The organism is Pseudomonas sp. 8(2025) (assembly GCF_052665325.1).
In genome coordinates this window covers 1-45,531 of sequence record NZ_JBQOIE010000028.1, presented here as the reverse complement: position 1 = coordinate 45,531, position 45,531 = coordinate 1, and the positions used below count along the sequence as shown (strand labels likewise).

General features: G+C 64.0%; 35 protein-coding genes. 4 read left to right on the top strand and 31 right to left on the bottom strand.

All coding sequences use genetic code 11. The features are described from left to right. Positions 1–119: 119 nt before the first annotated feature. The 17 genes from ACUXVH_RS30320 to ACUXVH_RS30240 all read right to left on the bottom strand — a co-directional run bounded on the left by ACUXVH_RS30320 (position 120) and on the right by ACUXVH_RS30240 (position 18,245). The gene (locus ACUXVH_RS30320; RefSeq protein WP_065363335.1) at positions 120–437 is read right to left on the bottom strand and encodes a ShlB/FhaC/HecB family hemolysin secretion/activation protein; all 318 of its coding nucleotides are present in this window, start codon (positions 435–437) and stop codon (positions 120–122) included. A gap of 486 nt (positions 438–923) precedes the next feature. Beyond that, complete coding sequence (gene pgaD / locus ACUXVH_RS30315) at positions 924–1,448, bottom strand: poly-beta-1,6-N-acetyl-D-glucosamine biosynthesis protein PgaD (protein WP_011058546.1); 525 nt, start codon at positions 1,446–1,448, stop codon at positions 924–926. After that, positions 1,448–2,797, bottom strand: coding sequence for a poly-beta-1,6-N-acetyl-D-glucosamine synthase (gene pgaC / locus ACUXVH_RS30310; RefSeq protein ID WP_019093523.1), 1,350 nt, complete (start codon positions 2,795–2,797; stop codon positions 1,448–1,450). Before pgaC ends, pgaD begins: the two co-directional genes overlap by 1 nt. A gap of 3 nt (positions 2,798–2,800) precedes the next feature. Next, complete coding sequence (pgaB, locus tag ACUXVH_RS30305; protein ID WP_065363334.1) at positions 2,801–4,798, bottom strand: poly-beta-1,6-N-acetyl-D-glucosamine N-deacetylase PgaB; 1,998 nt, start codon at positions 4,796–4,798, stop codon at positions 2,801–2,803. Between the two features lie 14 nt (positions 4,799–4,812). Further along, positions 4,813–7,299, bottom strand: a complete 2,487-nt coding sequence (gene pgaA, locus ACUXVH_RS30300) for a poly-beta-1,6 N-acetyl-D-glucosamine export porin PgaA (protein ID WP_011058543.1) — start codon at positions 7,297–7,299, stop codon at positions 4,813–4,815. Positions 7,300–7,574: 275 nt separating this feature from the next. Next, positions 7,575–9,077, bottom strand: coding sequence for a YdgA family protein (locus ACUXVH_RS30295; RefSeq protein WP_011058542.1), 1,503 nt, complete (start codon positions 9,075–9,077; stop codon positions 7,575–7,577). Positions 9,078–9,300: 223 nt separating this feature from the next. Continuing rightward, positions 9,301–9,936, bottom strand: a complete 636-nt coding sequence (locus ACUXVH_RS30290; RefSeq protein ID WP_015633693.1) for a hypothetical protein — start codon at positions 9,934–9,936, stop codon at positions 9,301–9,303. Between the two features lie 93 nt (positions 9,937–10,029). After that, positions 10,030–11,478 (bottom strand): efflux transporter outer membrane subunit, encoded by a 1,449-nt coding sequence (locus ACUXVH_RS30285; protein WP_011058540.1) that lies wholly within the window; start codon positions 11,476–11,478, stop codon positions 10,030–10,032. Continuing rightward, on the bottom strand, positions 11,475–12,365 hold the full coding sequence (locus ACUXVH_RS30280; RefSeq protein WP_011058539.1) for an efflux RND transporter periplasmic adaptor subunit: 891 nt from the start codon (positions 12,363–12,365) through the stop codon (positions 11,475–11,477). The genes ACUXVH_RS30285 and ACUXVH_RS30280 overlap by 4 nt, the downstream gene beginning before the upstream one ends. Continuing rightward, a complete protein-coding gene (locus ACUXVH_RS30275; RefSeq protein ID WP_011058538.1) occupies positions 12,362–12,571 on the bottom strand; it encodes a DUF1656 domain-containing protein in 210 nt (69 codons plus the stop codon). The genes ACUXVH_RS30280 and ACUXVH_RS30275 overlap by 4 nt, the downstream gene beginning before the upstream one ends. Then, entirely contained in the window at positions 12,568–14,655 is a 2,088-nt protein-coding gene (locus ACUXVH_RS30270; protein WP_041751900.1) for an FUSC family protein, read from the bottom strand. The genes ACUXVH_RS30275 and ACUXVH_RS30270 overlap by 4 nt, the downstream gene beginning before the upstream one ends. Then, on the bottom strand, positions 14,652–15,080 hold the full coding sequence (locus tag ACUXVH_RS30265) for a MarR family winged helix-turn-helix transcriptional regulator (RefSeq protein WP_011058536.1): 429 nt from the start codon (positions 15,078–15,080) through the stop codon (positions 14,652–14,654). The genes ACUXVH_RS30270 and ACUXVH_RS30265 overlap by 4 nt, the downstream gene beginning before the upstream one ends. A 142-nt stretch (positions 15,081–15,222) precedes the next feature. After that, positions 15,223–15,504, bottom strand: a complete 282-nt coding sequence (locus tag ACUXVH_RS30260) for a type II toxin-antitoxin system RelE family toxin (protein ID WP_011058535.1) — start codon at positions 15,502–15,504, stop codon at positions 15,223–15,225. Beyond that, entirely contained in the window at positions 15,494–15,739 is a 246-nt protein-coding gene (locus tag ACUXVH_RS30255; protein ID WP_011058534.1) for a type II toxin-antitoxin system Phd/YefM family antitoxin, read from the bottom strand. The genes ACUXVH_RS30260 and ACUXVH_RS30255 overlap by 11 nt, the downstream gene beginning before the upstream one ends. A 64-nt stretch (positions 15,740–15,803) precedes the next feature. Beyond that, positions 15,804–16,049 (bottom strand): DUF2789 domain-containing protein, encoded by a 246-nt coding sequence (locus ACUXVH_RS30250; RefSeq protein ID WP_011058533.1) that lies wholly within the window; start codon positions 16,047–16,049, stop codon positions 15,804–15,806. Between the two features lie 14 nt (positions 16,050–16,063). Next, positions 16,064–16,525: an aminoacyl-tRNA deacylase gene (locus ACUXVH_RS30245; protein WP_011058532.1), complete on the bottom strand. Its 462-nt coding sequence runs from the start codon at positions 16,523–16,525 to the stop codon at positions 16,064–16,066. A 109-nt stretch (positions 16,526–16,634) separates the two neighbouring features. Further along, positions 16,635–18,245: a glycosyltransferase family 39 protein gene (locus tag ACUXVH_RS30240; RefSeq protein ID WP_065363333.1), complete on the bottom strand. Its 1,611-nt coding sequence runs from the start codon at positions 18,243–18,245 to the stop codon at positions 16,635–16,637. Between the two features lie 331 nt (positions 18,246–18,576). Here ACUXVH_RS30240 and ACUXVH_RS30235 point away from each other — a divergent pair, with 331 nt between their 5' ends. From ACUXVH_RS30235 to ACUXVH_RS30225, 3 genes are all read left to right on the top strand, one after another. Further along, on the top strand, positions 18,577–20,769 hold the full coding sequence (locus ACUXVH_RS30235) for an outer membrane assembly lipoprotein YfiO (RefSeq protein WP_065363332.1): 2,193 nt from the start codon (positions 18,577–18,579) through the stop codon (positions 20,767–20,769). Continuing rightward, positions 20,739–21,497, top strand: coding sequence for a DUF3142 domain-containing protein (locus ACUXVH_RS30230; RefSeq protein ID WP_065363331.1), 759 nt, complete (start codon positions 20,739–20,741; stop codon positions 21,495–21,497). Before ACUXVH_RS30235 ends, ACUXVH_RS30230 begins: the two co-directional genes overlap by 31 nt. Before the next feature lie 262 nt (positions 21,498–21,759). Continuing rightward, the gene (locus tag ACUXVH_RS30225) at positions 21,760–22,449 is read left to right on the top strand and encodes an NYN domain-containing protein (protein WP_015633685.1); all 690 of its coding nucleotides are present in this window, start codon (positions 21,760–21,762) and stop codon (positions 22,447–22,449) included. A gap of 17 nt (positions 22,450–22,466) precedes the next feature. On the opposite strand, the gene ACUXVH_RS30220 is transcribed toward ACUXVH_RS30225, so the two are convergent. From ACUXVH_RS30220 to ACUXVH_RS30155, 14 genes are all read right to left on the bottom strand, one after another. Beyond that, positions 22,467–24,932, bottom strand: coding sequence for a TonB-dependent siderophore receptor (locus tag ACUXVH_RS30220; protein ID WP_053148377.1), 2,466 nt, complete (start codon positions 24,930–24,932; stop codon positions 22,467–22,469). A gap of 98 nt (positions 24,933–25,030) precedes the next feature. Beyond that, on the bottom strand, positions 25,031–25,984 hold the full coding sequence (locus ACUXVH_RS30215; protein WP_065363330.1) for a FecR domain-containing protein: 954 nt from the start codon (positions 25,982–25,984) through the stop codon (positions 25,031–25,033). Further along, positions 25,981–26,490 (bottom strand): sigma-70 family RNA polymerase sigma factor, encoded by a 510-nt coding sequence (locus ACUXVH_RS30210; protein ID WP_011058526.1) that lies wholly within the window; start codon positions 26,488–26,490, stop codon positions 25,981–25,983. Before ACUXVH_RS30210 ends, ACUXVH_RS30215 begins: the two co-directional genes overlap by 4 nt. Before the next feature lie 70 nt (positions 26,491–26,560). After that, the gene (locus ACUXVH_RS30205; RefSeq protein WP_065363329.1) at positions 26,561–28,042 is read right to left on the bottom strand and encodes an efflux transporter outer membrane subunit; all 1,482 of its coding nucleotides are present in this window, start codon (positions 28,040–28,042) and stop codon (positions 26,561–26,563) included. After that, positions 28,039–29,109 (bottom strand): HlyD family secretion protein, encoded by a 1,071-nt coding sequence (locus tag ACUXVH_RS30200; RefSeq protein WP_011058524.1) that lies wholly within the window; start codon positions 29,107–29,109, stop codon positions 28,039–28,041. Before ACUXVH_RS30200 ends, ACUXVH_RS30205 begins: the two co-directional genes overlap by 4 nt. A 14-nt stretch (positions 29,110–29,123) precedes the next feature. Continuing rightward, a complete protein-coding gene (locus tag ACUXVH_RS30195) occupies positions 29,124–30,668 on the bottom strand; it encodes an MFS transporter (RefSeq protein WP_011058523.1) in 1,545 nt (514 codons plus the stop codon). 176 nt (positions 30,669–30,844) lie between these two features. Beyond that, the gene (locus ACUXVH_RS30190) at positions 30,845–31,771 is read right to left on the bottom strand and encodes a LysR family transcriptional regulator (RefSeq protein WP_011058522.1); all 927 of its coding nucleotides are present in this window, start codon (positions 31,769–31,771) and stop codon (positions 30,845–30,847) included. Between the two features lie 215 nt (positions 31,772–31,986). Further along, entirely contained in the window at positions 31,987–32,853 is an 867-nt protein-coding gene (locus tag ACUXVH_RS30185) for an ABC transporter permease (RefSeq protein ID WP_011058521.1), read from the bottom strand. Between the two features lie 33 nt (positions 32,854–32,886). After that, complete coding sequence (locus ACUXVH_RS30180; RefSeq protein WP_011058520.1) at positions 32,887–33,747, bottom strand: ABC transporter ATP-binding protein; 861 nt, start codon at positions 33,745–33,747, stop codon at positions 32,887–32,889. 5 nt (positions 33,748–33,752) lie between these two features. Beyond that, entirely contained in the window at positions 33,753–34,790 is a 1,038-nt protein-coding gene (locus ACUXVH_RS30175) for an ABC transporter substrate-binding protein (RefSeq protein WP_015633677.1), read from the bottom strand. Between the two features lie 27 nt (positions 34,791–34,817). Continuing rightward, entirely contained in the window at positions 34,818–35,705 is an 888-nt protein-coding gene (locus ACUXVH_RS30170) for a TauD/TfdA dioxygenase family protein (protein WP_011058518.1), read from the bottom strand. 283 nt (positions 35,706–35,988) lie between these two features. After that, positions 35,989–37,356: an HlyD family type I secretion periplasmic adaptor subunit gene (locus tag ACUXVH_RS30165; RefSeq protein ID WP_011058517.1), complete on the bottom strand. Its 1,368-nt coding sequence runs from the start codon at positions 37,354–37,356 to the stop codon at positions 35,989–35,991. Further along, the gene (locus ACUXVH_RS30160; protein ID WP_065363328.1) at positions 37,346–39,499 is read right to left on the bottom strand and encodes a type I secretion system permease/ATPase; all 2,154 of its coding nucleotides are present in this window, start codon (positions 39,497–39,499) and stop codon (positions 37,346–37,348) included. Before ACUXVH_RS30160 ends, ACUXVH_RS30165 begins: the two co-directional genes overlap by 11 nt. A gap of 38 nt (positions 39,500–39,537) precedes the next feature. After that, a complete protein-coding gene (locus ACUXVH_RS30155; RefSeq protein WP_011058515.1) occupies positions 39,538–40,890 on the bottom strand; it encodes a TolC family outer membrane protein in 1,353 nt (450 codons plus the stop codon). A gap of 361 nt (positions 40,891–41,251) precedes the next feature. Here ACUXVH_RS30155 and ACUXVH_RS30150 point away from each other — a divergent pair. After that, positions 41,252–45,531: retention module-containing protein (locus tag ACUXVH_RS30150; RefSeq protein WP_445496680.1), on the top strand; the 4,280-nt coding region annotated here is incomplete at its 3' end.

The window sequence follows — 45,531 nt, the reverse complement described above, 5'->3', positions numbered from 1 at the left end:
AGACCGCGTTTGGACAGCCCCCAGAACGTATCCCGCGCTTGCAGGGTGGCGGAAGGCTGGCGGGCCAGAAAGGCGAATTGGCGAACGTCCATGTCAAAAGCCTCAATGAATCAGTGCAATCAGAGATAGAAATCCAGGCGGAAATGGGTCGGGGTTTCCCGTTCACTCAAGGCTTCGGGACGTTCGAGGGAATGGGTAAAGCTCACGCCGGTGACAAGGTGGTTGCCCATCGGGCGAGTCCAGCGCAGGTGGTTGCGCCAGCAGTAGCCGCTGTCGCCGTTCAGGCTCGGGTCTTTGTAGCCGCGGATGAAGGACTGGGCGCCCAGGTTGAAGGTGGTACCAGGCATCGGCGCGACAGCGGCGCTATGCAGCGCGCTGAACAGCAGCAGGCAGGACAAGGCACAGCACAACCTCATCCCGAGCGTGGAGAGAGACATATCCGATCCTTCGAAAGCGTGACGACAAGAGCTACGAAGGGCGTGACGCTAATAAGCTATTACTGCATCGTCAAATGACTGCCGCAGAATCGCCAATAACAATCAAATCAAACTTTCAAACAACTTTACGAGATAAAAAACATGCAGCTCCATCATGGAGCCGCCCATTTTAAATTTTGAAATATTTAAAGGAAAAATCATCTGAAAGCCTTTTAAATCAAGGCTATAGAGTTTTAAAAAGTTTTAGCAAAAATTTGAGATTGCACACTTAGAAGAGCCAACGCCCGTACGCAAGAACCCTGGTTCTCACTCTCTCGCTACGATAAAGAACAACTCACCCACAACCACATCCGTAGCGACAAACCCATGCAGAAACCCCAAATAAATCAATAACGCATTGATTTATTTACTGAAAATAGAATCAGACAATTCCCTCTGCAAATTCAGAAGAGCCGTACCCCCCCAGGGCTCATCCCCCCTGGGCAATCAATCTTCTCCTGTCTTCTTGCCTTCATCCCCTTCCGAACGCAGATGGATCACCCGCGGCGGCGGTTCCACCCTCAGCGGCGGGTGCTGCTGGTCTTCGGGAAGAATGCGATAGAACTGCGTGGTGACGTGGCTGATACCGCCCTCCTCGTCGTTGTGCACGATCATGGTGCCGGGCTGGCGCATCTGGGCGAAGGTCGCGTCGTTGAGCTTGAAGGTTTCGCTCAGGCGCTTGTCGTCTACCACGGGTGCCGGCAGCCGGGGCGGGTAGCTCTTGTTGCGACGCTGGCGGTAGCGGGCCCAGGAAATCAGCAGCACCGCATTGAGTACCGCCACCCAGGCATAGAACTGCAGGGTGGTCAGGGCATCGAGCATGCCCGCTTCGATCCGCGGCCCTTCATGGCTGTCCAGCAGCGGAATGAGCCCACGAACCAGCAAGTACAGCAGGCCTACCCAGGCCAGTACGGTGAGGACAACGTCGACGATCACCATGAACGGACGCTGGCGGGTTCGGATGATTTTCATCAGCGCACCTCCTCTTCGTCATCGATGGGTTTGATGCCGCGGTCCGGGCTGACCCAGCGCGCGCGTTTCTGGTGTTCGCCAAACAGCACCCGGGGAAAGCTCACCAGGGTGGTGAACAGGCTGATGAACCAGAACACCAGCGGGTACCAGACCACCCAGAACATGGTTTTCCACAGGTCTTTTTCATAACGGCGGTCGATCAGGATACTCACCGCGAACTGGGTCAGGCAGACCATCGCCAGCACCAGCCCGGTGAAGGCCGGCGGGACGATGGTGTGCACCGCGATGGCCTCGGGCATGACGATGAACTTGCCCAGGGCCCAGAAGATCACCGACAGCAGGAAGGTGAAGGCCCAGCCGGTGGACAGGCAGTAGTCGAACAGCAGGGTCCAGAGGTAGCGGTGGCGCCACTCCCAGATCCCGCGGATGTTCTTGAACAGCACCTCGGCGCCGCCCTGGGCCCAGCGCAGGCGTTGCTTCCACAGGCCGCGCAGGGTCTCCGGCATGAGGATCCAGCACAGCGCCCGCGGCTCGAAGAACACGTACCAGTGGTCCAGTTGCAGCTTCCAGCTGATGTCGATGTCTTCGGTGATCATGTCCGGGCTCCAGTAGCCCACCCGGTGCAGGGCGGTGCGACGGAAGGCGACGATCACCCCGGAGACGGTGAAGACTTTGCCGAACACCCGCTGGGTGCGCTTGATCAGGCCGATGATCGAGGAGAACTCGCCCACCTGGACCCGACCCACCAGGGTCGAACGGGTGCGGATCCGCGGGTTGCCGGTCACGGCGCCCAGGCGCGGGTTGTCCAGCATCGGCGCTACCAGGTAGGCCGCCGTGTTGGGCGCCAGCAGCGCATCGCCGTCGATGCACACCAGGTATTCGCTGTGTGCCGCCACCGCGCCCATGCGCAGGGCCACGGCCTTGCCCTGGTTCTGCGCCAGGTGCAACACCCGCAGGCGCGGGTCCTGGGCGGCAAGGCGGTCCAGCACCTCGGCGGTGTTGTCCTTGGAGCCATCGTTGATGGCGATCACTTCGATGTTCGGGTACTGCTGGGCCAGGGCCGCATGAATGGTGTCGGCGACGTTGTCGCCTTCGTTGTAGCAAGGAATGAGGATGCTGATCAGCGGCTCACCGGCCAGGGGCGGCGGCAGGGTATCGTCGCTCCACGGCCAGTGGCGCTCCCAGTGCATCCAGTAATACAGGCCGCCGGCGATCCACAGCGCCGACATGAACAAGGGGTAGTAGAAGACGAAGTCCATGAGGAATTCGCCGGTCAGCACGAAGATCAGCCCCAGGGGCACGCCGAGAACGAGCGCCAGGACCACCAGCGCAAAGATACGATCCACCATGATTCAAGGGCTCCATTTGTTGGAGAGCGCGGGCCGCAGAGTCTTCAGGTCCGGTGAGTTCTCGAGGAAGTTGTCCGGGTAGTAGCCGAAATTGGTCGCGCCCTGGCGCTTGAGGCGGCCCATCCAGTCCGCCAGTTGCTGGGCGGAGAGGTCGCTGGCGGGCTTGCGGGCCCAGTCCCGGGCCTGCAGCTCGAACACCGTGCGCTGCAAGGCACCGGGGCGGGCGCGCACCTGGTCCACCAAGGCTTCGAGCCAGGGCCCGGAATGCCGCTGGCTCTGGCCTTCCATCAGCGGCATGGCCATGGGCGCGGTCCAGTCGTAGCTGACCAGGAAATCATCGAGGTTCTGGGCGAACCAGGTTTCACTCTGCGGGTTGATGATCGGCTCGGCGAACAGGTTGCGCGCGGTCTGCACCTGCGGCCCGCGAATCGCCCGGACCTTGGCGGCCAGTTCATGGGTGAAGTCGATCAGGTAGCGGCTCTTGAAGCGGGTCCAGCGCTGCAGGGTGGCCGGATCGTCGCGCAGGGCGGCCATGGAACCCGGCAGGCCCTGGGCCGCATAGGCGCGCAAGGCTCCGGGGCTGGCGTCTTCGAAATCCGAGAGCACGGCGTCGTCGTGGAACAGGATGCCGTCCACCGACGTCATGCGCGCCACGTCCTCGTAGAGGTCGCCGATCTGCTGGCGCACATTGGGGTCGAAGGGCGACAGCCGCTGGTACTGCTTAGGATCGATCGCACTCTGGCCGGTGGCCGGATCCCAGCGCGTGACCCGGGGTAGCCGGGCGTCCAGGGCGAAGCTGAGCACCGGCATCCAGGCATAGACCTTGACGTGGGCCCGGGTGCGCAATTGCCAGGCGACCCGGTCGAACAGGTCGGCGCGCATCGGCAGGTGCCGGTTGGGGAAATACAGCGACTGCACCAGGCCGTCGCCCTTGGGGTCGGCGAAGGCCTGGAGGAATACGGTGTTGGCCCCCAGGTCGGCCATGCGCTGCACCAGCTTGCCGAGGTTGACCTCCTGCTGCTTGGGGTCCGGGTCGTAGACGTTGTCCAGGTCCACGTGCACCACGCGCATGGGCGCGGCGGTCTCGGCACCGACAATGCTGTTGGAGAAGTGCATGCCGTCCGGGTCCGAGACCACGAGGAAACGCGGGCTGCTCATCAGGTTGTCGAGTGTGTCCAGGCCGTCGTCCAGGGTCAGGGCCAGCTTGAAGCCCTGGCTGTCCACCACTTGCAGGGTGGAGCCGTCGGCCGTGCCGTAGGGCCAGACCCAGATCCGCGGGCGATAGCCGGCCACGGCCAGGATCTTGTTCGAGATGGCGGTCACGTCCTGGCGCATCCGCGCCTGGAAATCCGCCTCGCTTTCATAGCGCCCGGAGGCGGCGTCAAAACGGCGGGTCGCCGCCGCCGGCTGCAGGTTGCCCTGAGGGTTGGCAAGAATGCCCAGGTGGCTGTGGTCGGTATGGGCGGCGATTTCCACCAGCCCGGAACGGGAGATTTCCCGGACCTGCGCCCAGGTCAGGAACTGTGAGCGGGGCCGCAGCTCGCCGGCGAAGTTCACCGGCTGGTCGGCCGGGGTGTCGATCCAGGTGCCCACCGGCGCCAGCACCGCAGGCCAGTGATAGCTGCGCAGCACCGGCAGCACCCGGGTGTAGAAGCTCGAATAACCGTCATCGAAGGTCAGCAGGATGGCCTTGGCCGGCAGTTCGGGGCCGCCGTTGCGCGCCGCCAGGATCTGGTCCACGGTCACGGGCCGGTAGCCGTTTTCCCGCAACCAGGCCAGTTGCTCGATCATCCGCTCGGTGCGCACCGCCACCACCCGTTGGTCCGGGTCGCGATCCTCGATGTCGTGGTAGGCAATGCCCAGCACGTGGTTCTTCGGCCAGGGCGCCTCGGTGTTGGGCAACGGCCGTTGCGCCGGGGCGAGAAAGTCGGCGGCGGGCTGGGAACAGGCACTGAGAACCAGGGCTCCCAGCAGGAGGATGCAACGGTTGATCAGGCGCATCGTCACACTCTTCTCTAGAAGCGATAGGTAAGGTCGACAGCCAGGCGCAGGTCGGTTTCCCGATCGCCGTCGTAAGGCCGGTTGATCACGCTCAGGACTCCGCCGATGTCGAACACGTCGTTCCAGCTGTAGCGCTGGCCGTAGCTGAGCAGCCCCACCGCTCCAGTGGAGTAGCCGCGTTCGCTGTAGGTACCGGCGCCGGCCTGGAACTGTTGGCTCCAGGAGGTCTGATAGCGGTGATAGAGCACGTGGTTGACGGTGACGGTGGGCAGGACGCTGAGGTCCGCCTCGGGGTTGTAGTAAGGGGTGTCTTCCAGGGTGTTGTGGCTGGCGCCCACTTCCAGGCCGAGGTCGACCTGCACTTTCGGCGAGCGGTAGACCCCTTCGCGGCCCGTGAGCAGGGCCTCGAACCTATTGTTGCCGTCGCTGAAGTGCGACGGGCTGAGGGACAGTTTCCACTCGCGGCTTTCATTGGCCCGCCAACGCAGGAAGGCGCTGCCGCCGTTGGCGCTGATATCGCTGTTGAGGGCCCGCAGCGGGGTGTTGGCAGAGAGGTAGTCGAGGCTGCCGCCGTATTGCCAGTGATCGTCGATGTCCCGCGCCAGCGACACCCGGGCACCGGTCTTGTCGCCGTAGCCATAGGAATGGTTGGAGACTTCCGCTTCCAGGGTCATGTCGCGGGTGCGCCGCTCCACCCCCAGGACCTGCCAGCGGTGATTGCCGATCCCTTCCGAGAAGTCCCCCATGGCATAGCCGATGCCGCCGAACAGGCGCCAGTCCTCGGCGATCGGCGGCGTGTAAAGCCGGCTTTCGATGCCGAAATCACGGCTGCCGGATACCGCGCCGGCACCATTGCTGCCACCGCCGTAACTCTTGCCGCCATAGGTCATGACCCGCAGTTCGGCCATGTCGTGCACTTCGCGCTCGCGGGCCAGGCGCTGCACCTGGCGGCTCTCCGGAAAGCGCTCCACCACGTCGTCGGTCAGCGCATCCAGTTGCCGCCATTCCTGCAGGTCCTGGGCCGTATGGCCCTGGGACACTTCCAGGCTGACATCGCGCGGGGCCACACTCTCGGTTTCCTTGAGCAGGCTTTCCGAAAGCCGGGGCCAGTCGCGCACCCGGTACAGATCGGCCTGGGCCAGGCGCACGCTGATGTTGCCCGGAGCCTGCCCCGCCAGGGTCTCCAGGCGCTGCTCGGTGCCCGGCAGGTCAGCCCCGGCCGTGCCGTCGGCACCGGCCTGGGCCGCCAGCAGTTGGGCATCGACCCAGTCGTCATTGGGGTCGCCCACGGTTTGCCCGGTGAGCTGAATTCGCTGCGGCACACTGTCGGCCAGGTCATTGGCGAGTTTCAGCGCCTCTTCCGGGCGTTCACTTTCCAGCAGCGCGTAATACAGCGCGGTGGTGTCTTCCAGGCGGTGGTCGGCATCACCGTCCGGTGCCGAAAACACACGCCGATACAGGTCCGCGGCGATTTCCGGCTGGCGCTGGTCGAGGTAGGAGGCCGCCACCCAGCGCAGGGCATACGGGGGAATGGCTACGCCGGCAGCGGTGAGCTGCTCGTATTCGCTGATCACCTCTGCGGTGCGCGCCCGGGACTTGAGGGCGCCCAGGCGGTCGATGCGCCAGCGGGTCAGGTCGTCCTGGGCTTGAGGGTCCTTGCCCCAGGCGGCGAACAGGGTGTCGTAGTCGGCCAGGGCACGGTCGGCCACCACAAAGCGCTCTTTCTCACTGCGGCTGGCCAGCTCCGAGAGGCGCACCCGTTCGGCGGCGAGGTCAGCCTGGATGCGCCGCTGGATCACCGGGTCGATCAGCCCGGGGTGCTGCCGGGCCAGGCGCAGGGCCGGTTCCGGCAGGCGCGCCCGCTGCAGGGCGTAGATGTATTCGCGAATGACTTCGGGCTTGTCGCCAGCGCGGATAAACGCCTGGTCGTATGCAGCCAGGGCGTCATAAGGCTGGTTGGCGCGGGTCAGCGCGTAGCCCAGGGCCAGGCGCCGGTTCGGGTCATCGGGCTTGGCCGCCACCAGGGCCTTGGCCCGGGCCACGGCTTCGGCCGGCTGGCCGGCATCGGCCTGGGTCAGGGCCAGCCCCAGCTGCAGGTCGGCGTTCTGCGGGTCGCGCTGCAGGGCCAGGCGATAGACCTGGGTGGCGTTGTCCCACTGCTTGAGGTTGCGATAGGCACGGGCCGTGGCGGCCAGCGCCTGCGCCGGCAGCACCCGGTTGCGGCCCTGGGTCTCGTAGACCTTCACCACCTCGGCATCGAGGCCCGCCCAGCTGGCGATCTGCAGGTGGTCGCTGACCAGCCCGTTGTTCAACCGGTCCGCCGGCACTTGGCGCAAATGGTTCAGCGCCGGGGCGTAGCTGCCGGCCCGGGCCTGGATGATCAACTGGTCATAGGCCGCATCGGCGAACGCCAGGCCCGGCCATAACAGTTGGCTGCACAATGCCAGGCGAAACAGCGGACGAAGGCCGTAGCGGCGAGCGGGATGAACAGTGCGTTGCATTTCGTCAGCATCCTTACGTGGCTAGCCGGAGTTATGCGCCCCGCCCTTACGCCCCAGCCCGGACGATCAGAAGATCGACAGAGCGTCTGGGAGAATTCTTCCACGAAGGTTAGTTCAGAATTTGCAGCGCCATATTTATTCAGAATCAGATTCTGCGGGGCCTGCAGCCGCCCTCACCGCCTTGCTCCAGACAGCACAACGCCCGACCTGTGGGCTGCACAGGCCGGGCGTCAGGGGTTGCACAAGAAGGGCCGCGCAAAGCGGCCCGTGCACCTTTACTGCTGGGCGCCTACGCCCCCCAGCTTGCTCATGACCAAACCGATGAACTGCTCAACGGTCATTTTCTGGCCATTGAAGTTCACTTCGTTATTGGCATAGTGCAGGGCCGACACCACGTCATTGCCTTCCAGCTTGGCCAGTTGGGTGGACAGGGCCATGGCACTGAGCATTTCTGCAGTGGCCGCGCTTTGCTCGGCGATCAGCTTGGCATCGGTCTGGCCTTCGACCTGGGCCTGCAGGGCGGCGATGTCTGCCACCATCGGCTTGGACAGCGACAGCTTGGCATCCAGCTGGCTGACCAGTTGCTTGCCCAGCTCAGCCGGCGGCAGCTCCAGGCTCTGCGGCTTGGCCAGATCCAGGCTCAGGCTGAAACGGCTTTCACCACCGGCGGTCTTGAATGCCAGGCTTTCCAGGGCGATCTGCGGCTTGGCTTCCAGGACCTTGTTCACGGCAGCCCGTACCTTGACCTGCTCGGCGTCGGACATTTGCAGTTCCGGAGCCGGTTCACCCTCGGCAGAGGCCTCGGTGGCGGCCTTCTGATACGGCTGCAGCACGTTCTGGTAGACCTGGACCAGATCGAGCATGCCCTGGCTGTCGAGGCTCTTCATGCTCCAGAGCATCTCGGCCGAACCCACGGTCTTGCCGTCGAAGGCGATTTCGCCCACTCGGTAATCCGCACGGCCCGCCACTGTGCTGCCGGTTTCTTCGCTGAAGGTCTTCTGCTCGAAGTGCTTCAGGGTCAGCACCGACTGCTTGTCGCCGAAGGTGGCCTTCAGGCCGCTGAGCTCCAGGGTGTTCTGGCCCAGGAAGTAGTCGAAGCTGCTTTTCTGCAGGTTGCTGGCCAGGGTCAGGCCGTTGATTTCCAGTTTGAGCGGGGCCTTGTCCGGCGAGCTGAGGAACAGGCTCAGGCTGTCCATATAGCCATCGACCTTGGCCTTGCGGCGATTGTCGCCGACGCTGAAAGTGGCATTCAGGCCGGAGAACTTGAGGTTGTTCAGCTCATCCAGGGCCAGTTCCATCGGAGCGAAATCCAGGGTGCCCTCCGCGGACAGGTCATAGCCGACATTGACCACGCCCTTGAACGGTGCAGCACCCTTGGTGGCGGCAAACCACTTGTCGGTCTGCCCGTTGTTCTCCAGCTCGTAATGACTGGACGCCATGACTGGCAGCCACTTGAGGCGGATCAAGCGCGAGAAAGGCAGCGGGCCGTGTTCGATATGGTCGGCGATCATCAGTTCCAGCCCACCGTTGAACACCTCGCCCTGGGTCTTGAGGCGGTAGCGGGCATTGCTGCTGAACACGCCACGCTCCAGGGACACCAGCTCCAGAGTGGCGGTGGCGTCATAGCCGATCAGCGCCGCTTGCAGCTCCTTGTTGCTTTCAATCACCTGCTGCTGCAGGACCCCTTCCAGCTTGGTGCCGGTGTACCAGGCACCGCCGGCACTGATGGCACCTACTGCGACGACGATTCCTAACAGTACGCCTGCTGATTTATTCATGTCTGACCCGATCAATATCCGTTGTTTGAAGGTGTGGTCGTCTTCCCTGAACCCATGACGGGTTGCGGCTCGACTCCGCGTAAAACCGGCGCAGATTACCACTGGCGGCTAGGGCGAGCCCAATCTTTGAATGTGAAAAACCGTGGAGCGCGGGGAGATGGCCAGGGCAGCGGCTGCCGCAAACCGGCAGCCGCCGCTGTTACAGGGCCAGGGGAAGGGGCTTTTAGGAGTATTCGATTTCCAAGGCATCGAGCTGATGATCGAAGCTCTTGAGCCGGGCGCTCCAGGTGTACACCAGAACCTCGAAATCCCGGTCGATCACCGCGCTGTTGCCCCGGGATTCGCCCCGTGGGTCGCAGAAATCCAGCTGGTAGCGCTCCCGCGCCATGGCGGTGGCGACATCCGACAGCTCCCGGGCATTGCTCAGCCAGTGGTGACCGTCCTCGGCCTGCTTGTCCAGCAGCATGCACTGCTTCTTCAGGGCCTCCAGGCTCTTTTCCAGCGGGGTGCCGGTGAGTTCGCCCATGACTTCGGCGAAGGTCCGCCCCGGTTGCCAGTAACTGCCCCAGAAGTAGCGGTCGAATACGGTTTCGACCCGGCGCAAGGCCACCTTGGTGTCCCAGATGACCACCAGGGTCTTGCTCTGTTCGAGCTGTTTCTTCTTGATTTTCTGGCCCTGAAAGGAGGCCCAGGCCACCACACCGATGGCCATCACCGCGATCAACGCGCTGGCGCTGTCGAGGAACACCAGGGCCTTGTCGATCTGATGGGCCAGCATGATGCCGTAGAAGTAGGTGGCAGACAGCAGCACCAGGGCGCAGAGCGCGCACCAGAAGCCCGGAGCATAAGGGTTTTTCATTATTGGAATCCCCATGACCATCACATGCTTTGATCGGTTGGAAGGCACGTTGCACAAGGCACTTTTCCAACTGATCAAAGCATAGCAACCGCCTCAGGGTTTCGCGTGTTCCGGGCCTTGCGTTCGTCCGCTTTCCCAACCGCCGCCCAGGGCCAGGAACAGATCGATCTGGCTCATGGCTACCTGGGTGTTGGCCGCCGCCAGTTGCGCGCGCATATCGGTGTAGGTGCGGGTAGCCTGCAGGTCGGCGAGGAAGGACGCGCGCCCGGCCTGGAAGAAGCGGTGGGTCTGGTCCGCCGCCAGTTGCGCCGACTGCTCGGCATCCGCCAGGGCATCGCGGCGCTGCAGCTGCGCGCTGTACTGGGCCAGGCCGGTCTGGGTTTCGCGGATGGCGTTGAGCACCACCCCATCGAAATGCGCCAGGGCGCCCTGGCTGGCGGCCTCGGCTTCATGAATGCGCTCGCGGGCGCCATTGGCCGGCACCGTCCAGCTGATCAGCGGGCCGAAGCCCCAGCGATTGGTGGAAGGCTTGCCGAGGTTGTCGAGGATGCCCACGGTGCCGACCGTCGCGCCGATGCTGATATCCGGATACAGGGCCCCGGTGGCCACGCCGATTCGCGCGGTGGCGGCGGCCAGCTGGCGCTCGGCCTGCCGTACGTCGGGGCGGCGCTTGAGCAGCGCCGCGCCATCGCCCACCGGCAACAGCTGGGTGATATGCGGCAACTGGGCGCAACTGTCGGTGCCGGCGGGCAATTGATCCAGCGGCTTGGCCAGCAGCATCGACAGGCGGAACAGGCCCGATTGGCGCGCCGCCTCATAGCGCGGCAGTTCGGCACGCAGGGATTTGAATTGGGTCTGGGAACGGGTGACCTGGGTTTCGTCGCCGCGCCCGGCATCGCGCAGGCGCTGGGTCAGCTCGGTGCTCTGGGCTTGCAGGCTCAGGGAGTGCTCGGCGATTTCCCGTTCTTCGTTGGCCGCGCAAACCTGGGTGTAGGCCCGCACCACGTCCGCCACCAGGGTAATGCGCGCGGTATCCGCCGCAGCCTGGGTCGCGTCGGCATTGGCCTGGGCCGCCTCGATGCCGCGCTGCAAGGTGCCGAACAGGTCGAACTGGTAGGAGGTGCTGATGGACAGGTTGCCGACGTTGGCCACTGGCACCTTTTCCGGCAGCAGGAAGGCTTCGCCGGATTCCTGCAGGCGCTCGACCCCGGCCTTGACCCCACCGCTCCAGCCACCGGCGGCCTGGGCTTCATCCACCTGGGCACGGGCCCGAGCCAGGTTGGCCGCCGCCACCCGCAGGTCGGTGTTGGAAGCCAGGGCCTGCTGCACCAGCTGGTCCAGGCGCGGGTCCTGGTACAGCCGCCACCAGTCGGCAGGCACCGGCGCCGACACCACGTTGGCGCCCTTGGCGCTCAACTGGCCCTGCAAATCCTTGCGCTGCACCGCAGCATCCCCGGGCACCTGGTAATCCGGCCCGACCATCTGGCAGGCCGAGAGCAGCAGGCCGAGCCCGGCCAGGGCCAAACGCGCGCCGTTGTTCATTGGCCGGGCTCCTGCTTGGCCTGGTCGTCGAGGATCGACACCGTGGCGGTGCGCCCGGCGATCATGCGAAAGTCCGCCGGCACATCGTCGAAGGCGATGCGCACCGGAATCCGTTGCGCCAGGCGCACCCAACTGAAGGCCGGGTTGACGTTGGGCAACAGGTTGGAGCCGCTGCTGCGGTCACGGTCCTCGATCCCGGCGACGATGCTTTCCACATGCCCGCGCAGCCGCGCACGGTCGCCGATCACACGGATATCCACGGCCTGGCCGACATGGATGCCATCGAGCTTGGTCTCTTCGAAATAGCCATCGATGTGGAAGGAGTTGCTGTCCACCACCGACAGCACCGGGCGCCCGGCGGTGACGAATTCCTGGGTGCGCGGCGCACGGTCGTTGACGTAGCCGTCCACCGGGCTGCGTACCACCGAGCGGTCGAGGTTGAGCTGGGCGCTGTCCACCGCCACCTGGGCCTCGGCCAGGGCCGACTGGGCGCGGGCCTCGCGGGACTGGCTTTCTTCCAGTTGCTCGCGCGGCACCAGGTTGCCCAGGCCACGGTTGCGCTTGGCCTCGCGCTGGGCCTGGGCCAGGGTTTCCTGGCGGTCGGCCAGGGCCGCCTTGGCCTGGCGCAGGGCCAGCTTGAAGCGGTCCTGGTCGATGCTGAACAGCACCTGGCCGCGTTGCACCAGTTGGTTGTCACGCACCTGCACTTGCTGGATCAGCCCGGACACGTCCGGAGCGATCTGCACGATATCGGCGCGGATATGCCCGTCCCGGGTCCAGGGCGCGAACATGTAGTACATCACCATGCGCCAGACCACCACGACCGCGAAGGTCACCACCAGTAACGTCAGGACCACACGGCCAATGGTCAATAAAGGTTTTTTCATGTCATCAGGTATCGACTGAGAGAGTCCACCGCGCCCAGTAGCAGAGCGTAGAGACCCACGTTGAACAGCGCCCGGTGCCAGACCAGACGATAAAAGTGCAAGCGCGTCAGCACCCCGTGCACCAGCAGGTACAAGCCATAAGTGATGCCCATCAGCACCAGCAGCGTGGGCAGGAACACCCCGCTGATATCCAGATCACCGATCATAGGGGCGCTCCATCGATGCCATGGGGAAGGGGTTCTTCAAGCTCGCCGGTGGCGACGAATTCCACCCCCGGCAACAGCGCCAAGCGCAGGCCGCTGAGGGCGTGCAGCAGGTGCAGGCGGGTTTCGTGGTCGCCTTGCAGGCCCTGGCTGCCGAGGGCGCGGCGGGTACGGTCGAGGGTCATCAGCAGCCCGCTGGGGGCCGGCAGGCGTTCGCCGGCCTTGAGGCAAGCCTTGAAGTACTCGCCCACCTCGGCCACCACCTGGCGCAGCAGGCTCTGGGCCACGCCCTGCACCCGCGGTGCGTAGGCCAGCAGGTCCAGCATATTGAGCGCCACGCGCAACTCCCGCAGGGCTATGCCGGTGTCCTGCCCGGTCATGGCCAGGCGCGGCAGGTGCTGCATCAGGCGGTCGAGCATCTGTGCACCCATGTGCCGGTGTTCGGCCAGGGTCGCCGGTTCGCTGAGGCTGACGATGTCGCGCCAGCTGAAGCGGGTCAGGCGCTTGGCCGCCAGTTCGGAGCCGAACGGCCGGGCGATCAGGGTCCAGACAAAGGCGAACAGCAGGCCCATGGGGCCGGCCAGGTTGGAGTTGGCAAAACTCAGGAAGTCCGCGTCGTAGGCGCCCTGGATGCTGATGAAGGACGAGGTGTTGACGATGGTCAGCAGCATGCCGAGGTAGAACCGCGGCTGCACCGTCAGGGTGCCGACGCAAATGAACGGCACGGCAAAGGCCAGCACCAGCATCGGGAAGTCGTGCAGGTTGGGCAGGATCAGGAACAGGTAGAGGCTGGCGAACAGCACCGACATCGCGGTCCAGAAAAAGAACCGGTAGATCTGCGGCGCCGGGTCGTCCATGGAAGCAAAGAAACTGCAGGCCACCGCCGCCAGGATCACGGCGCTGCCGCCGTCGGTCCAGCCCAGGAGAATCCACAGCACCGAGGCGACGATGATCGCCAGGACCGTCGAGCCCGCCGAGTACAGCATCAGCCCACGATCGAGAAACGGCGTCAGCCGGCCCAGCCGCCAATGCCGGTAGACCGCGCGCCAGGGCGCCTGGCTTTCACTCTGGATGGCGTGCTGCAGGCTGCGGCAGTCCTGCCACAGGTCGATCCACTCGCCGAGGCGATACAGAGCGTTGGACATCAGCAGCTGGCGCCGGTCATCCAGGGCTTCGGGGCTTGGCTGCAAGGCTTCGAGTTCATCGCGCAGGGCCTGCCAGCGTTCCACCGAAGCATCCCGGGCGGTGCCTTGCAGCCATTCATCGGCCTTGGCCAGCAAGGGGGCGAACTGCGCCACCAGCTCCGGGGTACGCCGTTCCAGGGCATACAGGGCATCGTCCAGGGCATCCACCACCGGCAGCAGGTTGATCATCCGCCCGCGCAGCTCCTTGGTGTTGCGCACGGTCTGCGGCCGGGCGCCCTCGTGGGGCAACTGGCCGATCATCAGTTCCAGGGTGTTGAAGGTGCCCACCATGGACGCGCGCAGGGCACTGACTTCCTCGGGCTGGACGTTGCGGGCCAGGAAGCGCTGGCTGTAGAGCGCGGCATCGGCGAACCACTTGGCGGCGGAATCGACGAACACCGGGGCCAGCCGCCGGGGCCAGAACATGCTGCCGATCACCGCGGCGCAAACGATGCCGAGGAAGATTTCCTCGGTCCGCGCCTCGGCGACGTCCCAGACCCCCAGGGGGTTGTCCACCACCGGCAGGGCGATCAGCGGCAAGGTGTAGCCGGCCAGCATCAGGGCGTAGTTGTTGGCAGTGCGCAGGTGCATGGACAGGAACAGCAGGATCCCGGTCCACAGGGCGATGATCACCACCAGCAGGTAGGGGCTCTGCACGAACATCGGCACGAACAGCACCGCGGCCGCCGCCCCGAGAAAGGTGCCGATCGCCCGGTACAGGGCCTTGGAACTGGTGGGGCCGACGTAGGGGCTGGAGACGATGTACACCGTGGCCATCGCCCAATACGGACGGGGCATCTGCATCAGCATGGCGATGTACAGGGCGATCATCGACGCGGCGAAGGTACGTACGCCATAGAACCAGTCCCGCGCGGGAGGCATGCCGGTAAAGAAGCCTTTCAAGATGGCAGCACCGGTACATGACTGGCGGACTCGAACGCGCGGATCACCCGCAACGCCGCTTCCAGGTCGGCGCTGCCAATGCCTTCCAGCACTTCATGACGCAGGCGCACCAACTCGCTTTCCACCGCCTGCACCAGCTCGCGACCGGTGTCGGTCAGGCTCAGGCATTTGGCCCGGCGGTCGTGGGGGTCTTCACTGCGGCACACGTAGCCGGCGCTGCACAGTTGATCCAGCAGGCGCACCAGGGACGGGCTTTCCATCCCCGCGGCCTGGGCCACCGTGACCTGGCGCACGCCCTCGCCCAGGCGCCCGATCATCAACAGCGGCACCGCGCAGGCTTCGGAAATGCCGAAGTTGACCAGCGTGGTCTGGCAGATCCGCCGCCAATGCCGGGACGCGACCACCATGCCACTGCTGATATTCATGTGGAGTGATTCAAGGGAGCTGGACACAAGGTTGTTCGCACACTGTTAGTTTGCTAACTATCAATATGTCATTGACGGATAAATCCAGTCAAGTTTTGTAACAATTGCCTGAGAGTGAAGATGCACAGCTTGCCAGCGAACCTCAGCGTTTCCTGGCCTGCTCGTAAACGGTTCCACGCTCGCGCTTGCCGACCGCAACCACGCAAACCACGACGCGCTCTTCGATCACTTGATAAACCAATCGGTAGCCCGAAGCCTTGAGTTTAATTTTGTAGCAATCGGGAAGCCCATGCAGGGCATCAGCAGGGATTCGCGGCACCTCAAGCCGTTCGGCGAGCTTTTTCTTGAATTGCTCTCGAAGCGTATGCCCCAACTTGTTCCATTCCTTGTGTGCCGAAGGCAGGAACTCAAGGCTATAAGTCATCCAGACTGACCGGAACGGGCGTCTCATGGCTGCGCTCGCGGATGATTTCGGCCAACTCCAGATCATCCAGGCGTTCCATCAACGCTTCGAAAACCTCGGCCGGAACCATGTAGCCCATGACACGATTGTGATTCAACACCGCCACTGGCCCGCCCTGGGCACCACTCAAGACGGCAGAAGGGTTTTTCTTCAACTCAGATACGCTGACGGCTTTGTCAGCCAGAATACTCTGCATAATCATGACCTCAATTCAGGTCGTGATTCTGGTCTAAATACTCCATATCAACAACTACAGCTCATCAGCCCCCGCGCCCCTTCCTCAACAACACATCCAACTGATCCACCACCTCGGCCCAATCCGCATCATCGAGCACTTCCGTGCGCAGAAAGTCGGCCTGGCTCTCGCTCCAGAAAAACGCGTCCGCCAGGTGCAGCTCCGGTTTGAGCGGCGAATGCGTGGCGATGAAACGCTCGATACTCACCGGGTCATCGGCCAGCCCCAACTGCTTGAACAACGCCGGCAGGCTGTGGGTCGGTGCTTCCATGGTCGGGCTCCTGATCAGTGCGAGACTTCGCAAACCTCGGCGTGGGGCACCAGCTTCAGGTACTGGGCCATGCTCATGTGCACCAGGTTGTGGTGGTTGCCGGCTTCCAGGTAGATGTCTTTCTGCCGGGTCAGCAGCGGGTCGATCACCACGTCCAGCCCATAGGACTCGCCCAGGGCCGGCACCGCGCCGCGCTCGCAGTCGTTGAACAGGTGGGCCAGGGTGCTTTCCCGGGTGACCTGCCATTCGCCGCTGCCGCGCACCTTGCCGAGGTCCAGGTGCCGACTGGCCGGCAACACCGCCATCAGGTAATGGCCGTGGTGATCGTCGAGGATCACCGACTTGGCCACTCGCTCCGCCGGTACCCCCGCCACCCGCGCCGTTTCCAGGCTGCTGGCGGAATGGGGATGGCTCACCAGATCAAACTCGCAAGCGGCTTGTTCCAGGCTGCGCTGCACGGTTCTTGCCATACGCATGATGCACCTCGGTGCCCCGCAAGCGGGGACAGGACTGTGACTCCTGATGCAAGTCTAGGTCGCGCTGCAAGACACAAGGCCTCGAACTTCCGAACGGCACCCTGCGCGTTCATTGCCCGGCACAGGAAGCGCCGGCTGCCGAGCCACAGAGGACAAACAAGCGGGCCCGAGTACCACCCGCGGCGAACTGACCGACTTTGTGCCACCCCTGGGGCAATGGCGCGAATTCCTCGGACTGATCGTCCGACCCCACCAGCCAATAGCGCCCGCTGCCCACTGACAAGGCGCTCAGCTGATCCAGGTAGACCTGATCCGGGTGGTCGATCAGGGTGCCGAAGCCGTAGGCGTTCGGCCTGCTGGAGGTGCCTCCCGGCAGCGGCGGCGTATAGAGCATCGGCTGGGCGTCGGTGCGGTTGTAGTAGACGTAGCTCAAGTACCAGAGCATGTCGCTGATAACGATGCGGTCGCCCGCGACGTAGTGCCGGTTGACGTAGTCGACCATCACGCTGATCTGGTCGTTGGCGTCGACATCGATGTTGTTTTTCAGCCCCACCGCTTCCAGCCCGACAAACCCCAGCAGCAACCCCAGCGCCACCAGCCGGGCAGTCTTAAGCCAGCGATCGATGAGCACCGCCATGATCATCGGCAAGCCCAAGGCATACGCGGTCAGGTAGCGTTCGATAAACACTGGCGAAGCGAACGACACCGCAAACACCAACAACAACGGCAGCAGGGTGAAACTCGCCAGCAGCCCGCCGAACCTGGCAGGTGCACCATCACGCCAGGCCAGGACGCTACAGACCGCCAGCAACAGCAGCGGCATGCCCACGAACAGCGCACCTGGCAGGTTGTCGCCTTCGTCCTGGATCAGCAATTGCCAGACCATCGCCGGCAGCGAAGACCAGGTGACCACCGGCTCCCAGCCGACATCGCCATTGGCCTTCAACTCGTCCATGTGCCGCAGCAGGTCGAGCAACTCCGGAACCCAGGGCAGGAACAGCAGCACGATCGCCGCATTCGCCAGCCACCAGGCCGGGCGGGTGACCAGGCGCCCGCCACCCTCGGCGCGCACGCCCGAAACGACCAGGTACAGCCAGTGCGCCAGCACGCAGAACACCGTGAAGTAATGGGTGTAGAAAGCCAGGGTCATCAGCAGCGCGTAGCTCACCAGATGGCCCCGACGCGAGGGCTGGCGCAGCCAGTACACCAGGGCCAGGGTCGCCCCCAGCAGCAACAGGCCGAGCAGCGCATACATGCGCACTTCCTGGCTGTAGCGCACGGCCGTGGGCAGCAGGGCCAGCAGCACACCGGCGAGAATCGCCGCGCGACGGGTCGCCAGCAGCGCCACCAGCCACATGCCGAGCCCTACGGTGACTATCCCTGGCAGCGCGCTGAAGGTGCGAATGGAGAAAATCCCGTCGCCGAACAGTTCAATCCAACCACGCAAGAGCATGAAATACAGCGGCGGATGGACGTCGCGGGCCGCATGAAACCAGATTTCGCTCAGCGAATACTGGCTGAGCACCAGGCTGGAACCCTCGTCGCCCCAGATAGCCGCGGCGGTCAGGTCATAAAAGCGAACGGCCGCAGCCAACAGCAACACCGGCAGCAACCAATACTCCAGCGCCAAGCGCATCAGCCGCTGCACACCTTGCTCCCGAGGCACGACGGCCTGCTCTTGCAAACGCCCGATCAACTCCGGCGCTCTGCGAAAATCCATTCCTTGCTCCCCATAAACTCGCCTGATCTGGTCGCTCAAACCCCGACAGCATCGTCCTTTGCCTGGAAAACCGCAAAGCACAGACGCAAGGGTAAAAAGCCGCTCCTCGAATGTCATGTGCGACTCTTGCCGATTGCCCTCGGGGACCGCGGTACGGGGTCAGGCCCGGCCATCACCGGCAATGGATGAACATAGACCGGAGGACAGCAAAGGCGCGTCACAGAACGGCGGATTTTCTAACCAGCGACGTAGGTGCCAGCCGGCGCCTTCTGTATGATTTTCGCCACACTCGGAACCTGCCCTCATGGCTTTTCTGAATTAAGGACAATTCATGCGCAAGCTTCTGCTCTCGGCATTGACCCTCACCGCCCTGTGCGCCGGCCAGGCCCAGGCCAGCTCGGATGACATCTGCTCGCCGACCTGGTCGCTCTACTCAAATCGCCTGGACGGTTGCAGCAACCTGCCCTTTCTCAGCCCAGGCAACGACAGCCGGGTCAACTTGCGGCTGCTGCTGGCCGACCAAGGCAGCCTGCCCCTGGCACCCCGGGCCCTGACCCAGGATGAGCTGGGCATGGGCTACGGCCCTGTGCCCTTCATGCACTATCGCCTGCACCCGGCGCAGCCCGAACTCGATCCCGACACTGGCAACCCACCCAAGCCCGGCCCCTCGCCCGCCACCGAGCAGCTCGACAGCCTGCTGCAGGCCGTAGGCCTGCGTCGCGATAGCAAGGAAGCCGCCGGGAACGGCTTTCTCTCCGGAGAAGGCAGCCGCTGCCGCAGCAACTCGGACGCCAGTGCCCTGGCTTTTGTGGAGCAGCTCGACCAGGCGCCACTGAGCCCGGAAGAACGCCAGGCCCTGGCCGAGGCCCGGGTGCAATTGCTGGCCAGCTGCGACTGGAACGCCAGCGAAATGAGCAAGCTGCTGCCGGCCAACCTGAACTCGGCGGCGGCCAAGGCGTTCGCCAGCTACCTGCAGGCCGCCGCCGACTTCTACAGCGGCCGCTTCAACGAAGCCGGCAACGGTTTTGCCGCGCTCAAGGACAATCCCCAGCCCTGGCTGGCCGAAACCGCGGCCTACATGAGCCCGCGCACCCTGCTCAACCTGGCCCAGCAGAACGCCTTCGATGAATGGAGCATGGTCAATCTGGAGCATGTGGACAAAGTCGTCCTGCAACAGGCCGGCGCCGGTTTCGAGGCCTACCTGAAGACTTATCCACAGGGCCGCTACGCCGTTTCCGCCAAGGGTCTGATCCGCCGTGTGCACTGGCTGACGGGCGACACCCAGGCCCTGGCCGAGGACTACGCCTGGCAACTGACCCAGGCTCCCGGCACCCCGCGCAACATGCCTCTGGACGACCTGGTGGAAGAAGTCGACTACAAACTGCTGAGCCTGCCCGAAGACCACTTCAAGGCTCCGCTGCTGCTGGCGGTCAAGGACCTGATGCGCATGCGCGACGCCCCATCGGCGCCCCTGACCCGGGACGCCCTGCAACAGCAGAAGGCCCAGTTCGCCAGCCAGCCGGCGCTGTTCGACTACCTCCAGGCCGCTTTCAGCCTGTATGTCGAAAAACAACCGGCGGCGGCGCTCAAACAATTGCCCAGCCAAGTGCCGGCGCAACTGGACTACCTGAGCTTCAGCCAGCAGATCCTGCGTGGCCTGGCCCTGCAGGCCCAGCAGGACTGGAAAGGCGCCGAGGCGCTGTGGCTGCAATTGCTGCCCCTGGCCCAGCAACCGCTGCAACGTGAACAGTTGGAACTGGCCCTGGCCTACAGCTACGAGCGCAGCGGGCAACTGGCCAAGGTGTTCGCCGACGACTCGCCGATCAAGACTGCCCAGGTGCGCGCCATTCTCCTGCGCCAGGTGGCCTCTCCCCAACTGCTGCGCCAGCAAGCGCAGAAGGCCGAGTCGCCAGCGGAACGCAACGCCGCGCGTTTTATCCTGCTGTACAAGGACCTGACCCGCGGCCAGTACGCGGCCTTCGGCAAAGACTTCGAGCAACTGCCGCCCACCCTGCCCGACGCTAGCCTTGCCGCCAGCCTGGGCTACATCTACCTCGTTACCCCGCCGTTGCAGGACTTCCACTGGAATGGCCCACAGCCCGAAGACGAAAAACCCGACTACCGCTGCCCAAGCCTGTTGGAGACGGCCGCCCTCCTGCAGCGTGACCCGAAAGCCCCGGCCGGGCTGCTCTGCCTCGGCGAGTTCATGCGTTTCAGCGGCTTCGACCGCATGCCCCTGGACACCCCGCCACCGGCCCAGAACCTGGGCGGCACCCAGGACACGTTCCCGGGCAAGCCGTTCTCGCGGCTCGACGGCTATCAGGTGGTAATCAACAACCCCAAGGCCAGCCGTGACGATCGCGCCTACGCGCTGTACCGAGCCATCAACTGCTACGCCTCCTCGGGCCATAACAACTGTGGCGGTGCCGGTGTCGAGCCCGCCATGCGCAAGGCCTGGTTCCGCCAGTTGAAGACCAAGTTGGGGGATACCCAGTGGGCTCAGTCGCTGCGTTACTACTGGTAGGCAAGCGCCTGGGCTATGGCCTGCTGCCGCTGTGGCTGTGCTGGGCAACACCGGCCAGCGCGGCAGTGGACGCCGCCGACTACGACGCCTTCTGGCTGTGGAGCGGGGTCAAGACCCAGCCGGTGCTGGGCCAAGCCAGGACCCTGTACCTCCTCCAGGGCCAGATCAGCCGTTCGCGGCGCCATCCGGCCAGCGGCGTCCAGCTCATCGCCCAGGGCCTGCCGGTGTCGCGTCTGCGCCAGGAGCAGGTGTGGGTGGTCTACCGCGCCCACACCCTGGCCTGGCCCGAACCGCTGTATGACCAGTTGCTGGGCCAGGTCCGGCGTTGGCAGGCCACGGGCACCCAGGTGGTGGGCATCCAGATCGATTTCGACAGCAGCACCCACGACCTGGAGCGCTATGGCCACTTCCTGCGCGACCTGCGCCAGCGCCTGCCGGCGCACTACCGCCTGAGCATCACCGGGTTGATGGACTGGGGCAGCAACGCCGACCCGCAAGCCATCGGCCAGCTCAAGGGCGTGGTGGACGAAGTGGTGGTGCAGACCTACCAGGGCCGCCGCAGCATCCCCAACTACGCCAGCTACCTGCCGCGCCTGGACCGCATGGGCCTGCCCTACAAGGTCGGCCTGATCCAGGGCGGTGAATGGCAGGAACCCCAGGCCCTGCGCGACAGCCCCTGGTTCAAGGGCTACGTGGTGTTCTTGCAGAATCCTCAGTCCGGGCCCTGAGAGCGGTGCAATAAGTGCTCACAGTAATGCCCATCAGTGCCCTTGATCCTCGAAGCCTGCTGAGGCAAAACGGTTCCCGCGGAGTTGATATGCCAAGCAGCCATTGGTGATACCTCTCTCGTCGGACAAGGATTGACCTCGACGAATACAGGCACTAGGCTCGACCTCACAACTCAACCCCGTACGCAGAGATTAAGTTCGCTGGCCGTTGGGGTGAAAAAACCGGCCCAGGCCGGTTTTTTCGTTTCCAGGGAATGGAATAGTGCGCACGGCCTTCTTTGTCGATGGCTACAACCTGTTCTACGGGTTGCTGGCCGACACCCCATTCAAGTGGCTCGACCTGCCCGGGTTGCTGACCCATATCGTGCAGATCGAGAACCCCGCCAGCCGACTGGCCTCGGTGGACTACTTCACTTCTTCAGTCAAACCCCGGCTGGCCACCCGTGGCCGGGCCTCCAAGGAAGCACAAGACACCTACCTGCGCGCCTTGAAGGCGTCCCAGGTCAATGTGCACCTGGGGCGCCATCAGCTTGAACCGGCCAAAGCCCCACGCTTCATCAATAAAGCCGTAGGGGCTTCACGCCAGGACACGGTGGACATCTGGAAACTTGAGGAAAAGGAAACCGACGTCCATCTGGCGATCAGCATGTACCGCCTCGCAGCCAGGCAAGCCCTGCATCCTCCAGATGAACGCATCGAGCAACTGGTGCTGGTCTCGGGAGACACCGATATGGCACCAGCGCTGCGGGCCATTCGCGAAGACTTCCCGGACTTGACCCTTGGCGTGATCCTGCCTCACCGCCCGCAGTATCAGCGCCCGCAACCCGGCTCACTGAAAGCCCAGGCCCACTGGATGCGCCGGGTCGTCAGCGCAGAGGAACTGTGCAAGCACCAGTTCCCCGAACGAGTGGCGACCCGCAAGGCGCCCGCGATCAAGCCGGACTACTGGTGAGCCCAACTGCTGCGGCCTTACCAGTCATAAGTCAGGCTCGAGACCATGGTCCGGCCTTCGCCGTAGTAGCAGTCCCAGATGCTGGTGCATTTGGCGACGTAGGTCTTGTCGGTGAGGTTCTTCACGTTCAGCGCCAGCTTCACGCCCTTGAGCTGCAACGGCGACTTTTCAAGGTCGTAGGTCAGGCCGGCGTCGTACACGGTGTAGGAAGGGATCTGGAAGGCGCCGTCGTAGTCGGTGCCGTAGCTGCCCTTGACGTAACGGGCGCCGACGCCCGCTCCCAGGCCTGCCAGGGGGGTGTCGCCCAGGATGGTGTAGTTGAGCCACAACGCAGCAGTCAGGGGTGGCATGCCCGCCGGATGGCGACCCTCGCGGCCATCGTTGTCCTTGGTGTACTTGATGTCGTTGCGCGATGCCGAGGCAATCACGTCCAGCGATTCGCTGAGGCTGGCCTTGGCTTCAAGCTCGATACCTCGGGAGCGCACCGCGCCGCTCTGGATACTGAACCCGGGGTTGGCCAGGTCGGTGGTCAGAATGTTCTCCTGGTCCAGCTGATAGGCCGATACCTGGACGAAGCTCTCCTGGCCCGGAGGCTGGAATTTCACCCCCACTTCGTACTGCTTGCCGGTGGAAGGTTCGAACGCGCTGCGCTGGAAGCTGGTGCCGCTCAACGGCAGGAAGGATTCCGAGTAGCTGACAAAGGGCGCCAGCCCGTTGTCGAACAGGTACACCAGCCCCCCGCGCCCGGTGAAGGACTGGTTCTTGACGTTGGTATGGGCCCCACCCAGCGGCGCCTTGTTGTCGGTTTCCGCCCAATCGTTGCGACCGCCCAGCACCAGCACCCACTTCTCGTACTTGATCTGGTCCTGCACGTAGAGGCCGGTCTGGATGATGGTGTTGTCCCACTGGTAAGCGTTGCCGAAATTCAGCGACTGGCCGTAAGTAGGGGTGAACATGTCGAGAATCGGCGGGTTGTAGTCGTACTTGCCGTGGTATTTCGAATTGAAGTGGTAGTAATCCAGCCCCACCAACACCGTGTGGTTGAACGGCCCGGTGTCGAATTCGGCCTGGGCGATGTTATCCACGCCGAAGACCTTGTTGTGCTGCTTCCAGTCGACCCCGTAGCGGGTCATGTAGCGCTGGTCGTCGAGCCCGGTCTTGGGGTTGGTGACGAACTTGTAGCCGTGCAGCGGCGCACGGTAACGGTCGTCGACGTCGGCGTAGCGGGCATTCTGCTTCAGGGTCCAGACATCGTTCAGGCGATGGGAGAACTCGTAGCCCACGACGAACTGGTCACGGTCGTAGGCATTGACCCCGGGCTCGCCGAGAAACAGGTCGCGGTCGATCTTGCCGTTGGGGTTGGCGAACACCGTGCCCACGCTGGGCAGGCCCTGGGCCTCGGGCACGTCGTTGTCCTTCTGGAACTGGGCAAACACCGTCAGTTGGGTGTCGTCATCCGGCCGCCAGGTCAGGCTCGGGGCGATGAACTGACGCTGGCGCTGCACGTAATCGATGGCGTCCTGGCTGTCGCTGGCCAGGCCGGTCAGGCGATAGAGGAACTGCCCCTGCTCATCCAGCGGGCCGCCCAGGTCCAGGGCGATGCTCTTGTGGTCGTAGCTGCCGGCTTCCACTTTCAGCTGATGCACGGGGGTCTCGGTGGGCCGCTTGCTGACCATGTTGACGATCCCGCCCGGCTGGTTCTGCCCGTAGAGCACCGAGGCCGGGCCCTTGAGCACTTCGATGCGCTCCAGGGAATAGGGCTCGATCTGCAGGGCACCCCCGGTACTGCCACCGCCATAGGGCAAGTGCAGGCCGTCGAGGTACAGCGGAGTCGGTGAAAAACCACGGGAGGTGGGTTCGTCGAAAATCTTCACCCGGTCGGAAAAGCCGCCGCCGGTCATGCCCGGGGTATAGAGCAGCGCCTCGGTCACGCTCTGGGCACCACGGGCGCTGATTTCCTTGGCGCCGATCACGTTGATGGTCTGCGGAATCTCCACCAACGCCGAATCGGTCTTGCTGCCGGTGGCGCTGCGCTTGGCTACGATCCCCGGCACCGCGCCCCAGGCATTTTCATCCACTTGGGTGGCGCCGATGCGGGTTGGCCCCAGCTCCAGGGCAGCGCCCTGGGCCACTGGCTGCAGCCCCCAGCTGGCGCCACTCTGGGTGGCTTGCAGGCCGGTCCCCGCGAGGAGCTGGTGCAGCCCTTGCGCCACTTCGTAGCGGCCTTGCAGGCCCTGGCTGTGCTTGCCGGCCGTCATGCTCGCATCCACCGACAGGAGAATCCCCGCCGCACTGGCAAAGCGGTTCAGCACCTGGTCGAGGTTGCCGGGGGCGATCTGGTAGTCGCGGGCCTGGCTCTGGCTGCCCGGCTCGGCCTGGACAATGCCTGGCAGCACGGGTGCCACCGCCAGCAGCGCAACAAAGGCTCGGCGGCGCGCGGTAGCGCCCAGGGTCAAAATGGATGCAGCGGTCTGGTAAGGCATTCCTGAACTCCCCATGAGAATGCGTCTTGATCGGCTTTCATGGGGTATCCCGAACGGCGCGCCGGAATCGACAACCGCCTGACAAAATATTTTTGCATTCAGCCTCGCGGCTTGAGGGTTACCCAGTAGCGGGTCACCGCATGGGCCCGTACCGGTAGCGAGCGCTCCAGGGCTGCGAGCACCGCATCGCTGTCGGCCAGGGGAAAGACCCCGGTCAGCAGCAAGCCCGCCACCTGCTCATCGCAGCGCAGCACCCCTGGCCGATACCGTGACAGCTCAGCGACGAACTGCCCCAGGGGCTGGCGTTCGGCAATCAACCGGCCCTCGCTCCAACTGCTGGCATTGACCTGGGCCACTTGCCGGGCCGACACCCGGCCGGCGTCGAACCACAGGCGTTCGCCGGCATTCAGTTGCAGGGCCTGTGCATGGCGGGGGCTGATCCGCAGGGCCCCTTCGTAAAGATCGACCCGGGTGCCGCCGTCCAACTCGCGCACGGCGAAACGTGTGCCCAGGGCCTGGATATCGCCGGCGGGGGTTTCCACGATCAGCGGCCGCGACGGGTCATGCCCGCTGGTCAGCAGGATCTCGCCCTGGATCAGGCGGATGCGCCGTTCGCTGGCGCTGAACAGCAGGTCGACGGCGCTGGCGCTGTTGAGGTCCAGGCGGCTGCCGTCGCTCAGGGTCAGGTGGCGTATTTCCCCGGTGGCGCTGCGCTGCGCGGCGAAGGCCGCTCGCCAGGGCTGGCTGTCCTGCACCAGGTAGCCGCTGCCACCGGCCACCAGCAGCAAGCCGAGCAGCTTCAGTGCGGCGCGGCGCTGCTGGTCCGGCGCCTTGGCCAACAGCACATGAGTGCTGTGTTCCGGCACGCCTTGCAGGGTCTGCTGCAGTTGCTGCAGGCGTTGCCAGGCTCGCTGGTGCTCGGGATCGGCCTGCTGCCAGGCGTCGAAGGCGCTGCGCTGCTGCGCGCTCAATTCGCCGCCCCAATGCAGCATCAGCCACTCGCTGGCCTGCTCGACAACGCTGGGGGCAATGGGTGCTTGATGAGGTTTCATTCTGCGTAGAGCACCTGGTAACAGGCCTGGATCGCACGGGTCATGTACTTCTGCACCGAGCTGACGGAAACCTCCAGGCGCTCGGCAATCTGCGCATAGCCCAGCCCCTCGAACTGCGACATGACAAAGGCCTGGCGCACTTTGTCCGGCATGCGGTCGAGCATGGCGTCGATCTGCATCAGGGTTTCGAGAATCAGCGCGCGGCTTTCCAGGGAGGGGGTCTGCGGCTCCGGCAAGTGGGCGATGCTTTCCAGGTAGGCGCGCTCAATGCGCGCGCGCCGCCATTGGTCGACCACCAGGTTGCGGGCGATCTGCGCCAGGTAGCTACGGCTTTCCTGCTGCCCAGGAAAACGCCCCGAGAGCAAGAGGCGCAAGAAGGTGTCCTGCGCCACGTCCGCGGCATGCTCGCGATCGCCCAGGCGCTTGCGCAACCAGCCCTGCAACCAGCCGTGATGATCCTGATACAGACGATGGAGTTGAGCGTTGCCGTCAGTAGTGGCTTGCATGAATGAAACTGCGCACATGATTGAGAGCAATTATCATTACACTTTTTTCTCAATCCAGGCAAAACGCTTTTCAACCTGGCTGGCTGGCAGCCTGCAATGGATAGACCGACTGCCAACCACCCCCCAGCGCCTTGTACAGACCAACCATGGCCAGGGACACTCCGGCCGAGCTTTCCACCAACTGCTCCTGGGTTGCCAGCAAGGCCCCCTGCACCGTCAGCACGTTGACGAAATCCACCACCCCTTCGATGTACTGCTGCTGTGCCGTGCGCAGGGCGATCTGGTTCTGCCGCACCGCTTCGGCCAGGCTGTCGCGGCGCAACTGGCTGGCGTTGTAGCGGGTCAGTTGGTCGTCGATTTCGTGCCAGGCCCGCAGCACCGTCTGCTGGTAGGCCAGGGCTGCTTCCTGCTGCTGGGCCTCGCGCAACTGGAGCATGCCCCGCAGGCGGCCGCCATCGAACAGCGGCAGGCTGAACTGCGGGCCGATGCCGAACTGCCGCGAACTCCAGGAACCGAAGTCCGCCAGTTGCAGGGCCTGGGAGCCGAAGTTGCCGGACAGGGTAATGCGCGGATAGAAATCGCCCTTGGCCACACCGATGCTGGCCGTGGCTGCATGCAGGCGCGCCTCGGCCTGGCGGATATCCGGACGCCGCTCGGCCAGTTGCGAAGGCAGGCCGATAGCCACCTGGGGTGGCGGTTGCGGCACTGGCGCATCGCTGGCCAGTTCCTGGTGCAAGGCCTGGGGTGGCTCCCCCAGCAGCAGGCTCAGGGCATTGATCAGCTGCGCCTGGCGCTGTTGCAGCTCCGGCAGTTGCGCCTCGATGGTGGCGACCTGGGCGGCGGCTTCGGCCACGTCCAGGTCGGTGGCCACGCCGTCGGCCAGGCGCAGTTGCGAGAGTTTCAGGCTGTGCCGGGCGACCTCGAGGTTCTGCTCGGTGACCGCCCGGGTGCTCTGCACGCCGCGCAGTTGGATGTAGTCCTGGGCGGTTTCCGCCAGCACCGACAGCAGCACCCCGCGCCGGTCGTTCTCCGCCACTTCCAGGGTCGCGTCGGCGGCCTCGGTTTCGCGCCGCACCCGGCCCCAGAAATCCAGCTCCCAGGAGGCGGAGAAGCCCGCTTCCCAGAGATTGAAGGCCGATTTTCCGTTGTTCCCCGAAGGGTCGTTCAGGCCCTCGGCACTGTTGCGCTTGCGCCCGTAGCCGCCATTGGCCGAGGTGCTCGGATAGCGTTCGGCAGTAATGACCTGGCGCGCCGCCCGGCTCTGCTGCAAACGGCTGGTGGCCAGTTGCAGGTCGAGGTTATCGCTCAGGACGCGACGGCTCAGGGCCGACAGTTGCGGGTCGTTGAACACCTCCCACCAGCGCTCCTGCATGGCATTGTCCACCGCCTGGCTGGCAGCGGCCTGGGCCGGGGCGGACCAGGCCTGGACCTGGGTCGCCTGGGGCCTCTGGAAATCCGGGCCGACAGTGCATGCGGCCAGGGGTAGGAGGCTCAGCGCCAGCAGAGTGCGGAGCCCGTGGGAGCGTCTGTGACGGCTGCGTTCGCGGCTCATCGCTGGGTCACCTCGCGGGCGCTGGTGGCAGAGCTGTGGGTGTCCACGCTGGCTTCCACCGACATGCCCACCCGCAACCGCTCGGCCAACGGCTGGTTGGGTTCCAGAAGGATCTTCACCGGAATGCGCTGCACCACCTTGGTGAAGTTGCCGGTGGCGTTATCCGGCTTCACCGCGGCGAAGGTCACACCGGTGGCCGGGGCCAGGCTTTCCACCCGACCATGCAGGGTCTCGCCGCCCAGGCTGTCGACCCGCACCTCCACCACCTGCCCGGCATGCATGGCGGTGAGCTGGGTTTCCTGGAAGTTGGCCAGTACATAGGCCTGCTGCAGCGGCACCACGGCAAGGATCTTGCTGCCCGGGGTGACATAGGCACCGACCCGCACCGCGCGCTCGCCGACCATGCCGTCCACCGGCGCCACGATGCGCGTGTAGGACAACTCGTAGCTGGCCATTTCCAGGGCCGCCTGGGCACGTTTCAAGCCGCCTTCGGCGGCGTCGCGCTGAGCGGTGAGGATCTCCACCTGCTTGCGCTCCGCCGCCAGGGCTGCGGTGGCGGTGGCCAGCCGGGCGCTGGCCTGGTCGATGCGGGTCCGGGCCTGCTGGGCGTTCTGCACCGTGCCGGCGCCGACCCCGGCCAGGTGGTTGTAGCGGTTCAGTTCATGCTCGGCAAAGGCTCGCTCGGCCTGGGCCGCGCTCAAGGCAGCCTGGGCCTGGGCGATCACCGAACTCTGCCGGTCCAGGGTCGCCCGGGCGTTCTGCAACTGCGCCTTGGCCACCAGGGTCTCGGCATCCGCCGCCTGGGCCGCGGCGCGCAGGTCACGGTCGTCGATCAGCGCCAGCAGTTGCCCGGCCTTGACCTGCTGGTTGTCCTCCACCAGCACTTCCTTGATGAACCCCGCCACGCGCGGGGCTACCAGGGTGTAGTCGGCGGCGATGAAGGCGTCGTTGGTGGTCTGCTCGCCGGCGCGGCCGAACAGCCCCGGCAGCGCCAGGTAGGCCAGCACGCCAAGGGCCGCCACTGCCGCTACCGCAATGGCGATTTTGTGTTTGTTCTGGGTCGTCATGACAAAGGTCTCGTTCAAGTCGGCGCCCGCGGTGGGTAGATCCGCGTCGGCAGCCAGAAAATCAGCAGGATCAGCACAGCGGCCAGCCCTGCCATGCAGTAGTAGAGGTCGGCGGAGGTCAGCACCACGGCCTGCTGGTGCAGGCGCCGGGCCAGGCCGGCGACGCCGTCGTCCACCAGAGGCGAGTTGCCCAGGCTGTCCACCAGCATGGTCGAATGAAAATGCAGGCGGCGGGTGGTCAGCACATCCAGCACACCGGTGGCAATCACCGCCGCCAGGCCTTTCACGGTGTTGAACCACGCCGAGGCAAAAGGCCCTTCCATCGGGGTGATACTGCCGGTGGAAAGCATCAGCAATGGCAGCACTGCCATGGGCTGGCCGAAGATCTGCAGCAGTTGCAGCACATAGAAGTCGTCACGGATCCAGGCCGAGGTCAGGTGCGTACCGCCCAGACAGGACAGCACCAGCATGCCCAGGCCGATCCCCAGCACCCAGCGGCAATCGACCCAGCGCAGGTTGCACAGTGCTGCCACCAGGGGCAGCGCAAGCAGTTGCGGCAGGGCCATCACCAGCATCACCGGCGCGGTCTGCAACGGCCGGTAGCCCTGGACCTGAGCCAGATAGGCGGACGGGATGATGATCACCGCCGTCAGTACCACCAGCACCCCGGCCAGGGTCAGCAGGGCGAAGGACAGGTTGCGGATGCCGAGCATCTGCAGCTTGAAGAAGGGTATCGGCTGCGACCATTCGTTGATCATGAACAGCACCAGCAGCACCAGGCCGCCGGCCAGCAGCACACAGATCAGCGGCGACTCGAACCAGTCCAGGCGGTTGCCCTGGAGGATACCGATCACCAGCATGCAGATCGCCGGAAAGCCCAGCAGCAGGCCGCGCCAGTTGAACTGCTTGAAACGCTCCAGGCGCAGCGGGTCCTGGGGCAGGCCGTAAGCCACCGCCGCCATCGCCAGCAGGCAAGGCAGCACCACCTGCCAGAACGCCCATTGCCAGCCCACGTACTCGGTCCAGAGTGCCGCCAGGGGCGTGCCCAGGCTAGGACCGAAGGTGGCGGTCAGGGCATAGCCGGCCAGGCCGTAGAGCTTGACGTTGGCCGGCAGGAACCGCAGGGCCACGGTCATCAGCATCGGTGGCAGCGCGCCGCCGGCCAGGCCTTGCAGGGTGCGCAACAGCAACAGGCTTTCGTAGTTCGGGGCGAAGGGGCACAGCACCCCCAGCAGGGTGAACAGGCCAATGGCACACAGGGTGAAGCGCCGCAGGGAAAAGGTCACCGAACACCAGGGCGCGAAGGCCATGGCCGCCACCGAGGTGGCGGTGTAGCAGGCCACCAGCCAGGTGCCTTCGTCGTAGCCGATGAACAGCGCACCACGAATGTCCGCCAGGGCGATCTTGGTCACCATCTCGTTGAGGCCCGAGACCAGCACCGCCAGCAGCACGCCCACCAGGCCGATGATGATCCGCGGCCCGAACACCGGCGGTGCAATGGCTGCCGGCTTGCTGGCGGCTTCAACCGAAGCAGGCGCAGCGACAGCGAGGGAACTCATGGAAATACTGCTCCAGACAAGAAAACCAGAGCAGTTTATGAACAGCCGATGCTGACGAAAACTGACTTATCGACAGTTTATAAGTGCGTCAGACGCAATGATTCACCCTGTTGACCGTAGGAGCTGGCTTGCCAGCGAAGGGGCCCTCAAGACCGCTTGCGCCGGCAAGCCGGCTCCTACGAGGAGGTCGGCTGGGCTTCTTGCCAAGTGGCCTGGCAGGAGGTGCGCAGGGTTTCGCGAAACCACTTGTGCGCCGGGTCCTTGTCGTAGCGCGGATGCCAGGCCTGGGTCAGGACCAGGGTCGGCAGGGAAATCGGCAGCACGAACGAACGCAAGCGCAGGCCCAGGCGCGAGACGCTGAGCAGGGTTTCCTGGGGCACCGGCAAAATCAGGTCCGAATCCGGCAGCATGAACATGGCGGCGTGGAAGCTCGGGGCAATCAGCGGCACCCGGCGCTCCAGGCCCTGCTCGGCCAGGGCCGCATCGATAGGTCCACGGGCTATGCCCCGGCGAGACATGCTGATGTGGGGAAACGCGGCAAAACGCTCGGCGGTGATGTCTTCGTCCAACAGCGGGTGGCCTTCGCGCACCAGGCCGACAAAGGCGGTGGTGAACAGGTTCTGCACCTTGACTTCCGGGGTCAGGGGCCGGGTGTTGCTAATCCGCAGGTCGATCCTTCCCTCCCGCAGGGCCTCGTCATCGCCATCGCCTTCGGGCACGAAGCGCAGCTCGCACAAGGGCGCCTGACGCTCCAGGGTATCGATGAGGCGACCGCCATACACACCGACGAAAAAATCGTTGGCGCGCACGTTGAAGCGCCGCTGCAGGGAACCCAGGTCGACCTTGTCCGCCGAGCGGAACACCAGCGCCGCCTGCTCCACTACATCGCGCACCTGGCTGCGCAGTTCCAGGGCCTTGGGGGTGGGCACCAGGCCGCGTCCGGCACGTACAAGCACCGGGTCGCCGAGGGCGTCGCGGATCCGCGTCAGGGTCCGGCTCATGGCCGCCGGGCTGAGGTTCATGCGCCGCGCCGCGCCCACCACGCTGCCCTCGTCGAGCAGGGCGTCGAGGGCCACCAGAAGGTTCATGTCCGGAAGTTGCATGCTGAGCACTCGTGACTGGTCAGGGATGATCCAGGCGCAATGCTAGCAGGCTTGGCGCCGAGGAAAATGAGGGAGATCAATCCTTACCCGTGAACCCACTAGCCGCGTAGGAGCCGGCTTGCCGGCGAATGAGCCCTCGAACCTTGCATAGCCCTTGAGGACGCTTTCGCTGGCAGGCCAGCTCCTACGGTCGGGGGGCTGGCGGACGAGGTAGCTCAGCGCTGCATGCCCCAGCGTTTTACCGTGATCCGCTCCAGGGTGTCGAAGATCAGGTTTTCCACCAGCAGGCCGATGAGGATCACCACTGCCAGCCCGGCAAACACCTTGTCGGTGTACAACTCATTGCGGTTCTGGAAGATGTACCAGCCCAGGCCACCCTTGCCGCTGGTGGCGCCGAACACCAGCTCGGCAGCGATCAGGGTGCGCCAGGCGAAAGCCCAGCCGATCTTCAACCCGGCGAGAATCGACGGCAGCGCCGCCGGGATCAGGATGAACAGCACCAGGCGCAGGCCCTTGAGGCCGTAGTTGCGCCCGGCCATGCGCAGGGTTTCGGAAACCCCGAGAAACCCGGCATAGGTGTTCAAGGCCAAAGCCCAGAGCACCGAATGCACCAGCACGAAGATCAGGCTGTTCTGCCCCAGGCCGAACCACAGCAGCGCCAGGGGCAGCAGGGCAATGGCCGGCAGCGGATTGAACATCGAGGTCAGGGTGCTCAGCAGGTCACGGCCAAGCCGGGTCGAGACCGCCAGGGTGGTCAAGGCAAACGCCAGGACGATGCCGATCAGGTAGCCCTTGAGCAGCACCACCAGGGAAATGCCCACCTTGCCCAGCAATTCGCCGCTGAGCAGGCCCTGGTAAAGAGCGCTGGCAGTTTGCAGAAAACTCGGTAGCAGCAGGTCGTTGTTCTGGTAACGGGCCACGGCTTCCCAGAGCAGCGCCAGCAGGACCAGGATCAGGCTCTTGCGCAACCAGCCTTGTTGCCAGAGGCGCTGCCCTAGGGGCAGCTCGCGCTCCAGGGGCACTTGCAGCAAGGGCTGCAGGACAACTTCGTATTCCTCGCGCGCAGGGGATGAGTGGCTCATCGGGCATTCCTCGTTCAACGGTGGCCTGACGGCTCAATAAGCGATACGGATATCGGCGAAATCCAGCTCGGTTTCAGTTTCCGGCGATTGGCCTTCATCGAACAGCAAGCGGTGGATGCGCCGCGCGGTCTGCTGAAAAGCCACGCCACCGAGGCTCTGCAGGTCGTACTGGTGGCTGTGGACTTCCGCCCGCACGCGCCCCGGATGAGGCGACAACAGGAGGATGCGATTGCCCACCACCAGCGCTTCCTCGATGGAGTGAGTGACGAACAGCAAGGTGAAGCGCACCTCCTCCCAGAGCCGCAGCAACTCCTCCTGCATCTTGCGCCGGGTCAGGGCGTCGAGGGCGGCGAAAGGTTCGTCCATCAGCAGGATCTTCGGCTGCATGGCCAGGGCGCGAGCGATCGCCACCCGGGCCTTCATGCCACCGGACAGGGTATGCGGATAGGCATCGGCGAAAGCCGCCAGGCCGACTTTCTCCAGGTATTCCAGGGCGCGCTCTTCGGCCTCGCGGCGGCCGAGGGTCTTCGACGCCAGCAGGGGAAACATCACGTTCTGCTTCACGGTTTTCCAGGGGGGCAACTGGTCGAACTCCTGGAACACCACGATACGATCCGGCCCGGGCTGGCTGACGCGCTGGCCTTGCAGGCGAATCTCGCCCTCACAGGGCTGGATGAACCCGGCCACGGCCTTGAGCAGGGTCGACTTGCCGCAGCCTGAAGGCCCCAGCAGGACAAAGCGGTCGGCCGGATCAACCTCGAAACTCACCTGGTGGGTGGCCCGCACCACCCGCTGCGGGGTGCGGTATTCCAGGCTGACTTGTTCCACCGCCAACAGCGCCTGGGCGATGGCAGCGCGATTGCTGGCCGTGTGGCCTGGCAAGAGGGCATTCATGGCGATCAGCTCCCCTGCAACGGTTTGGCATCCTGGAAGAAGTAGTCCTTCCACGACTCGGGCTTGTTCTTGATCGCACCGACCCGGTAGAGGAATTCCGCCAGTGGGTAGGTGTTTTTCGGTGTCACGCTGAACTCGAACTGCGGGTTGTCGATGATCTTCAGCAAAGCGGCGCGGTCGATCTTGGCCTTGGTCACGCGCAGGTAGGTATCGGCGGCTGCGCCCTTGTCGTGCTGGGCGAACTCGGCCGCTTCGGCCAGCGCTTCGACGAAGGCCTTGTAGGTCTTGGGGTTGTCGTTGCGGAATTTCTCGGTGGCGAACAGCACCGTCGGTGAGTTGGGCCCCAGCAGGTCGTAGGTATTGAGCACCACGTGCACATTGGGGTTCTCCAGGGCCTGGTCCTGGAATGGCGGGTTGGAGAAGTGCCCGGTCAGCTCGGTGCCGCCGGCAATCAGCGCGGCGGTGGCGTCCGGGTGGGGAACGGCGATGGTGTACTTGTCCAGGCGATTGAATTCCTTGTCGCCCCATTGCTTGGCGGCGGCGTATTGCAGGAAGCGCGACTGCACCGAGACCCCCACCGCCGGTACCGCAATGCGGTCCTTTTCGGTGAAGTCGGCGATGGTCTTGACCTTGGGATTGTTGCTCACCAGGTAGTAGGGAAAGTTACCCAGAGAGGCTACGGCCTTGACGTTTTGCCGGCCGTGGGTGCGATCCCAGATGGTCAGCAGCGGCCCGACGCCGGCCCCGGCAATGTCGATGGAGCCCGACAGCAGCGCGTCGTTGACCGCCGCGCCGCCGGACAGCTGGGTCCAGTCGACCTTGATGTCGATGCCCTGCTCCTTGCCGTGCTTTTCGATCAGGTTCTGGTCGCGCACCACATTGAGCAGCAGGTAGACGATACCGAACTGTTCAGCGATGCGGATCTCGCCTTCGGCCTGGGCCGGCGCAGGCGCAACCAGGCTGCCGGCCAGCAGGCTGAAACCCAGGCCGATGGCCGTGGCCAGTCTGCCGAGGCGGGGAATGAAGGGAATGGATAAGGACATGCTGGTTCTCCTGCCGTGCCTGGCTGATCAGTAAGGGGCGTCGCCCTGGATGGTGGTGCGATACAGCTTGCGGCGCAGATGGCTCGGGCAACCGGCGGCCAGGTGGATCAGCGAGCGGTTGTCCCAGAACACCAGGTCGTGGGGCTGCCATTGATGGCGGTAGATGTTGTCCGGCAGCACGCTGTGGGCATACAGCTCGGCCAGCAACTGGGCGCTTTCGTCTTCCGGCAGGCCAACGATGCGGGTGGTGAAGCCCTCGCTGACGAACAACGCCTTGCGGCCGTTTTCCGGGTGAGTGCGCACGACTGGGTGCACCACCTCGGCGACCTGGGCCAGTTGCTCCGGGGTCAGGGTCGGGCGCCAGTTGCCCTCGAACTTGGTCTCGCTGTAGCGCGCCGTATAGGAGTGGGCGGCGCTGCGCCCCTCGACCGCCTTGCGCAGCGCCTCGGGCAAGTTGTCCCAGGCCTGGTGCATGTTGGCGAACAGGGTGTCGCCCCCTTCGGCTGGCAGTTCCTGGGCGTGCAGCATCGAGCCCAGGCTCGGCAGTTCCTTGTAGGAGAGGTCCGAGTGCCAGAACTTGCCGGCGTCCCCCAGGCCGATGGACTGGCCGTTCTCGATGATGTTGGAAACGATGAGGATTTCCGGGTGTCCGGCCAGCAGGAACTGCTTGAGCACATGAATCTGCAACACACCGAAGCGACGGCTGAAGGCAATCTGCTGTTCGGGGCTGATGCGCTGGTCGCGGAACACCACTACGTGATGGTCCAGGTGGGCGCGGTGGATGCGGGCGAAGTCCTGGTCGTTGACTGGCCGGGACAGGTCGAGGCCGACGATCTCGGCGCCTACAGCCCCATTCAAGGGCCGGATTTCGAAAGCTTGTGCGGCAATGGAGGCGGCACTGGCTGATGCAGACATGACTGAAACTCCCGCGCAGGCGCGCCCAGGGCGCGCGCGTCGATCAGAAACTCACGGAGATCCCGTGTGGGTTCATTTCGTGCGGCGCGCCGATTGGTCGGCAGGTACGCAGGGAGTCAACTTTATAGATATAAGAAAACGAATTTAAATACCGTTAGTGAATAACGATATGTTGATTCAACCGATGGACCGCTTGGGGACGGCACGCCGACGAAGGCGCTCTCAAGGCCCCTTCGCTGGCAAGCCAGCTCCTACAAGGCTGGCAGGTGGTTTCTTACATGGATCAGCGTTCGTGCAGGGCTTCGGCGCGGGCGCGGATGATCGGCTTGAGCAGGTAGCTGAGGATGCTTTTCTTGCCGGTGATGATGTCCACCGAGGCCACCATCCCGGGGATGATCAGCAGCGGCTTTTCATCGGTGCCCAAGTGGCTGCGGTCGGTGCGCAGCTTGATCATGTAGTAGGTGGTCTTCTTGTCTTCATCGGTGATGGTATCGGCGCCGATCTGTTCCAGGCGGGCCTTGAGGCCACCGTAGATGGTGTAGTCATAGGCGCTGAACTTGACCACCGCTTCCTGCCCCGGGTGCAGGAAGGCGATGTCCTGAGGACGGATCTTGGCTTCCACCAGCAGGGTGTCGTCCAGGGGGACGATTTCCACCATGTCGCTGCCCGGCTGGATCACCCCGCCGATGGTGTTGACCATCAGCTGCTTGACGATACCGCGTACCGGCGAGGTCACCAGGGTGCGGCTGACCCGGTCTTCCAGGGCCTTGCCGGTGGCGCTGGCCTTGTTCAGTTCGGTGCGCGCTTCGTTGAGCTGGGTCAGGGCCTCGCTGCGGAACTTGCCGCGGGTTTCATCGATCTTGCGCTGCACTTCCTTGATCGCCGATTCGGCGCGAGGGATCGCCAGGGTGGTGGCGTCCAGCTGGCCACGGGTTTCCACCTCGGCACGCTTGAGCCGCAGCACTTCCACCGGCGACACCGCGCCCTGGGCCACCAGCGGCTCGGACATGGCGATTTCCTGGCGCTGCAGGCCCAGTTGCTGGCGGTATTGCGCCTGCTTGGAGGTGAACTCGCGCAGTTCCTGCTGCTTCTGGATCAGCTGTTCCTGGAGGCCACCGATCTCGTCATGCAGTTGCTGGCGACGGCTCTGGTACAGGGATTTCTCACTGGCCGCCTGGCCCGGCGCTTCCTTGACCGCCTCAGCGGGGAAATTCAGCTCGCGTTCATCCACCTCGGCGCTCAGGCGCTCGACCCGCAGCAGCATGGACAGGCGCACGGTCTCGGTCTCGCCGACGTTGGACTGGAAGCGCGTGTCGTCGAGGCGAATCAGCGGCGCGCCGGCCTCGACTATCTGGCCTTCCTTGACGTACAGCTCGGAGACGATGCCGCCTTCCAGGTTCTGGATCTTCTGCAGCTTGGAGGAAGGAATCGCCTTGCCCTCGCCCTTGGTTACCTCGTCGATCACCGCGAAGTTGGCCCACAGCACCAGGAACAGGAAGAACGCGATGATGCCCCAGATGGTCAGGCGGATAACCCGCGGCGCATCTTCGATCAGTGCCTTGTTGACCTCGGGCAGCGGCTGCCCCTGGAGCGAATCGGTGCCTTTGAAATAGCGACGGATCGAGTCCTTGAATCCCGACTTAAGCAACACTGATCTGCCCCTTCTTCAACGCTTCCATCACCACCGCTTTCGGGCCATCGGCCAGGATTTGTCCACGGTCCACCACCAACAGCCGGTCCACCAGCGACAGCAACGACGCCCGGTGGGTGACCAGTACCACGGTCTTGCTCTGCACCACCGCCTCCAGGCGCTGTTTCAAGCGCTCTTCGCCGGTGTTGTCCATGGCGCTGGTGGGCTCGTCGAGCAGCAGGATCTGTGGGTTGAGCAACAGCGCGCGAGCCAGGGCGACGTTCTGCCGCTGGCCACCGGAAAGGTTCTGCCCGCGCTCGCCCACCTGCAATTCATAGCCCTGCGGGTGCAGCCTGGCGAACTCATGGACCCCCGCCAGTTCCGCGGCCTGCAGCACCAGTTCGTCCTCGACGTAGCGGGCACCGGAGGTCAGGTTGTCACGCAGGGTCCCGGCCAGCAGCTGGATGTCCTGGGGCACGTAGCCGATGTTGTGACGCAGTTCGCTGACGTCGATCTGGCGGATGTCCACACCGTCTACCAGCAGGGCCCCGGAATCCGGCTGGTAGAGCCCCACCAGCAGCTTGGCCAGGGAGCTCTTGCCGGAGCCGCTGCGGCCGATGATGCCGACCTTTTCCCCCGGCTTGATCATCAGGTTGATGTTCTTCAGCGCCGGGTTCTGCTGCCCCGGGTAGGTAAAGCTCAGTTGCCGGCACTCGATGGCGCCCTGCAGCACGCTGCGGCTCAGGGGGCGCTCGTCGAAATTGCGCTCCTGGGGCAGCTCCATCATCTGGTCCACGGAGGTCATGGTGACCCGCGCCTGCTGGTAGCGGGTCAGCAGCCCGGACAGCGAAGCCAGGGGGCTCAGGGCCCGACCGCTGAGCATGTAGCAGGCGATCAGGCCGCCCATGCTGAGGTTGCCGTCGATGATCTGGTACACGCCGAAGATGATCATGATCACCCCGGCCAGTTGCTGGATCAGCAAGGTGATGTTCATCGCCAGGCTGGACAGCATCTTCACCCGCAGCTCAAGCCGGCTGAGGGTGCCGATGGTCTGCTCCCACTGGTACTGGCGCTCGCTCTCGGCGTTGTTGACCTTGACCGCGTCCAGCCCGGCCAGGGTCTCGATCAGGCTCGACTGGCGCTCGGCGCCCAGGGCCATGGTCTTTTCCATGGTCGCCACCAGCGGCTTCTGCAAGGCATAGCCGATGCACAGGGCAATCGGGAAGGCCAGCACCGGAATCCACACCAGATGCCCGCCAAGGATGGCGATCACCAGGAAGATCAGCAGGGTGAACGGCAGGTCGATCAGGCTGGTGAGGGTCAGGGATGCGAGAAAGTCCCGCAGGCTCTGAAACTCATGGATGTTCTGGGCGAAGCTGCCGACCCGTGCCGGGCGGTACTTCATGGCCATGCCGACGATGCGCTCGAACAGCGTGGCGGAAATGATCAGGTCGGTCTTCTTTCCCGCCAGGTCCAGACACAGGCTGCGCAGGCCCTTGAGGATCAGGTCGAAGATGTAGGCGCCGATGATGCCGATGGACAGCACCCACAGGGTCGAGGTGGCCTGGTTCGGCACCACCCGGTCATAGACGTTCATCACGAACAATGGCGCGGCCATGGCGATGATGTTGATCAGCAGGCTCGCGGCAATGGCGTCGGCATACAGCCAGCGCGAGCGCTTGAGGGTGTCGCGGAACCAGGAACGGGCGCGGGGGATCAGCGACCCGTGGTTGACGTCGAACTTGTGCTGGGGCTGGGCGAAGAACACCTGGCCGCTGTAATCGTCGGCCAGCAACTGGCGGTCGACACAGACTTCGCCGCCATCGCTTTCGCTGAGCAGCAGCCGCGCCTGGTCTTCACCCCGCCAGCCCAGCAGCACCGCGCTGCGACCGTCCTTGAGCAGCAACAGGGCGGGCATGGCGATGGCTGGAATCTGTTCGAGCTTGCGCCGCAGCACCCGGCCCTGCAGCCCGGCCCGGGCCGCGGCCCGAGGCAGCAGCTCGGCGCTCAGGCGCTGGGATGGCAAGGGCAGGCCGGTGGTCAGCATCGCCGCACTGGCGGGCTTCTGGTGCAGGAAGCAGAGGGTCAGCAAACCATCCAGAAGGGGATCGTCATGCATGCCGCGTGGATCATGACTGAGTTGCACACTGACTTCTGATTCCACGCTCGACACTCTTGACTGGCTGGTTGGATGAAATTAGCTCAATTCATCCCGGGCAGCTGGACCTTGGGCTTCACATCGCTTTGCACGACGGAGGCCATAGGTGCCACCACTCCCTGGCTTTTGAGCAACTCGCCCATGGTCGCCTTGATTCGATATTGAGTAAATAACTGAATGTTCTGGATCTCGGCCAGGCGCCGGGAGGCGGTGAACAACTCGTTTTCACTGTCGAGCAAGTCCAGCAGGGTACGTTCACCCAGGCTGAACTGCTTCTGGTAGGCGGTCCGCACGCTGGTGCTGTGATCCACATATTGCTGGGCGATCGGCACCTGGGCGTTGGCGTTGTTCAAGGCGTTCCAGGCCAGGCCCAGTTCCTCGTTCAGCACCCGCAGGGCGTTGTTGCGGATATCCAGCGCCTGGTTGGACTGGTAGGCCTTGGACTCCAGGTCGGCCTTGTTGCTGCCGCCGGCGAACAGGTTGAAGCGCATGCGCAGCATGGCCTGCCATTCATTGTTGTGGCCGTTCTGGCCGTCCAGGTCGTTGTCGGCAGTACGCCCCAGCTCCGCGTCGAAGCGCGGATAGAACGCCGACTTGGCGGCATCGTACTGCTTCTCGGCAGCGACGATATCGGACTCGGCGGAACGCAGGATCGGGCTGTTTTCCAGCATCTGGTGCCGGGCCTCGTCGAGGTTGGCCGGCAACAGCGCCATAAAACTGGCAGGGCGTTCCAGCTGGTCCGGCATTTCTCCGACGGCACTCAAGTAGTTGGTCTGGGCGTCGGCGAGGTTGGTCTGCTCGGTGATCAGGTTGTTGCGGGCCTGGGCCATCCGCGCTTCAGCCTGGTCAAGGTCGGCGCCGCTACCCACGCCACGCTGGGTGCGCAGTTTGATCTGGTCGTAGATACGCTCGTGATTGCGCAGGTTGTCTTCCGCCAGTTGCACGAATTGACGGCGGGTCAGCACATCCAGATAGACCTGGGCCACGGTCAGGGCCGTGCGCTCGGAGGTGCCCAGCAGGGAGTAGGCGCGGGAGTTGACGGTGGCTTGTTGACGCCCGACTTCGCTGGACGTGGCAAAACCGTCAAAAACCATCTGTTGCAGACGCAAACTTGACTCGCCGCGGTTCAAGGTTTCCCAGTGATTGCTGCCTGTACCCGCACGGGTCGTAGGGTTATCCGTCCCTTCACGACCATAGCCAGCTAACATGTCCACTCGTGGCAGATAGCCACCTTTGGCGGCTTTCAGCTGGTAGTCAGCAGCCAGACGGCTGTTCACGCCGGCTTGGATTTCCGGGTGCACATCCAGTGCTTTCTGCATGGCTTCAGGAAGGGTTTGAGCCTGCACAAAGCTGGCGGCTAAAGCAAAGGGCAGGGCCTTGAACAGATGAAAACGCATGGTAAGAATTTCCCTCGGACAGCGTGTCCAGAATCACGTCAGAACGTGGCACCACATCGATTTATTACAACCAAAACAACCGTCCGTCGGAAAGTTCAAACTAAGAACTGGTTCACATACTTCAAGTCAGGTTACCGCGTGAATATCAATGTGACATTAATTCGGCGATTGTTTAGGATGGCGTCCATAAGGTCAATAGTTTGGCATAAAGTTAATACCCAAAAAATATAGCCAAACTTTTGACGATAGATCTGTCAATTACCCGTTCCCAATTACACACCTAGTACGTCCTGACTGAGTTGCGGCCCGCGCCCAAGCCGGTACATGGAAGTCGACTGAGCGGTACACCGGAGAGTCCCCAATGAGCAGTGTTGTTGCCATCGTCAAAAGCATTGTCGGCCAAGTTTTCGTGGTTTCCCCGGAAGGGATCCGACGCGTACTCATTGAAGGGGACCGCCTGTTCGTGGGTGACCAGGTAGACACCGGCCCGGCCGGGGCCGTCACCCTGGAGTTGACCGACGGGCGTACTCTGGACCTGGGGCGTGACACCCAGTGGAGCGGTGCCGCACCGGACTCCAGCACGGACCTGGCACAGGCCACCGCTCAGGCCGCCCCTTCGGTGGCAGAACTGCAGCAGGCCATCGCCGCCGGCGCCGACCCGACCACCGACCTGGAAGCCACCGCCGCCGGCCCGACCGCCGCGGGGAATGGCGGGGCGGCCGGTGGTGGCCACAGTTTTGTGCAGTTGGAAGAGACTGCGGGCCGGGTCGACCCGACCATCGGTTTCCCCACCGCTGGCCTGGGGCTGGCCAATTCGACCCAGGACAACACCTTTGGCGGCCTGACCAACAATGGCGGCCTGGGCAATGGCAACGGCAATGGCAGCGGGAGTGACTCCCTGCGCCCGGCCACCCTGACCCTGGGCGCCACCCCAACCATTACCGAAGCCGGTGGCACCCTGGTGTACACCGCGACCCTGACCCAGGCGCCACTTACCGACCTGACTGTGACCCTGTCCAATGGCGCGGTCATCGTCATCAGCGCCGGCCAGACCACTGGCAGCGTGCAGGTGCCCCTGGCGCCCCAGGACAACGTCTATATCGACCCGGGCCAGATCAGCGTCAACGTGACCGGCACCACCGGCGGTGGCGGCCTGCTGGTAACGGTCAACCCGACCCCGGCGGTCACCCAGGTCACCGACACCATCGACACCACCACCGTCAGCCTGACCGCTGATGCCAGCGTTACCGAGGGCGGGCAGATCACCTACACCGCCACCCTCACCAACCCGGCACAGACTCCGGTGACCATCACCCTGTCCAACGGCTCGGTGATCACTATCGAAGCGGGCAAGTCCAGTGGCTCGATCGACGTCCCGGCGCCAGCCAATGACGTCTACAAGAACGGCGAGACCATCGAAGTCGGTATCACCAAGGCTGAAGGCGGCAACTTCGAGAACCTGCAACCCAGCCCAGACAAAGCGGTCACCACCGTGACCGACAGCATCGACGACACCGGCCTGAGCCTGTCGGCCACCGATACCGTGGCCGAAGGCGGCTCCATCGTCTACACCGCGACCCTGACCAACCCTGCGGGCACCCCGGTCACCGTGACCCTGAGCAACGGCGCGGTAATCACCATCGCTGCCGGTGCCACTTCCGGTACTGCCACCGTCGCCGCCCCTGCCGATGACGTCTATAAAGACGCCGGCAAGGTTGAGGTCACCATCACCAAAGCCGATGGCGGCAATTTCGAAAACCTGGTCACCGACCCGGCTCCGGCTGTGACCGACGTCACAGACACTATCGATACTTCGACCGTCAGCCTGACCGCAACACCAAGCGTGGCTGAGGGTGGCACCGTCGTTTACACCGCATCGGTGACCGCGCCAGTGACCGGTTCGCCAGTGGTCGTCACTCTGTCCAATGGCCAGACCATCACCATTCCAGTGGGCGAGTCGTCCGCCAGCGTCAACTTCACCGCACCCAACGATGCGTTGGCGGGCGGTAGCTCCCTGAGTACCACCATTACCAAGGCAGACGGCGGTAACTACGAGAAGCTGGAAATCAGCGACAAGCCTGCTGAAACTTCCGTCACCGATACCCCGGATACAACGACCCTGAGCGTGACCGCCACCGATACCGTGGCCGAGGGTGGCTCCATCGTCTACACCGCCACCCTGACCAATGCCGCTGGTACTCCAGTCACCGTGACCCTCTCCAACGGCGCGGTGATCACCATCGCAGCGGGTGCCACTACTGGCACCACCACCGTCGCGGCCCCGGCGGATGACGTCTACAAGGACGCCGGTAAAGTCGAAGTCACCATCACTAAAGCGGACGGTGGCAACTTCGAGAATCTGGAGACCAATCCAGCCCCGGCGGTGACTGATGTCACTGACACGATCGATACGTCGACTGTCAGTCTGACCGCAACTCCAAGCGTGGCTGAGGGTGGCATTGTTGTTTACACCGCGTCGGTCACTGCTCCGGTAACCGGCTCGCCAGTGGTGGTGACCCTGTCCAACGGTCAGACCATCACCATCCCGGTGGGTGAGTCGTCCGCCAGCGTCAACTTCACCGCGCCAAACGATGCCCTCGCTGGCGGCAGCTCCCTGAGCACCACCATCACTAAGGCCGACGGCGGCAACTACGAAAAACTGGAAGTCAGCGACAAGCCTGCCGAGACCTCGGTCACCGATACTCCTGACACCACCACTCTGAGCCTGAGCGCGACCGAGTCCGTGGCTGAAGGTGGTTCCATCGTTTACACCGCGACCCTGACCAATGCTGCGGGTACGCCTGTTACTGTCACACTCTCTAACGGCGCGGTGATCACCATCGCCGCTGGCGCTACCTCCGGTACTGCCACCGTTGCCGCTCCGGCTGACGACGTGTACAAAGACGCCGGTAAAGTCGAAGCCACCATTACCAAGGCCGAAGGCGGCAACTTCGAGAACCTCGAGACCAACCCGACTCCAGCCGTCACCGATGTTACCGATACCATCGATACGTCGACCGTCAGCCTGACCGCAACTCCAAGCGTGGCTGAGGGTGGCATTGTTGTTTACACCGCGTCGGTGACAGCACCAGTAACCGGCTCGCCGGTCGTAGTGACCCTGTCCAACGGTCAGACCATCACTATTCCAGTGGGCGAAAGCCAGGGCTCGGTGAACTTCACCGCACCAAACGATGCCCTCGCTGGCGGCAGTTCGCTGAGCACGACCATTACCAAAGCCGACGGCGGTAACTACGAGAAGCTGGAAATCAGCGACAAGCCGGCTGAAACCTCGGTAACTGACACACCAGACACCACCACTCTGAGCCTGAGCGCTACCGAGTCGGTGGCCGAAGGTGGTTCGATTGTCTACACCGCCACACTGACCAACGCCGCTGGCACTCCGGTCACCGTGACCTTGAGTAACGGTGCCGTGATCACTATTGCTGCCGGTGCCACTTCGGGCACGGCAACCGTGGCCGCACCTGCCGATGACGTTTATAAGGACGCGGGCAAGGTCGAAGCCACCATCACTAAAGCCGAAGGCGGTAACTTCGAGAATCTGGAGACCAACCCGACTCCAGCTGTCACCGACGTCACAGACACGATCGATACGTCGACGGTCAGTCTGACCGCCACTCCGAATGTGGCTGAAGGCGGCACCGTCGTTTACACCGCGTCGGTGACAGCACCAGTGACCGGCTCTCCAGTCGTGGTCACCCTGTCCAATGGCCAGACCATCACCATTCCGGTTGGCGAAAGCCAGGGCTCGGTGAACTTCACCGCGCCGAATGACGCCCTCGCTGGCGGCAGCTCCCTGAGCACCACCATCACCAAGGCGGATGGCGGTAACTACGAGAAGCTGGAAATCAGCGACAAGCCGGCTGAAACCTCGGTCACCGATACTCCTGACACTACAACTCTGAGCCTCTCGGCTACTGAGTCCGTGGCCGAAGGCGGCTCCATCGTCTACACCGCCACATTGACCAATGCAGCTGGCACTCCGGTCACTGTGACCCTGAGCAATGGCGCGGTAATCACCATCGCCGCCGGTGCCACTTCCGGTACTGCCACCGTCGCCGCTCCGGCTGACGATGTGTACAAAGACGCCGGTAAAGTCGAAGCCACCATTACCAAGGCCGAAGGCGGTAACTTCGAGAACCTGGAGACCAATCCAGCCCCGGCGGTGACTGATGTCACTGACACGATCGATACGTCGACTGTCAGTCTGACCGCAACTCCAAGCGTGGCTGAGGGTGGCATTGTTGTTTACACCGCGTCGGTGACCGCGCCAGTAACCGGCTCGCCGGTCGTGGTCACTCTGTCCAACGGACAGATCATCACCATTCCGGTGGGCGAGTCGTCCGCCAGCGTCAACTTCACCGCGCCAAACGACGCTCTGGCTGGGGGCAGTTCGCTCAGCACGACCATTACCAAAGCCGACGGTGGCAACTACGAAAAACTGGAAGTCAGCGACAAGCCCGCTGAAACCTCCGTCACCGATACCCCGGACACCACCACTCTGAGCCTGAGCGCTACCGAGTCCGTGGCCGAAGGCGGTTCGATTGTCTACACCGCGACCCTGACTAATGCAGCTGGCACCCCGGTCACCGTGACCTTGAGCAATGGCGCGGTAATCACCAT

Coding starts and splice junctions, on each gene's coding strand:
- ACUXVH_RS30190 (WP_011058522.1), bottom strand. CDS start 31,771: ATGCAACTTCCGGACATGAACCTTCTGGTGGCCCTCGACGCCCTGCTC.
- ACUXVH_RS30215 (WP_065363330.1), bottom strand. CDS start 25,984: ATGAAACCTCATCAAGCACCCATTGCCCCCAGCGTTGTCGAGCAGGCC.
- pgaC (WP_019093523.1), bottom strand. CDS start 2,797: ATGGTGGATCGTATCTTTGCGCTGGTGGTCCTGGCGCTCGTTCTCGGC.
- ACUXVH_RS30175 (WP_015633677.1), bottom strand. CDS start 34,790: ATGTCCTTATCCATTCCCTTCATTCCCCGCCTCGGCAGACTGGCCACG.
- ACUXVH_RS30205 (WP_065363329.1), bottom strand. CDS start 28,042: ATGAGCCGCGAACGCAGCCGTCACAGACGCTCCCACGGGCTCCGCACT.
- ACUXVH_RS30260 (WP_011058535.1), bottom strand. CDS start 15,504: ATGACTTATAGCCTTGAGTTCCTGCCTTCGGCACACAAGGAATGGAAC.
- ACUXVH_RS30290 (WP_015633693.1), bottom strand. CDS start 9,936: ATGAAAAACCCTTATGCTCCGGGCTTCTGGTGCGCGCTCTGCGCCCTG.
- pgaA (WP_011058543.1), bottom strand. CDS start 7,299: ATGCAACGCACTGTTCATCCCGCTCGCCGCTACGGCCTTCGTCCGCTG.
- ACUXVH_RS30285 (WP_011058540.1), bottom strand. CDS start 11,478: ATGAACAACGGCGCGCGTTTGGCCCTGGCCGGGCTCGGCCTGCTGCTC.
- ACUXVH_RS30320 (WP_065363335.1), bottom strand. CDS start 437: ATGTCTCTCTCCACGCTCGGGATGAGGTTGTGCTGTGCCTTGTCCTGC.
- ACUXVH_RS30170 (WP_011058518.1), bottom strand. CDS start 35,705: ATGTCTGCATCAGCCAGTGCCGCCTCCATTGCCGCACAAGCTTTCGAA.
- ACUXVH_RS30250 (WP_011058533.1), bottom strand. CDS start 16,049: ATGGAAGCACCGACCCACAGCCTGCCGGCGTTGTTCAAGCAGTTGGGG.
- pgaD (WP_011058546.1), bottom strand. CDS start 1,448: ATGAAAATCATCCGAACCCGCCAGCGTCCGTTCATGGTGATCGTCGAC.
- ACUXVH_RS30245 (WP_011058532.1), bottom strand. CDS start 16,525: ATGCGTATGGCAAGAACCGTGCAGCGCAGCCTGGAACAAGCCGCTTGC.
- ACUXVH_RS30200 (WP_011058524.1), bottom strand. CDS start 29,109: ATGACGACCCAGAACAAACACAAAATCGCCATTGCGGTAGCGGCAGTG.
- ACUXVH_RS30265 (WP_011058536.1), bottom strand. CDS start 15,080: ATGAATATCAGCAGTGGCATGGTGGTCGCGTCCCGGCATTGGCGGCGG.
- ACUXVH_RS30220 (WP_053148377.1), bottom strand. CDS start 24,932: ATGCCTTACCAGACCGCTGCATCCATTTTGACCCTGGGCGCTACCGCG.
- ACUXVH_RS30235 (WP_065363332.1), top strand. CDS start 18,577: ATGCGCAAGCTTCTGCTCTCGGCATTGACCCTCACCGCCCTGTGCGCC.
- ACUXVH_RS30275 (WP_011058538.1), bottom strand. CDS start 12,571: ATGATCGGTGATCTGGATATCAGCGGGGTGTTCCTGCCCACGCTGCTG.
- ACUXVH_RS30180 (WP_011058520.1), bottom strand. CDS start 33,747: ATGAATGCCCTCTTGCCAGGCCACACGGCCAGCAATCGCGCTGCCATC.
- ACUXVH_RS30240 (WP_065363333.1), bottom strand. CDS start 18,245: ATGGATTTTCGCAGAGCGCCGGAGTTGATCGGGCGTTTGCAAGAGCAG.
- ACUXVH_RS30195 (WP_011058523.1), bottom strand. CDS start 30,668: ATGAGTTCCCTCGCTGTCGCTGCGCCTGCTTCGGTTGAAGCCGCCAGC.
- ACUXVH_RS30155 (WP_011058515.1), bottom strand. CDS start 40,890: ATGCGTTTTCATCTGTTCAAGGCCCTGCCCTTTGCTTTAGCCGCCAGC.
- pgaB (WP_065363334.1), bottom strand. CDS start 4,798: ATGCGCCTGATCAACCGTTGCATCCTCCTGCTGGGAGCCCTGGTTCTC.
- ACUXVH_RS30295 (WP_011058542.1), bottom strand. CDS start 9,077: ATGAATAAATCAGCAGGCGTACTGTTAGGAATCGTCGTCGCAGTAGGT.
- ACUXVH_RS30255 (WP_011058534.1), bottom strand. CDS start 15,739: ATGCAGAGTATTCTGGCTGACAAAGCCGTCAGCGTATCTGAGTTGAAG.
- ACUXVH_RS30210 (WP_011058526.1), bottom strand. CDS start 26,490: ATGCAAGCCACTACTGACGGCAACGCTCAACTCCATCGTCTGTATCAG.
- ACUXVH_RS30280 (WP_011058539.1), bottom strand. CDS start 12,365: ATGAAAAAACCTTTATTGACCATTGGCCGTGTGGTCCTGACGTTACTG.
- ACUXVH_RS30185 (WP_011058521.1), bottom strand. CDS start 32,853: ATGAGCCACTCATCCCCTGCGCGCGAGGAATACGAAGTTGTCCTGCAG.